At 39.5% G+C, this 57,490-nt stretch carries 58 protein-coding genes, 1 tRNA gene and 4 pseudogenes (1 of these 63 running past the window's edge); 37 read left to right on the top strand and 26 right to left on the bottom strand.

What is annotated here, in order from left to right:
• Positions 1 to 480: the 3' portion of a DUF2946 domain-containing protein gene (locus B0X70_RS17680; RefSeq protein ID WP_256448137.1), read on the top strand. Its footprint begins 39 nt before the window's first position; the window shows 480 of its 519 coding nt (coding positions 40-519); the start codon falls outside the window, past its left edge; it ends in the stop codon at positions 478 to 480.
• Positions 481 to 629: 149 nt separating this feature from the next.
• The gene (locus B0X70_RS17675; protein ID WP_246593541.1) at positions 630 to 2,723 is read left to right on the top strand and encodes a TonB-dependent copper receptor; all 2,094 of its coding nucleotides are present in this window, start codon (positions 630 to 632) and stop codon (positions 2,721 to 2,723) included.
• A 62-nt stretch (positions 2,724 to 2,785) separates the two neighbouring features.
• On the opposite strand, the gene B0X70_RS17670 is transcribed toward B0X70_RS17675, so the two are convergent.
• Positions 2,786 to 3,580 carry a glycoside hydrolase family 16 protein gene (locus B0X70_RS17670; protein ID WP_036810618.1) on the bottom strand — a complete coding sequence of 265 codons (795 nt, stop codon included), beginning with the start codon at positions 3,578 to 3,580 and terminating at the stop codon, positions 2,786 to 2,788.
• Positions 3,581 to 4,015: 435 nt separating this feature from the next.
• A complete protein-coding gene (locus tag B0X70_RS17665) occupies positions 4,016 to 5,290 on the bottom strand; it encodes a bifunctional O-acetylhomoserine aminocarboxypropyltransferase/cysteine synthase (RefSeq protein ID WP_217469976.1) in 1,275 nt (424 codons plus the stop codon).
• A gap of 584 nt (positions 5,291 to 5,874) precedes the next feature.
• Between B0X70_RS17665 and B0X70_RS17660 the strand changes: the two genes are divergently transcribed.
• From B0X70_RS17660 to B0X70_RS17650, 3 genes are all read left to right on the top strand, one after another.
• Entirely contained in the window at positions 5,875 to 7,236 is a 1,362-nt protein-coding gene (locus B0X70_RS17660; RefSeq protein WP_217469974.1) for an MATE family efflux transporter, read from the top strand.
• Between the two features lie 582 nt (positions 7,237 to 7,818).
• Complete coding sequence (locus B0X70_RS17655; protein WP_036810610.1) at positions 7,819 to 8,412, top strand: tetratricopeptide repeat protein; 594 nt, start codon at positions 7,819 to 7,821, stop codon at positions 8,410 to 8,412.
• Positions 8,413 to 8,877: 465 nt separating this feature from the next.
• Entirely contained in the window at positions 8,878 to 9,294 is a 417-nt protein-coding gene (locus B0X70_RS17650) for a hypothetical protein (RefSeq protein WP_217469973.1), read from the top strand.
• On the opposite strand, the gene B0X70_RS17645 is transcribed toward B0X70_RS17650, so the two are convergent.
• Complete coding sequence (locus tag B0X70_RS17645; protein ID WP_046397199.1) at positions 9,199 to 10,329, bottom strand: ISAs1 family transposase; 1,131 nt, start codon at positions 10,327 to 10,329, stop codon at positions 9,199 to 9,201. The two genes, B0X70_RS17650 and B0X70_RS17645, sit on opposite strands and share 96 nt — an antisense overlap.
• Positions 10,330 to 10,378: 49 nt before the next feature.
• Here B0X70_RS17645 and B0X70_RS17640 point away from each other — a divergent pair, with 49 nt between their 5' ends.
• From B0X70_RS17640 to B0X70_RS17615, 6 genes are all read left to right on the top strand, one after another.
• Positions 10,379 to 10,732: a tetratricopeptide repeat protein gene (locus B0X70_RS17640; RefSeq protein ID WP_217469971.1), complete on the top strand. Its 354-nt coding sequence runs from the start codon at positions 10,379 to 10,381 to the stop codon at positions 10,730 to 10,732.
• A gap of 466 nt (positions 10,733 to 11,198) precedes the next feature.
• Positions 11,199 to 11,792 carry a tetratricopeptide repeat protein gene (locus B0X70_RS17635; protein WP_217469969.1) on the top strand — a complete coding sequence of 198 codons (594 nt, stop codon included), beginning with the start codon at positions 11,199 to 11,201 and terminating at the stop codon, positions 11,790 to 11,792.
• Between the two features lie 776 nt (positions 11,793 to 12,568).
• The gene (locus tag B0X70_RS17630) at positions 12,569 to 13,315 is read left to right on the top strand and encodes a Slam-dependent surface lipoprotein (protein WP_036810600.1); all 747 of its coding nucleotides are present in this window, start codon (positions 12,569 to 12,571) and stop codon (positions 13,313 to 13,315) included.
• A gap of 95 nt (positions 13,316 to 13,410) precedes the next feature.
• Positions 13,411 to 14,898 carry a surface lipoprotein assembly modifier gene (locus tag B0X70_RS17625; RefSeq protein WP_217469968.1) on the top strand — a complete coding sequence of 496 codons (1,488 nt, stop codon included), beginning with the start codon at positions 13,411 to 13,413 and terminating at the stop codon, positions 14,896 to 14,898.
• 52 nt (positions 14,899 to 14,950) lie between these two features.
• Positions 14,951 to 17,947 (top strand): TonB-dependent receptor domain-containing protein, encoded by a 2,997-nt coding sequence (locus B0X70_RS17620; protein WP_217469967.1) that lies wholly within the window; start codon positions 14,951 to 14,953, stop codon positions 17,945 to 17,947.
• 81 nt (positions 17,948 to 18,028) lie between these two features.
• Positions 18,029 to 18,841: an energy transducer TonB gene (locus B0X70_RS17615; RefSeq protein ID WP_217469966.1), complete on the top strand. Its 813-nt coding sequence runs from the start codon at positions 18,029 to 18,031 to the stop codon at positions 18,839 to 18,841.
• Positions 18,842 to 18,911: 70 nt separating this feature from the next.
• Here B0X70_RS17615 and B0X70_RS17610 read toward each other — a convergent pair whose 3' ends face one another.
• The gene (locus B0X70_RS17610; protein WP_105396826.1) at positions 18,912 to 19,367 is read right to left on the bottom strand and encodes an acetyltransferase; all 456 of its coding nucleotides are present in this window, start codon (positions 19,365 to 19,367) and stop codon (positions 18,912 to 18,914) included.
• A gap of 427 nt (positions 19,368 to 19,794) precedes the next feature.
• Between B0X70_RS17610 and B0X70_RS17605 the strand changes: the two genes are divergently transcribed.
• Positions 19,795 to 21,699: an autotransporter outer membrane beta-barrel domain-containing protein gene (locus B0X70_RS17605; protein WP_217469965.1), complete on the top strand. Its 1,905-nt coding sequence runs from the start codon at positions 19,795 to 19,797 to the stop codon at positions 21,697 to 21,699.
• Positions 21,700 to 21,825: 126 nt separating this feature from the next.
• On the opposite strand, the gene B0X70_RS17600 is transcribed toward B0X70_RS17605, so the two are convergent.
• Together B0X70_RS17600 and B0X70_RS17595 are read right to left on the bottom strand one after the other, a co-directional pair.
• Positions 21,826 to 22,281 carry a GNAT family N-acetyltransferase gene (locus B0X70_RS17600; RefSeq protein WP_036810591.1) on the bottom strand — a complete coding sequence of 152 codons (456 nt, stop codon included), beginning with the start codon at positions 22,279 to 22,281 and terminating at the stop codon, positions 21,826 to 21,828.
• A gap of 205 nt (positions 22,282 to 22,486) precedes the next feature.
• Positions 22,487 to 22,762 carry a FaeA/PapI family transcriptional regulator gene (locus B0X70_RS17595; protein WP_217469964.1) on the bottom strand — a complete coding sequence of 92 codons (276 nt, stop codon included), beginning with the start codon at positions 22,760 to 22,762 and terminating at the stop codon, positions 22,487 to 22,489.
• Between the two features lie 1,652 nt (positions 22,763 to 24,414).
• On the opposite strand from B0X70_RS17595, the gene B0X70_RS17590 reads away from it, so the two are divergent.
• From B0X70_RS17590 to B0X70_RS17570, 5 genes are all read left to right on the top strand, one after another.
• A complete protein-coding gene (locus B0X70_RS17590; RefSeq protein WP_229001700.1) occupies positions 24,415 to 24,903 on the top strand; it encodes a bactofilin family protein in 489 nt (162 codons plus the stop codon).
• Positions 24,904 to 25,233: 330 nt separating this feature from the next.
• Positions 25,234 to 25,770, top strand: coding sequence for a GNAT family N-acetyltransferase (locus B0X70_RS17585; protein ID WP_105398475.1), 537 nt, complete (start codon positions 25,234 to 25,236; stop codon positions 25,768 to 25,770).
• Between the two features lie 79 nt (positions 25,771 to 25,849).
• Positions 25,850 to 26,338, top strand: a complete 489-nt coding sequence (locus tag B0X70_RS17580) for a YhfG family protein (protein ID WP_036810582.1) — start codon at positions 25,850 to 25,852, stop codon at positions 26,336 to 26,338.
• A gap of 2 nt (positions 26,339 to 26,340) precedes the next feature.
• Positions 26,341 to 26,928: a putative adenosine monophosphate-protein transferase Fic gene (locus B0X70_RS17575; protein ID WP_217469963.1), complete on the top strand. Its 588-nt coding sequence runs from the start codon at positions 26,341 to 26,343 to the stop codon at positions 26,926 to 26,928.
• A gap of 1,148 nt (positions 26,929 to 28,076) precedes the next feature.
• A complete protein-coding gene (locus tag B0X70_RS17570) occupies positions 28,077 to 28,364 on the top strand; it encodes a gp53-like domain-containing protein (RefSeq protein WP_036777560.1) in 288 nt (95 codons plus the stop codon).
• Between the two features lie 223 nt (positions 28,365 to 28,587).
• Here B0X70_RS17570 and B0X70_RS17565 read toward each other — a convergent pair whose 3' ends face one another.
• Together B0X70_RS17565 and B0X70_RS17560 are read right to left on the bottom strand one after the other, a co-directional pair.
• The gene (locus B0X70_RS17565) at positions 28,588 to 28,842 is read right to left on the bottom strand and encodes a YceK/YidQ family lipoprotein (RefSeq protein ID WP_214039273.1); all 255 of its coding nucleotides are present in this window, start codon (positions 28,840 to 28,842) and stop codon (positions 28,588 to 28,590) included.
• A gap of 440 nt (positions 28,843 to 29,282) precedes the next feature.
• Entirely contained in the window at positions 29,283 to 29,777 is a 495-nt protein-coding gene (locus B0X70_RS17560) for a DUF2938 domain-containing protein (protein WP_217469962.1), read from the bottom strand.
• Positions 29,778 to 29,851: 74 nt separating this feature from the next.
• Here B0X70_RS17560 and B0X70_RS17555 point away from each other — a divergent pair, with 74 nt between their 5' ends.
• Entirely contained in the window at positions 29,852 to 30,265 is a 414-nt protein-coding gene (locus B0X70_RS17555; protein ID WP_105398470.1) for a helix-turn-helix domain-containing protein, read from the top strand.
• 464 nt (positions 30,266 to 30,729) lie between these two features.
• On the opposite strand, the gene B0X70_RS17550 is transcribed toward B0X70_RS17555, so the two are convergent.
• The 3 genes from B0X70_RS17550 to B0X70_RS17540 are packed head-to-tail and all read right to left on the bottom strand — an operon-like array spanning position 30,730 to position 36,413.
• On the bottom strand, positions 30,730 to 32,937 hold the full coding sequence (locus B0X70_RS17550; RefSeq protein ID WP_217469960.1) for a DEAD/DEAH box helicase: 2,208 nt from the start codon (positions 32,935 to 32,937) through the stop codon (positions 30,730 to 30,732).
• Positions 32,934 to 34,250 (bottom strand): ATP-binding protein, encoded by a 1,317-nt coding sequence (locus B0X70_RS17545; protein WP_036810570.1) that lies wholly within the window; start codon positions 34,248 to 34,250, stop codon positions 32,934 to 32,936. Before B0X70_RS17545 ends, B0X70_RS17550 begins: the two co-directional genes overlap by 4 nt.
• Before the next feature lie 3 nt (positions 34,251 to 34,253).
• On the bottom strand, positions 34,254 to 36,413 hold the full coding sequence (locus tag B0X70_RS17540) for a tellurite resistance TerB family protein (protein ID WP_246593332.1): 2,160 nt from the start codon (positions 36,411 to 36,413) through the stop codon (positions 34,254 to 34,256).
• Between B0X70_RS17540 and B0X70_RS25345 the strand changes: the two genes are divergently transcribed.
• Positions 36,412 to 36,660: a hypothetical protein gene (locus tag B0X70_RS25345; RefSeq protein ID WP_246593331.1), complete on the top strand. Its 249-nt coding sequence runs from the start codon at positions 36,412 to 36,414 to the stop codon at positions 36,658 to 36,660. The genes B0X70_RS17540 and B0X70_RS25345 overlap by 2 nt on opposite strands.
• Positions 36,661 to 36,939: 279 nt before the next feature.
• Here B0X70_RS25345 and B0X70_RS17535 read toward each other — a convergent pair.
• The 8 genes and pseudogenes from B0X70_RS17535 to B0X70_RS17500 all read right to left on the bottom strand — a co-directional run bounded on the left by B0X70_RS17535 (position 36,940) and on the right by B0X70_RS17500 (position 41,021).
• Positions 36,940 to 37,042 (bottom strand) — tRNA-OTHER (locus B0X70_RS17535).
• A 2-nt stretch (positions 37,043 to 37,044) separates the two neighbouring features.
• Positions 37,045 to 38,229 (bottom strand): site-specific integrase, encoded by a 1,185-nt coding sequence (locus tag B0X70_RS17530; RefSeq protein ID WP_040149345.1) that lies wholly within the window; start codon positions 38,227 to 38,229, stop codon positions 37,045 to 37,047.
• Entirely contained in the window at positions 38,181 to 38,396 is a 216-nt protein-coding gene (locus B0X70_RS17525) for a hypothetical protein (protein ID WP_040149346.1), read from the bottom strand. Before B0X70_RS17525 ends, B0X70_RS17530 begins: the two co-directional genes overlap by 49 nt.
• 4 nt (positions 38,397 to 38,400) lie before the next feature.
• A complete protein-coding gene (locus tag B0X70_RS17520; protein WP_181148685.1) occupies positions 38,401 to 38,571 on the bottom strand; it encodes a hypothetical protein in 171 nt (56 codons plus the stop codon).
• A 569-nt stretch (positions 38,572 to 39,140) separates the two neighbouring features.
• A complete protein-coding gene (locus tag B0X70_RS17515; RefSeq protein ID WP_040149348.1) occupies positions 39,141 to 39,329 on the bottom strand; it encodes a hypothetical protein in 189 nt (62 codons plus the stop codon).
• Positions 39,330 to 39,380: 51 nt separating this feature from the next.
• The gene (locus tag B0X70_RS17510) at positions 39,381 to 39,878 is read right to left on the bottom strand and encodes a siphovirus Gp157 family protein (protein ID WP_040149350.1); all 498 of its coding nucleotides are present in this window, start codon (positions 39,876 to 39,878) and stop codon (positions 39,381 to 39,383) included.
• Positions 39,875 to 40,546: pseudogene (locus tag B0X70_RS17505) on the bottom strand (hypothetical protein); the annotation flags it as partial. The gene B0X70_RS17510 and the pseudogene B0X70_RS17505, both read right to left, overlap by 4 nt.
• Positions 40,547 to 40,769: 223 nt before the next feature.
• Positions 40,770 to 41,021 carry a hypothetical protein gene (locus B0X70_RS17500; RefSeq protein WP_040149352.1) on the bottom strand — a complete coding sequence of 84 codons (252 nt, stop codon included), beginning with the start codon at positions 41,019 to 41,021 and terminating at the stop codon, positions 40,770 to 40,772.
• A 296-nt stretch (positions 41,022 to 41,317) separates the two neighbouring features.
• Between B0X70_RS17500 and B0X70_RS17495 the strand changes: the two genes are divergently transcribed.
• The 9 genes and pseudogenes from B0X70_RS17495 (at position 41,318) to B0X70_RS17455 (ending at position 48,086) form a co-directional block, all read left to right on the top strand.
• On the top strand, positions 41,318 to 41,734 hold the full coding sequence (locus tag B0X70_RS17495) for an ATP-binding protein (RefSeq protein WP_088776093.1): 417 nt from the start codon (positions 41,318 to 41,320) through the stop codon (positions 41,732 to 41,734).
• 1 nt (position 41,735) lies between these two features.
• Positions 41,736 to 42,624, top strand: a pseudogene (locus B0X70_RS17490) (DnaB-like helicase C-terminal domain-containing protein).
• Positions 42,625 to 43,168: 544 nt separating this feature from the next.
• On the top strand, positions 43,169 to 43,840 hold the full coding sequence (locus B0X70_RS17485) for a hypothetical protein (RefSeq protein WP_217469958.1): 672 nt from the start codon (positions 43,169 to 43,171) through the stop codon (positions 43,838 to 43,840).
• Positions 43,841 to 43,855: 15 nt separating this feature from the next.
• On the top strand, positions 43,856 to 45,055 hold the full coding sequence (locus B0X70_RS17480) for a helix-turn-helix domain-containing protein (RefSeq protein ID WP_040149356.1): 1,200 nt from the start codon (positions 43,856 to 43,858) through the stop codon (positions 45,053 to 45,055).
• A gap of 93 nt (positions 45,056 to 45,148) precedes the next feature.
• The gene (locus B0X70_RS17475) at positions 45,149 to 45,757 is read left to right on the top strand and encodes a DUF1367 family protein (RefSeq protein ID WP_217471761.1); all 609 of its coding nucleotides are present in this window, start codon (positions 45,149 to 45,151) and stop codon (positions 45,755 to 45,757) included.
• A 15-nt stretch (positions 45,758 to 45,772) separates the two neighbouring features.
• Positions 45,773 to 46,059 (top strand): annotated as a pseudogene (locus tag B0X70_RS25340) (Ref family recombination enhancement nuclease).
• The gene (locus tag B0X70_RS17465; RefSeq protein WP_036777547.1) at positions 46,047 to 46,562 is read left to right on the top strand and encodes an antiterminator Q family protein; all 516 of its coding nucleotides are present in this window, start codon (positions 46,047 to 46,049) and stop codon (positions 46,560 to 46,562) included. The pseudogene B0X70_RS25340 and the gene B0X70_RS17465 overlap by 13 nt, the downstream one beginning before the upstream one ends.
• Before the next feature lie 179 nt (positions 46,563 to 46,741).
• Positions 46,742 to 46,942 carry a hypothetical protein gene (locus B0X70_RS17460; RefSeq protein ID WP_011147645.1) on the top strand — a complete coding sequence of 67 codons (201 nt, stop codon included), beginning with the start codon at positions 46,742 to 46,744 and terminating at the stop codon, positions 46,940 to 46,942.
• A 100-nt stretch (positions 46,943 to 47,042) separates the two neighbouring features.
• A pseudogene (locus B0X70_RS17455) lies at positions 47,043 to 48,086 on the top strand (DNA-methyltransferase).
• Between the two features lie 602 nt (positions 48,087 to 48,688).
• Here B0X70_RS17455 and B0X70_RS17450 read toward each other — a convergent pair.
• A complete protein-coding gene (locus B0X70_RS17450; protein WP_217469954.1) occupies positions 48,689 to 49,033 on the bottom strand; it encodes a hypothetical protein in 345 nt (114 codons plus the stop codon).
• A 236-nt stretch (positions 49,034 to 49,269) separates the two neighbouring features.
• On the opposite strand from B0X70_RS17450, the gene B0X70_RS17445 reads away from it, so the two are divergent.
• The 6 genes from B0X70_RS17445 to B0X70_RS17420 all read left to right on the top strand — a co-directional run bounded on the left by B0X70_RS17445 (position 49,270) and on the right by B0X70_RS17420 (position 52,005).
• Positions 49,270 to 49,515, top strand: a complete 246-nt coding sequence (locus B0X70_RS17445) for a phage holin, lambda family (protein WP_246593540.1) — start codon at positions 49,270 to 49,272, stop codon at positions 49,513 to 49,515.
• A gap of 19 nt (positions 49,516 to 49,534) precedes the next feature.
• Positions 49,535 to 49,936 carry a structural protein gene (locus tag B0X70_RS17440; RefSeq protein ID WP_217469953.1) on the top strand — a complete coding sequence of 134 codons (402 nt, stop codon included), beginning with the start codon at positions 49,535 to 49,537 and terminating at the stop codon, positions 49,934 to 49,936.
• Between the two features lie 9 nt (positions 49,937 to 49,945).
• A complete protein-coding gene (locus B0X70_RS17435) occupies positions 49,946 to 50,416 on the top strand; it encodes a lysis protein (RefSeq protein WP_217469951.1) in 471 nt (156 codons plus the stop codon).
• Positions 50,417 to 50,482: 66 nt separating this feature from the next.
• Entirely contained in the window at positions 50,483 to 51,373 is an 891-nt protein-coding gene (locus B0X70_RS17430) for an LAPAL motif-containing putative phage structural protein (protein WP_217469950.1), read from the top strand.
• A gap of 10 nt (positions 51,374 to 51,383) precedes the next feature.
• Positions 51,384 to 51,626: a hypothetical protein gene (locus tag B0X70_RS17425; RefSeq protein ID WP_217469949.1), complete on the top strand. Its 243-nt coding sequence runs from the start codon at positions 51,384 to 51,386 to the stop codon at positions 51,624 to 51,626.
• On the top strand, positions 51,619 to 52,005 hold the full coding sequence (locus B0X70_RS17420; RefSeq protein WP_217469947.1) for a hypothetical protein: 387 nt from the start codon (positions 51,619 to 51,621) through the stop codon (positions 52,003 to 52,005). Before B0X70_RS17425 ends, B0X70_RS17420 begins: the two co-directional genes overlap by 8 nt.
• Positions 52,006 to 52,437: 432 nt before the next feature.
• Here B0X70_RS17420 and ghoS read toward each other — a convergent pair whose 3' ends face one another.
• Positions 52,438 to 52,728, bottom strand: a complete 291-nt coding sequence (ghoS, locus tag B0X70_RS17415) for a type V toxin-antitoxin system endoribonuclease antitoxin GhoS (protein ID WP_217469945.1) — start codon at positions 52,726 to 52,728, stop codon at positions 52,438 to 52,440.
• A gap of 181 nt (positions 52,729 to 52,909) precedes the next feature.
• Between ghoS and B0X70_RS17410 the strand changes: the two genes are divergently transcribed.
• Both B0X70_RS17410 and B0X70_RS17405 read left to right on the top strand, forming a co-directional pair.
• Positions 52,910 to 53,119: a DUF551 domain-containing protein gene (locus B0X70_RS17410; protein ID WP_217469943.1), complete on the top strand. Its 210-nt coding sequence runs from the start codon at positions 52,910 to 52,912 to the stop codon at positions 53,117 to 53,119.
• The gene (locus tag B0X70_RS17405) at positions 53,120 to 53,326 is read left to right on the top strand and encodes a hypothetical protein (RefSeq protein ID WP_217469942.1); all 207 of its coding nucleotides are present in this window, start codon (positions 53,120 to 53,122) and stop codon (positions 53,324 to 53,326) included. It begins immediately after the preceding gene.
• A gap of 86 nt (positions 53,327 to 53,412) precedes the next feature.
• On the opposite strand, the gene tnpA is transcribed toward B0X70_RS17405, so the two are convergent.
• On the bottom strand, positions 53,413 to 53,841 hold the full coding sequence (tnpA, locus tag B0X70_RS17400; RefSeq protein WP_040154654.1) for an IS200/IS605 family transposase: 429 nt from the start codon (positions 53,839 to 53,841) through the stop codon (positions 53,413 to 53,415).
• A gap of 138 nt (positions 53,842 to 53,979) precedes the next feature.
• Here tnpA and B0X70_RS17395 point away from each other — a divergent pair, with 138 nt between their 5' ends.
• Positions 53,980 to 54,447, top strand: a complete 468-nt coding sequence (locus B0X70_RS17395) for a terminase small subunit (RefSeq protein ID WP_217471808.1) — start codon at positions 53,980 to 53,982, stop codon at positions 54,445 to 54,447.
• Positions 54,448 to 54,563: 116 nt separating this feature from the next.
• Here the strand turns inward: B0X70_RS17395 and B0X70_RS17390 are convergent, their stop codons facing one another.
• The 4 genes from B0X70_RS17390 to B0X70_RS17375 form a co-directional block, all read right to left on the bottom strand.
• A complete protein-coding gene (locus tag B0X70_RS17390) occupies positions 54,564 to 54,932 on the bottom strand; it encodes a Mor transcription activator family protein (RefSeq protein WP_217469940.1) in 369 nt (122 codons plus the stop codon).
• Positions 54,916 to 55,353 carry a gp16 family protein gene (locus tag B0X70_RS17385; protein ID WP_217469939.1) on the bottom strand — a complete coding sequence of 146 codons (438 nt, stop codon included), beginning with the start codon at positions 55,351 to 55,353 and terminating at the stop codon, positions 54,916 to 54,918. The genes B0X70_RS17390 and B0X70_RS17385 overlap by 17 nt, the downstream gene beginning before the upstream one ends.
• Positions 55,354 to 55,450: 97 nt before the next feature.
• Complete coding sequence (locus tag B0X70_RS17380; protein ID WP_040153038.1) at positions 55,451 to 55,642, bottom strand: hypothetical protein; 192 nt, start codon at positions 55,640 to 55,642, stop codon at positions 55,451 to 55,453.
• A gap of 612 nt (positions 55,643 to 56,254) precedes the next feature.
• Positions 56,255 to 57,427 carry an ExeA family protein gene (locus tag B0X70_RS17375; protein ID WP_217469938.1) on the bottom strand — a complete coding sequence of 391 codons (1,173 nt, stop codon included), beginning with the start codon at positions 57,425 to 57,427 and terminating at the stop codon, positions 56,255 to 56,257.
• Positions 57,428 to 57,490 lie beyond the last annotated feature (63 nt).

Below are 57,490 nucleotides of genomic sequence, written 5' to 3'. Positions count from 1 at the left end.
CAATTTTATACATCGCGAAGCCGCTTGCCAGCTTGGCTCGGTATATTCGCGATACTGATGTTGTTCATTGCGCCAGTGATCTCTCGGTCACTGGAACATGCGCGCATTGGTGAGGCTCATTCATCGAGAGTGGTCGATTGCCATGTGGCGATGTCATCTGACGATGATATGCCTCGGAATATGTCTCATTCTGACGTTTCTTCCGTATCACATGCGACTAAGTCATATAGTACTAACCATCATGATGGCATGCAGATGGGTATGCATGGTGGTATGTCGATGTTGGAGGATATTGCCTGTGGATACTGCGTTTTTCTGATCCATATACCTATGCTGGATTTGGCGAATACACCGCTATTTTGGTCAACTTCGCTGACTTCACGGCCACCACCGATTCAAACTGTAGCTTCCTTTCTGCCGCATTTCATCTTTTCTGATTCATTGCCTCGTGCTCCGCCTGAACAGATCTCATCTCGTTAATTTAAACATAATGAAATGTCTTGTCCTGCTCATTGTTGAGTCAGGGAAGGTTTGTTCATACCAAAAATAATTTGGTTGGATTCTATAACGTATTCCGCTTTTGATAGAAATATCACTTTGGAAGGTGGATTTACATTTAAGGCAAGATGATGATATTCGAAAAAAATATTTCTCATAAAAAAAATACGCTGTCCCGTTGTATTAATTCGGCAATGCCGCTTTTTCTGTTGGCTGCTTTTAATGGCTATGCAGCTGAAACTTCACCTGATTCACGCGACCATGTGCACGGTTTAAAAACCAATGATGGTGATGTGATCACGGTAACAGCACCTTTGCATTCTCCTTTGTCAATTGTCACCTCGCCAAAAACGCCTCGTCAGCCGGTTCCGGCCAGTGACGGCTCTGACTATTTGAAAACCATACCGGGATTTTCTCAAATCCGTAACGGTGGCACCAATGGGGACCCGGTATTTCGCGGAATGTTTGGTTCAAGGATTAAACTTCTGACTGATGGCGCAGAAATGCTAGGGGCTTGTCCCGGCAGAATGGATGCCCCTTCATCTTATATTTCGCCAGAAAGTTATGATTTGCTGACAGTCATTAAAGGGCCTCAAACGGTATTGTGGGGACCCGGCGCTTCCGCTGGGACCGTAAGGTTTGAACGTGAACATCCGCGATTTGATGAGCCGGGAGCAAAAATCAATGCCAGTGGACTGACGGGTTCAAATGACCGTTGGGATGGCAATGTTGATGCGAGTATCGGCAGTGAATTGGGATATTTACGTTTAATGGCAAATAAATCCCGTTCAAATGACTACAAAGATGGCGATGGGTATCGCGTTCCTTCACGTTGGGATAAATGGAATAGTGATCTTGCGTTAGGGTGGACGCCGGATAAAGATACATTGCTTGAATTGACCGCCGGGAAAGGTGATGATGAGGCCCGTTATGCTGGACGTAGCATGGATGGTTCGCAATTCAAACGTGAAAGTCTCGGTTTACGTTTTGAGAAATCTCACCTCAGTGAGGTGCTTGATAAGGTTGAAGCCCAAGTTTATTACAACTATACCAACCATATTATGGACAATATCACGCTGCGTTCCCCGAATAGTCCTATGTCGATGGGGATCTCTTCTTCGGGTTGTAAGCATGGGTGTGGTATGCACATGAATATGAACCACGGTATGTCGATGCAACTGGATCGTCGCGTTGTCGGGGGGCGAGTCATGGGCACTTGGCTATGGCAAGACGTTAAATTGGAAAGCGGCGCAGATACGCAAACCAATACCCACCGTAATAAATCAGGTAGCTCATGGCAAAAGGATGCTCAATTTTATAACTATGGCCTGTTTAGCGAGCTAACTTGGTATACCACAGAACAGAGCGAATTAATAACCGGCGCCCGTCTTGATCGCAGCCGAGTAAAGAAATTTGCTGGCAATAGTGAAAAAGAGCGTAATGATACTTTACCGAGTGGTTTTATGCGCTTAGAGCATACTCTGGCTGATATGCCAATGATGTTTTATGTCGGTATTGGTTACATCGAGCGTTTCCCTGACTATTGGGAACTGTTTTCGCCTAAATATGGTCCGGCGGGGAGTGCCAGTGCTTTTGATGGGGTAAAAAGCGAGAAAACCACCCAGCTTGATATTGGCGCTCAATATACCGGGGAACGTTTTAATGGTTGGGTATCCGCTTATGTAGGGCGTGTAAATGATTTCATCTTATTTAGATATAGCCCGACAAACGCCCGTATTAGCCAGGCTGATAACGTTAATGCCAATATTATGGGAGGGGAGATGGGCTTTGGTTATCAATTGACAGATCATTGGAAAACGGACGCCAGCCTTGCCTATGCTTGGGGAGAAAACAGAACGGATGGCAAACCGATGCCTCAGATCCCGCCTCTGGAAGCCCGCTTCGGATTGACCTATGAACGTGGTGATTGGAGCAGTACCGGTTTGTGGCGATTGGTTAGCAGCCAGCATCGGATTGCCGAGGGGCAGGGTAATGTTGTCGGTAAAGATTTCCAAGATAGTTCAGGTTTCGGCGTACTTTCTGCAAATGCTGCCTATAAGATTAATAAAAATATAAAAGTGAGCGCGGGTATCGACAATATTTTGGATAAAGAATACAGCGAACACCTCAACCTTGCTGGTAATAGCACCTTTGGTTATTCAGCGAATACCTCAGTGAATGAACCCGGCCGGACAGTGTGGGCGAAATTAGATATAAAATTTTAATGAGAAAAAGGCGTCCAATTATTGGGCGCCAATTATTTGCTTTCCTTTTTCCTGATCGATGATTATTTCTTATTACCGATATACGGATAAACTTTTACATAATCCACATCGAATGTTGCGGTTGTTGTATTTATCGGGCCATAACCTTGAGCTGGATAACTGCGCGGTACTTCGGAGCTTAAAATAATATATTGGTTGGCGATTGAAATTGGAACTTGATCTAGCCCCGACAGATTTTGAGGAATATTATCAACATAAAATGTGTAACCTTTTGGTGTCCATGCTACAGCAAATTTATGGAACTTACCGTCAGCAAGTTTACTGGTAGACGATCTCTTTGACCACTGCTTATGAGCGCTGCTATAACCATTCCAGTGAATAGCGTGATCATATTGATCCTGTGTCGCTTCAGCTAAATGTTCAAATACATCAATTTCGACACCTGATTTTTCTGGATTGGTTAAATCGAGGCCCATTGTCGGTGATTGGACCCAGAATGCAACTTGATTACCTTCCGCACGATTAAATCTGACAGCGGCTTCCCAATAGCCATATGATTGTAGGAAACTTTTTTGTGTTGAAATCATGCCGCAATAATTCTGTAGCTTGCCGGAAGAACTATCGGAATAGGTTTTTATGGTTAAATGACCATTTCGCACGATAACCGCTGATTGAGTATTAATACAATTTTTTCTGACGCCCAGGCCACGATAATCCCATTTTTGGGTATTAAGCGTTGTGCCATCGAAATTATCTTCAAATGACGGTGTAGGGCTGAATTCATTGGGGATTTGCGCTAGAGCATATCCACTGAACAATGTGCTTAATAACAACGTATAGGCTAACTGAGTTTTCATCTATTTTCCTTGTATATTTGACGTGAATAATCGTTATTTATCCGAGAGCTATTATTGATCTCCCCGTTTTGTCGCGGAGATATGAATTACTTTATCGAATATTGGCGACGGAGTTACCGATTTAATTTATTACCCCTATGCTTTTCGTTTTAGTCATTCAATATGGTGTTAATATTGATTAATAAAAATGAAAGGTAATTAAAGTCGACAACATGGATTAGGAAAAAATAATTGAGATAGGTAGAAAAGAACAGTGAGGATCGATGAATAAGACCCCGTTCGTGAGAACGGGGTATATACCCGTCATCTTTCAAGTTGCCTCTTTGTTGGCTGCACTCACTCACCCCGGTCACATAGTTTTCTATGCTCCCGGGGATTCGCTCCCTTGCCGTCGCGATGCATCTTGAAATCCATAGGGTATATGACAACTTTAAATTATTTCGATGCATCCAGAGCTTGGGCAAGATCAGCAATAATATCGTCGATATGTTCAATGCCGATAGATAAGCGAATCATATCCTGTGATATGCCAGCTTTAATTAACTCCTCATCATTTAATTGGCTATGGGTTGTTGACGCTGGATGACAGGCGAGTGATTTAGCGTCGCCAATATTAACCAGCCGCACAATCAATTTTAGTGCGTCAATAAATCGCGCGCCGGATTGTTGCCCGCCTTTAATACCAAAAGAGAGGAGCGCTGATGGCTTCCCATTCACATACTGTTGAGCCAGTTCATGTTCTGGATGGTTTGGCAACCCGGCATATTTCACCCAACTAACTTGAGGATGATCTTGCAGATAATGGGCGACTCTCAGCGCATTTTCAGTATGACGTTCCATTCTTAATGCCAGTGTTTCCAATCCTTGTAAAATAAGGAAAGCATTAAAAGGCGACAATGCAGCGCCCATATTACGTAGCGGAACCACACGGCAATGCCCGATAAATGCCGCTTTACCGAATTGCTCGGTATAAATGACGTTATGATAGGAGGGATCTGGGGTAGTCAATACAGCAAACCGTTGCTTATATTTTTTCCAGGGGAAATTGCCGGAGTCCACAATGATACCGCCAATAGAGTTACCATGCCCTCCCATATACTTGGTTAAAGAGTGAATAACGATATCAGCGCCATGCTCGAAGGGGCGACAAAGCACAGGCGTGGCGACGGTATTATCAACAATTAAAGGGACGCCATGACGATGAGCGACTTCGGCAAATTTTTTCAGATCAACAATATTACCGGCCGGGTTACTAATAGATTCACAAAATACCGCCTTGGTACGATCATCAATCAGTGACTCCAGTGCTGTAATATCATCGTGTTCAGCAAACCGTGTCTCAATCCCGAATCGCGGCAATGTGTGAGCTAGCAGGTTATGAGTGCCGCCATATAACTTAGCAACAGATATAATGTTATCTCCAACGCTGGCAATGGATTGAATCGCACAGGTGACAGCCGCCATGCCAGATGCGACCGCTAAAGCAGCGATGCCTCCTTCAAGTAGAGCAACCCGTTTTTCTAATACATCATTAGTTGGGTTCATAATGCGGGAATAGATGTTGCCTTCAACCTTTAAATCAAATAGGTCGGCGCCGTGTTGGGTATCGTCAAACGCATAGGATGTCGTTTGATAGATAGGAACGGCAACGGCTTTGGTTGTTGGATCAGGGGAATATCCGCCGTGGATAGCAAGAGTTTCTGGTTTCATTTTCGATCTCTTTTTTTACGGTAAGATGACATATATCTTTGATAAATAGGTGTAAGCGGCTTTTGTTAAAACCATAGCCTTACTTACTATTGTTCATAAGGAATTGCTCATAAGGAATTGCTCACAAAGAACTTGATTTATATCTCTTTTTGATTGATGAACTGTTAGAATAGATATCTGTATAGACATGATATTTCCGCTAATTATTTATTAATTAAAGAAACAATTTGAAAAAGTTACTAATTATCTACTTTAGCTATGCTGGTCTCTTTATTTTTTAATAATGTGGATGTTATCACAAAATACTTCAATAATTTCAGCCAAGTAACATTAACTATTAAAATATAAAATTGAAACAAAATACTTAAATAAATATTCAATCTTTTATAAAGATCACAAAAATTTCTGTGAAATAGTTAGTTTTCGTTAGATTGCTTTAATTTATTTATTCGCTGTTGCCTGAGCGAAAATAGAAGGTATACTCGTAATTCTAATTTTTTCAGACTTTTTTAAATGATTTTGGTCGTAATTTATTGTTAGTATGATCAATTATTGGAACTAACCAATAAATTAATGGGATTCTTATGGCTAAGTTTTCAAACCGGCGGGAGTTAAAACAACTTTTATTTTTCTCTTTCCCTATCATTGTTAGTCAGATAGCACGTACAGCAATGAGTTTTGTTGATATTGTGATGTCTGGTCACTATGCTACGGCTGATTTAGCAGCAGTAACATTAGGAAGTAGTATTTGGTTTCCTATATTTGTATTAGGGTATGGGACGATTATCATGCTGGCGGCAGATGTCGCAAAGCAGAAAGCTGAACATGATGACGAAGGGATTAAAGACAGTCTTAAAAATTACTTGTTTCTGGCGGTGATACTTTCGATACCAATAATTCTTTTATTAATGTTAGTGAGCTGGCTACTTTCCTTCATAGGTATCGATGAGCATATTTTAGACATTACACAGGGCTATGTTATCGCTCTGGCGTGTGGTGTTCCTAGTGTTATGATATTTAATGTTTTTCGTTCATTTCTACAAGGATTGGAAGACACAAAAATCGCAATGTATTTGTCTGCGGGTTCCTTATTATTGAATATACCATTAAATTACATATTTATTTATGGAAAACTAGGTCTGCCAGAAATGGGAGGCATTGGCGCGGGTATTACAACTGCAATTATTAATAATCTAATTGCTGTATTCTTGATTATCTATTTCTTGCTAAAGAAAGAATATCGTCGGTATAGGCCAGATTTTAGTTTGCCGAAATATCATGCTTTGGTTAGGACTTTTTATATTGGTATGCCAAGTGGATTGGCTCTTTTTGTTGAAATGGTTTTTTTAGATGTGATTGCGATAACCGCTGCTCCTTTAGGTGCTCAAGTCATTGCTGCGCATAATATTATGCTTAATATTACCTCTATCATCTATACCATAACTGGGGGGATTGCGGCCGCTGTGACTGTAAAAGTCGGTTCCTATATTGGGAAGAGAGATAGAACAGCATTAACAGGGACTATAAGGATCTCAATTGCTTTAATTTTATCTATTTCCGTAGTTATTGGCGTTTTAATCTATTATTTCGCCGGTTCATTTATTTCACTCTATACTAACGACAACGGCGTCATAATAATTGCGCTTAACATAATCTTCCTATTATGCCTGTTCCAATTCTTTGACTCTTGTCAGGCGGCTTTATCCGGTATTTTACGGGGCTTTCATGATACCCGATCGGTATTTTACGCGCCGTTATTCGGTTATTGGCTAGTTGGTTTGCCATTAGGGTTTGTTTTGGCTTTGACAGACTGGGTAACCGAGAGTATGGGAATTATAGGGTTTTGGTATGGATTGGTTTTGGGTCTCTTTGTGAATGCTATTTTGCTGTTTGCCATATTAAAGGTTAGACAGAGAGGAATGATTTCTCAAGTAATTGCGTATTAACCTAATAACCACTATACCCTATGGATTTCAAGATGCATCGCGACGGCAAGGGAGCGAATCCCCGGGAGCATAGAAAACTATGTGACCGGGGTGAGAGAGTGCAGCCAACAAAGAGGCAACTTGAAAGATGACGGGTATATATCTACATAAATTCCCTGTCGAGAGATAGGGGATTTTTCTGGATTTATTTAAATAACTTAATTCAACTCTTTAATCTTAGAGCTAAAAGAGTATCAATATTGCCATTTGACAGTTTATTTCATAAAAAATTTTCATTGTGAATAAAAAACAATTTTATAAAATTATGGTTATTGAATCTGTTATCAATGAAGCGTTATATTTAATTCAGAGTTTAAGTTACATTCTTAATATATTTATTTTACTCAACTTGGTAAATAATATGTTTCTATTTTTTATGGTTATTTCTTCTATTTGATAATATATTTTTCTTTGGAAAAACAGGAAACTATACTTTATTTTGGTAAGAAAGTGAAAAACAGCTTTGAAGTTGAGGATTGAAAGTGTTAAAAATGAATATCATTCAGCTACAGAGTATCCTGATAAAAAATTTAGGACAATATTATGAAGTATATTATTTTGATGACGGTTTTGCTGGCTTCTAATGTGTATGCGGAGAATATGAAAAAATATATTCCCAAAACGGTGTTTACAGGCATGCATTACGAGGATAAAGAAACTACCTTAAAAGCGCCCAGAACCGTTGAGGGGTTTTATAACTTAGAAAAATTGGCAGAGAAAGGGAATGCGGATGCTAATTTTTTGCTTGGCCGTTTATATAGTGACATTTCATTACCAAGTTCGGAAAGGGATCATGAAATGGCTAAATATTATTATAAGAGGGCTTTAGATTTAGATAAAAACCACACATTGGCTTTATTTTGGTTAGGTTTGGCTTACGAATCTGGAGATAGCGATAAGCAGAATGCAAAAAAAGCATTAGAATTTTACGAAAGAGCCGGTCGTCAAGGTCTTTTAAAAGCATACAATAATATGGCTGTCATTTATTTACATGGTGATGGTAACGTTCCACAAGATTTAGAGAAAGCGAAAATATATTTCCAGAAGATAGCTGACATGGGAGATAAAGAAGCTAAATTTTCTTTAGAACATTGGGATATGATGTTGATGCAGCAAGGATATAAAGAACCTGAATGATATTCATATTAGTCTGATCGTTATTATATTTAAATTTAATTCCCTGTCTAAAAGATAGGGGATTTTATCAAATTATTTAAATAATTTATTTAACTTTTTCAGTTATGTTAAGAGATTATCAATATTGCCATTTGACAGTTTATTTCATGAAAATTTTCATTGTGAATAAAAACAATTTTATAAAATTATGGTTATTGAATCTGTTATCAATGAAGCGTTATATTTAATTCAGAGTTTAAGTTACATTCTTAATATATTTATTTTACTCAACTTGGTAAATAATATGTTTCTATTTTTTATGGTTATCTCTTCTATTTGATAATATATTTTTCTTTGAAAAAACAGGAAACTATACTTTATTTTGGTAAGAAAGTGAAAAACAGCTTTGAAGTTGAGGATTGAAAGTGTTAAAAATGAATATCATTCAGCTACAGAGTATCCTGATAAAAAATTTAGGACAATATCATGAAGTATATTATTTTAATGATGGTTTTATTGGTTTCTAATGTGTATGCGGAAAATATAGAAAAATATATTCCGAAAACGGTGTATAAAGGAATGAATTATGAGGATAAGGAAATTACTCTGAAAACACCCAGAACTGTTGAGGAATTCCATAACTTAGAGAAACTGGCAGAAAAAGGGAGTGCGGATGCTAATTTTTTGCTTGGCCGTTTATATAGTGATAGCGCATTAGCGAAATCTGAAAGAGATTATAAAATGGCTAAATATTATTATGAGAAAGCTTTAGACCTAGATAAAAACCCAGGGCAACCGCATGAATGCTTAAATATTATTCAGATTAGAAAATCCTGCTTGTACGACTTGTTCCAGAAATTGCGTTTTCATCCAGGCTCGCATTCGTTTCTTTCTTATACTTAATTTGCTGCCTTCTGTTTTCAGCATATTCAAGGCAATTCGCCTCAATATCGCGATATTTTCCGCCGCATTTTCTCGATAAATCTGACAATCATCCTCATGAAACGTCGCATCCAATACCCAATGGAGATTGTTCTCAATACGCCAATGGCTGCGCACTGCCTGAGCTAAGCTTTCTTCTGTCAGGGGGGCTGAGCTGATGTAATAACGATACTCCAGACTGGGTGATTGGCCTTTTTCTTGCCGGTAACCCATGACAACACCAAGGGTTTTTAATTCCGGCCAGGCGGGGAATTCTGCTTTGAGTGTCTCGGCACTGATGACATGACTTTCCCGGATTTCAAGGCGTCCATGCGACTGTTCCAGCATGACTTTTTCTCTTACCGAAGGCGCGATACGCTGGGCTTTTAACGCCTTTTGAATCGCCCTGTGGAGATGTTTTTGGTTATCTTTAACACTGAACAAATAATCCGCACCCGCATCAAGGAGTGCCTGAGCTATCCGGGTCTGACATCCCATCGCATCAAGGGAAACCAACGCGCCTTTTAGGTCTAACAATTTAATCAGCTCAGGAATAGCCGTGATTTCATTGGACTTCTTTTCTGTCCTAACCTGACCCATCACCAGTTTATTCGTGGTGGCATAAGCGCTCACCAAATGCAGCGTGGAAAGGCGCTCTTCCGGTGAATAAGCGCCCCGCAATACTTTACCGTCAATGGCCACTAATTCGCCCTGGGTGAGTTCATGAACAGCCTTCATCCAGTTGATAAAACAGAGGTTAAATTGTTCCGGGTTAATGCGCGAAATAAGGCGGGCAAACGTATCATCAACAGGGACACCTTCTTTGAACATGCCTTGTTTCAGGAACCAATCATGGTGCCCTTCGGTATACTCCTGAATATCACTCCAGCCTTCTGCGCCCGCAATCACGGCACACAGTGACGAAAACAGGATGTCAAATAAAGGATAGGTGACTTTCGCACTCTGGCGAGGGTCTTGGATTGCCGAAAAATGAAGGGTAAAGTTCTCAAGGCACATGATATAGGTTTTCACTCTCAAAAGAGAGTATAAGATCACAGTGCTTTATTTGAAGCAACCTATTTTATTTTGGCTAAAAAACATTCGTGATCTTGCCCTGGATAAAAACCATATGTTAGCTTTATATTGGTTGGGTGGAATTTATAAATATAAAGGTAGAGATAAACAAGATGTGAAAAAAGCAATAGAACTTTATGAAAGAGCGGGTAGTTTGGGCCTTATAAGAGCGTATGACAGTATTGCTGTTACTTATTTACACGGTGACGGTAATGTTCCACAGGATTTAGAGAAAGCGAAAATGTATTTCCAGAAAATAGCTGATATGGGAGATGAAGAATCTAGATATATTTTAGAGCATTGGGAAATAATTCTGATCCAGCAAGGGTATAAGGAGCCTGATTGATACTAACTATTAATCTAATAATTATCATGTTTACATAAATCCCCTGTTGAAAGATAGGGGATTTATCAAATTATTTAAATTATTCATTCAACTACTTTATATTTGAATTGAAATGGAATTAGTGTTTTTACTTGTGAGTTTATTCGATGAGAAATTTTTATTGTAAATAAAAATTATTTTATAAAGTCATGATTATTAAATCTGTTATCAATAAAGAGTTATATTTAAGTAGGAATTTAAGTTGCATTCGTAATATGTTTATTTTACTCAATTTGGTAAATAATATGTTTCTATTTTGTGTGGTTATCTCTTCTATTTGATAATATATTTTCCTTTGGAAAAACAGGAAACTATACTTTATTTTGGTAAGAAAGTGAAAAACAGCTTTGAAGTTGAGGACTGAAAATGTTAAAAATGAATCTCATTCAGCTACAGAGTATCCTGATAAATAATTTAGGATAATATCATGAAGTATATTATTTTGATGACGGTTTTGCTGGCTTCTAATGTGTATGCGGAAAATATAGAAAAATATATTCCGAAAACGGTGTATAAAGGAATGAATTATGAGGATAAGGAAATTACTCTGAAAACACCCAGAACTGTTGAGGAATTCCATAACTTAGAGAAACTGGCAGAAAAAGGGAGTGCGGATGCTAATTTTTTTCTTGGCCGTTTATATAGTGATAGCGCATTAGCTCAATCTGAAATAGATTATCAAATGGCTAAACATTATTATGAGAAAGCATTAGACTTAGATAAAAACCATATGTTGTCTCTATTTTGGTTGGGCGTTGCTTATACGTCTGGCGATAGCGATAAGCAGGATGCAAAAAAGGCAATAGAACTTTACGAAAGAGCGGGTAATTTAGGTTTTATAGGAGCATATAATAATATTGCTGTCACTTATTTACATGGTGATGGTAATGTTCCACAAGATTTAGAGAAAGCAAAAATATATTTTAAGAAGATGGCTGATATGGGAGATGAAGAATCTAGATATATTTTAGAGCATTGGGACATAATTCTGATCCAGCAAGGATATAAGGAGCCTGAATAATATTCATATTAACCTAACAATTATCATATTTACATAGATTCCCTGTCGAGAGATAGGGAAATTTTCTTGATTTATTTAAATAACTTAATTCAATTCTTTAATCTTAGAGTTAGAAGAGTATCAATATTGTCATTTGATCATTTGTTTTGTAAAAAATTATAGTTAATGAAAATTTACTCTCTAAGACTGTGGTTATTTAGTTTGTCATCAATGTAAAATGATATTTAGTTATAATTTAAGTTATGTTGGTAATATTTTTGTTTTAGTGAGTTTAATAAATGATAGATTAGTGATTATTATCTGAATAGGTATATGTACATTTGGAGAAGTAATTTTACTTATTTAAATCATTTGGATGAAATATATATTTTTGATTTTTATTTCTCATTGTTAAATAATTCTTAATTAATGTGAAATAGCTAATTTTGTATAAAATAGTTTCTATTTAAACAGTAACACTGTAATTAATTTACAATTGAAATAATTTCCCATTCATATATCTATTTGTATCGATTTTTTTACGCTCATTATTGGTGATTCACCTAATATTATATCCATCATTATATTAAGGTTATAGTGAATATTTATTTAATAATTAAATAGTTATCTGTATTAATTGCCATTCTATACAAATAGATACAATTGTTTTATGATAATGATTATCATTTCATTTTTTATTAAAAGTACGTTAATATGCGCGCCAGTCTTCGGACGGTACTAAAACTATGTAATAAGCAATACTCTAACATTTAATTAGTTAACATAAGGAATATGCTATGAACAAAGTTAAAGTGTTAATTGCAGTATTAGGTACATGTGGATTAGTAACACAAGTTATGGCTGATCCAGGTTTTGGGCAAACTCAAAAGTTTGATGAGAATAAACCTAGCATTAAGGTAGGAGTGACTAAACAGGGTGGTGTTGGTCATGGAAGCCCAGGGAAGGAACCAGGAATTGGGGTACATTCCATTGCTGGTGGTCAAATTGTGAGTTTCTCAGGGCTTACCCGTTATGCAGCAGCGGATGCAAATGGGATTCACAAAATTTCTATGCCTGGATCAGGTAGCCACGGAGGGATGGGGGTATTCAGCTTTAGTAAAGTGGCTAATGCTGATGTCTATTTTGGTGAATGGTCACAAGATGGCAAGGTGACTGATACTGCTCATACTGCCTATTATTCCGGTAAAAATGTTACAACTAATTTACCTACCGGTGGTATTGCGACTTATACGGTTAAAGGAATTAACCAATATAATGGTAGCAATGCCCTAAATGGGACATTTACTGCTGATTTCGGGCAGAAAAGGCTCTCCGGTTCAATAGCGAATAGCGCATTGACCGTTGGTATTGATTCCAGAATTAGAACAGATGGTTCATTTGCAGGTAGGGCAACTGCTGGAAATGTTGTCGGTACAAACAGCGGTCATTTCTTTGGTGATAATGCAGATAGTTTAGCAGGGGTTGCTACGTTTGCTTCGGACCATAGTAAAGATACCGCCTTTGGCGGAACTAAGAACCCATAATATGAGTTTGTAATGACTGGATAAGACAAAGTTCATATGGGCTTTGTCTTATTTTTGTTTATTCCTGGTTCGACGATTAAGCAGTGATATTACCGATGTTAAATACCTCAATTATCCGTTTGATTTTACTCATTAGCTGTTTGTTTATAGGGCCATCTATGGTGCTGGCAGATGAAGATACCGGTAGAAGATTATGGTATAACGTACAACGTAATTTGCAGGATCAAGAAAAAGCGCTTGTTACGGATGAAACCGTGAATAAAAGAACGGATCATTTATCGATAGTTCTTAATGGGCAAACGTTCAGTGTTGAAAATAATGTGAATGATATCGGCCAGGCGCTCTATTTAGCGATCAATCATCAACAAGTGAAGGATGTTGATCGCTTTTTGTTGATATACCAGAAATTACTTGGACATGATACCCAATTGGTCCATTTTGCTCAGGCAAATCTGGCGCGTTCACAGGGTGATCTAGCTGCGGCAGAACAGCATTATCAGGCCATCTTGCAGAAACAACCTGATTTTACCCGTGCTAAATTAGAGTTAGCCAGGGTCTATTATGAGAATCAAAAAAATAGAGAAGCCAGTTTACTATTTAATGAGATTTCAGCGGCTAGTCGCGATAGTGAAAATAAATTACCACCAGCAGTCATTAAGAATATAACTAATTATCAGGAGGCGATTAATTTGCGCAATGCCTGGCGTGGATCTTTTTCTGTGGGATATATCTTTAACGATAACACGAATATGTCGCCGGATAAGCCTCCTGTTTGCACTATCTATCATGAAAATGGTAAGTGCGCGGTTGAACGTAATTTACCTATGGCAAAGAAGGCAAATGGTATTAGTTATGATGCTACGTTACGTAAGATATATCCGGTAAATGGCCACCACGGTGTTTTTTTACGCTCAATGACTTATGGAGAAAGTTATCGTCATCATAGTGAGGAGAATGAAAATACCACTTCTGCTTATTTGGGTTATAGTTATAAAGCCCAAAGAGATGATTTCCTAATGGGGCCGATTATTGAGTTTAATTATGTTGGTAATCATTCCCGTTATCGTACTACGGGAGCAAAAACTGAGTGGATGCATATTCTATCCAAAAATCTGGCATTAAATTTGGAAGGTGAATATAAGCAGTTTCGTTATCATAAACTTTATAATCATAATGACGGTAATATGACCTCTGTTTATGCTACCTTATCTTATTATTTAACTGATCAAACCATTACCTTTGTGGGTGGTGATTGGGTTAATAAAACCAGTGTTGAAAAAGTGGATGATTATCAGCAAAAAGGCGTGCGAGCAGGCATTTCCACTCAATTGTACCCGGGAATTAATGCAGTAGTATTTACTGCATTGCGCCAGCGGCAATTTGGTGATTACAGCGTACCTCTAAATGCACGCCGTAAAGATAATGAACAATTCTATGCGGCAATTGTGAGTATGCCTAAATTTGAAGTTTTCGGTTTAACCCCAGTAATTACTTATCGATTTAGAAAAAATAGTAGTAATGTTGATTGGCTCTATTCCTATAATAAGAATGAAGTGTTAGTCAGGTTTGAAAAGTATTTTTGATACTGGTTGAAGTAACAAGTTATTTCAATCCACACTATGGCAGATAATGATTATGTATAAATTAAATAATAAATATAGCAAAATAACATTCATACTGGCATTGGCCTACAGTATGATGCCTTATCGTTCTGATGCAGAAACACTAATAACCCCGGCTCAATCATCTAAACAGCCTGCTGAAAATAAGGCTGACCTCGGTAAAATTAACGTTTCAGCGACCAGTGAAAAAGATGAGGCAGGTTATGATGCGGTTTATGATAAAGATATTACCAATATTTACTTGGGTAAGGATTTGGTAGAACGCTATAAGGGTGCTTCACCGGCGGATGTTTTAAAAAGCGCAGTCGGCGTATTTAGTGGTGATTCGAGAAACAGTGGCGCATTAGATCCTAATATTCGTGGCATCCAAGGGCAGGGACGGGTTCCTGTTACCATTGATGGTACTGAGCAGGCAATTACCACCTGGCGTGGTTATAACGGTGCGAACAATCGTAACTATATTGACCCTAACCTGATCAGTAGTATTGAAATAGAAAAGGGTCCATCATTGACTCGTGGAGTAAAAGGTTCGATCGGTGGGGCGGTAATGATCAAAACTCTGGGGATCGATGATGTGGTACCCATAGATGAGCGATTTGGTATTAACTTGAAATTGGAAACTAGCAGTAATGCCGTTAAGGAACGTGTGCCGCATTTGGAATTGGGACAAGATTATCGAGATATTCCCGGTTTTAATCAGGGATTTAATTATGTTGATCCCGCGTTAGAAATTACGCCAAAAACCTCAAAAGATAATAAATTATTGGGCCTAAAAGATAATGCGATACGTCTGGCGATAGGTACCCGACAGGAATATTTTGATTTAATGGCAGCTTATAGTTACCGCAGTAAAGGAAACTATTTTGCCGGTAAGGGCGGCGCCCATCGCTATGATGAGCCCATTAATAAAAAGGATATAGAGATCCTTGATGGTGGTACCCGGCCGTATGATCCTTATCTGCCTTTTATTGCACGTGTATATCGCCCTGGCAATGAGGTGCCGAATACTTCCAGTGAAATGGAATCTTGGTTGTTTAAAAATACCTGGTACCTGGCTAATCAACAGACGATTGGGTTTGGTATTCGCGATACTAAAACGATTTACGGGGAGATTATGCCTTCGCGACTGGGTTGGGTTAGGGCAGAAAGTAATGTTGTACCACAGTGGCCGCTGGCGAATGTCCATCAGCAGGCGTTTAATCTGGATTATAAGTGGAAGCCTGACGGGAACAAATGGGTTGATTTTGATATGAAATTTTGGATTACCCGTACTATCAGCGATACCAATACTGCCGGGGGATATCCACGTGAACCGCGAGAGCGGGATGCCGTTTGGGATGTAAATGGTAAGGAACGAGATCCGAATAAAGATGGCCGCTTGGTAGATACTGCTTCTACGAATACCCATAATAACCGTTGGGGTGTTGATCTCTCTAATGCTTTCGAATTGACTTCAAATTTAGATTTAACCTTGTCAGCCAGCCTACAACGGGAACGTTTAGGTTCCCATGATGATTATGAAGGGAAGAATTTTTCTAGTTTTCGGTCACCACCAAGAAAAGGGCGCCGTCAGGAAAATAATATTGCCTTTAATTTTGACTGGCGTCCTACTCCGTGGCTGGCATTAAGTGCGGGTGCTAGACGGGTAAGTTATTGGTCTAAGGATGATTTTTTAAATGAACGTTTGGCGGCCCGTGATATTGGTTATAGTAAGCATGAAAAATTGGTTGGCCAAGGGTTGCAATATATGAGAACACTTACTGATCGGGAAGCTGAGTTATATAGAAAATATGAGGAATGTTTGTGGTGCCTAACTGATGATGAATTTGACGAATATCATGCAAAGAATTTCACGACAATAGAAGAACGCGATTCAATTCTCCGCCCTATGGTACCGGTAGATGTGCTTTGGAAATATCATGGCGATGGTAAGTTATATAAACAAGATAATCCCTATTTCAATGGGGAGCTTGATATGAACGAACGCATTATTGATCCTGTGACGAATAAAGAAGTGTATAAATATGAATACAGTGCTGCTCAACAGAATAGCCGTTATATTGATGACTCTGGAGAAATACTAAATAATAGCGATAAGGGCGTTTATAAAGCGAAAAGTGAACAAGAGCGCTGGTCTAAACAACCTAAACGTAAAGATCATGCCTGGGCGCCGGTATTTTCCGCAACGGCCTATGTGAGTGATAACGCACGTATTTATACCCGTTATGCCGAAGCAGTACGTATGCCGAGTATTTTTGAGGATACTGTTGGCTTTTCTTCCGGTTTAACTGATAAACCTACACGTGCTTTTAAACCTGAACGTAGTAAAACTGTGGAAGTGGGTTATGTGCATGATTTAAGCCAATTGTTGGGCGCGGAGCGTAATGCGGACATTAAATTCGCTTATTACAATACCATCATTGAGCATGTTTTTGATCGTGATAGTAATTTTGTATTTACTCAGCTAGATAAACAGAAATTATCCGGTTTAGAAGTACAAGGACGTTATGATAACGGTAGTTTCTTTACCCATTTTGGCCTATCTTATAATCTTAAGAATAAAGTTTGTGATAAAACCTCATCGCTGATGTTAGATCCAAGAAACCAGTTTGGTGTTCCTGAATGTATTGATGGCGGTTTTCCCGGTGGTTTTTTAAGGACAACTATTCCACCTCGTTATTCTCTTAATCTGAATATCGGTGGCCGGTTATTAGATGAAAATTTAGAAATCGGTAGCAGAATATTATACCACAGCAGTGTGGAGAATAAGGATGAAAAATGGTTAATGAAAAAAATGCCCGGCGTTTATAAAGGAATAAATAATAATCCAATGCGCTGGAATTCAGTAATGACTGTAGATGCTTATATTAATTATCAGGTTACGCCAGATGTGGTTGTCGAATTATCCGGCACTAACTTAACCGATCGTTATTATCTGGACCCATTAACGCGTTCCATGATGCCGGCGCCCGGACGGACGTTTAAGCTTAGTGTCACCAGTCGGTTCTGACTCTTTAAGGGGGATTCGCCGGTTGCCGTTAAGAGCGCTGGCAATCTCCACAGATAACGAACGGAAAGATGGCTTGAAGTTATGATAAAAAATCGTTTTTATATTGGCTTGTTTGCTTCCTTACTGTTACACGTGGGTATTGTTGGGCTTATGGCGCGGCATTTACTGCGTGATGACAGTGCGAATAATCAATCAGTGAATTCGCCAATAATCAGTATGTCAATAGAAATGGTTGCTTCGGCAGCATCGGCCGGACAGGAACAACCTGTAGAACCGGAACCTATTCCGCCCCCGTTACCGCCAGAGATAGTGGTAGCGGAATCACCACATGAGGCAAAAATAGTACTCAATAAGCCAGCGGATAAGCCACGGAAACAGGAACGCCCGGAAAAACGTACGGATGCTAAACCGAAGAACAAGCCTCAGCCACAGAAGGAACCGGTAGAAGATCCTCAACCAAAACTGGCAGAGCGTGGGCGTAAACAGGAAGCAGAGCAAAATCAGCCAGAGCAAACGGAAGGCAGCGCTCAATTAGCGGGGAGAGATGCTGCGGATTCACAAGCTGGCGCCCGTCAGGCGACGACCAGTCAACCAATGACTGGCGTGGGAGCTGATGAGTTACAAAGCTATCAGGCTGCCTTGCGTCGTGAGATTGAAAAACATAAACGCTATCCGCGTCGGGCTAAGAAGATGAAGCAGCAAGGGATAGTTCAGGTCAGGTTTAGCTTGCTGGATAGCGGCGATTTGGCGAATCACCAATTAGTGCAGAGTTCAGGCGCTGATGAATTGGATCGCGCTGCCCTTGCGGCGATCCAGCAAGCTCGGTCGGTAGGGCTGAAACCGGCCGGTTTGCCAAGGGAGTTGACTTTAGCGATAGAGTTTAATTTGAAATAAATATAGGTTTGGGCAGCGAAGAGATTGTCGCTGCTTCGATAATAGTAACGTTATGTGAGGAAAGTGTGAGTTAGGTGGCTTCGGCGTTCGGCCGTTCAATTCGCATATGTAATAACGGAAATGGATTACCTTGACCGTCAATTTCTGAGCGGTTGAAAACTTCAAACCCCAAGTGCTGATAGAACCCCACTCCTTGAGTATTTTGTTCATTAACATCAAGTTCATTGATACCTAATTCGCTAATAGCAAAATTCAGCAACGCTTTGCCGATGCCTTTACCTCGGGAATCCGGGGATATGAATAGCATTTCAACTCGATGCTGATCAACACTAATAAAACCCTCAATTTCGTGTTTGTCATTTATCGCTTTATAAACAGTCAGCGCTGGTAAATAAGTATGCAGAATTAATGGGCGCAATTCATTAATCTGTTCGCCAGATAAAAAGTCATGTGTTGCTCGTACCGAGGCTTCCCAGATTTCGATCAGCTTATTGAAATCGGCCTTTATTGCTTGCTGAATTCTCATATTCATTCTTCTTAATATTTTACTTTGCTAAACCGATGATGAATTAACACTATCACGTTTATTGTGATGGATCGATTCAGATATTAATTAGATTTAGCCATTATTCTTATCAGAATCTTCTTCTGTCTGTTTTGTGATCTATTTCATGAAACAAAGGAGAGAATTCAATCTATTTGGTCTAATATTACTTCTTATAGATAGTTGAATTTTAACCGATTTGATTAATTGAACAATCAAGCAGCACTACACTTTAAAATCTAAAAAAACAATGCGGGATTCTCTCTGTTACTAACTATAATGAGGTATTGGCTAATCAAAAAAGGAATTGCGTCATATCTCATTAACGTAGTTTCTATTTGGATTGATCATTTCAGTTGAACGGCTAGTTCAATGATAAATATAAAATAACTTCTTGAGGATCATATTAATGAAAAGGGCATTTATATTTACACCAGGCATGTTAGCACTTTCGATAAGTGCAATTTCGAATGCACACACTTATGACCATCTATATGTTTTTGGTGATAGTTTGAGTGACAGTGGAAATGGAGGTCGATATACGACCGATGGTACAACCAGTGAGTTGTATAACGATCTTATTGCTCAACATTTAGGGACTAAACTGACCAATTCTAATAGTGGAGGGAATAATTACGCAGTAGGTGGAGCGACCGCTATTCCTAATTCTGGAAATAAAGATAACACTACTCAGGAGCAGGTAGGCCGTTATTTGGCAAGTCATGGTAATCGTGCTGATCCTAATGGTATGTATGTTCATTGGGTTGGTGGTAATGATATTGAGGCGGCATTGAGAGATCCAGGTAACGCACAAAAAATGATTGAGGATAGTGCGAAAGCCGCTGCATCCCAAGTGCATATGCTTCTCGATAAGGGGGCTGGATTAGTGATCGTGCCTACAGTTCCTGATGTTGGTATGACGCCGAAGATTTTGGAGCTTGTTATCTCTAAAGGAGCTACTTCTAAACAGATGAATGAAATTCATGTGATAGTTAATAGCGGTCCCACAATTGATAGAGATACTCGCCTTCAAATTATCGACGGTATTTTTAAAAAGATGGCGTCAATAGTTTCAAAGGACGATGCCAAAAAAGCTAAGGATAGTTATAAGCAATTAAGTAGCAACGCTTCAGCATTGGTTGACAGCTATAATAAATTAGAAGATATCGCACTGAGTCAGGATGGCGGCAATATTGTTCGGGTTGATGTTAATGCACTTTTACATGAGGTTATTGATAATCCTTTACGTTACGGTTTTTCCAATACTGTAGGTTATGCCTGTGCTCAGGGTATTGAAGCTAAATCCTGTCATGCCAATGATACCGGTTTTAATACCAGTCAAATCTTTTTATTTGCTGATAATTTTCATCCGACTCCAACCGCGCAACGTATGGTTGGTCAGTACACTATTTCAATCCTTAATGCTCCACATCAGGTTATGTCACTGACGAATACCAACAATGTACCGGTGAAGGGGGCGCTTGCTTCTCTTGACAACCGTTTGCAGCAGCTACGCAGCGTAGGTAACCAGCAGGATAAAATAGGCGTATTCGGTGGTTATAGCGGTAATCACAACAGCACATTGACACTGGGTAGTGACTATCAACTCACGGATAATATTCTGTTAGGGGGAATGATCTCGCGTTATCAGGATAAGCGCTCAGTTAATCATTTCCGCGCTGATGGTCGTGGTTATGTATTCACCACTTATGGCTTATGGCGTTACTACGATAAAGGTTGGATTAGCGGCGATCTTCACTATTTGGACATGAAATATGAGGATATTACGCGCAGTATCGTGCTCAATGAGTGGTTGCGCAAGGAGCATGCTTCGACTACCGGTCATCAGTGGGGAGGACGCATTACAGCAGGTTGGGATATTCCGCTGACATCTACGGTTATGACCAGCCCGATTATCCAGTACGCTTGGGATAAGAGTTATGTTAAAGGTTATCGTGAATCAGGTAATAGCAGTACGGCTATGCATTTCGGTGATCAACGTTACGATTCTCAGGTCGGAACATTAGGCTGGCGTCTGGACACTAATTTTGGTCGTTTTAACCCCTATGCTGAGGTTCGATTTAACCACCAATTTGGCGATAGGCGCTATCAGATTAGTAGTGCCACTAACTCAACTCAGACATCTTTCGTTAGTAAAAGCCAAAAGCAGGACACTAACTGGCGTGAATATGTTATCGGCATGAATGCTGCTATGACAAAAGATTGGGGCGCTTTTGCGTCAATATCACGTAATGATGGTGATGTTCAGAATCACACTTATGCTTTCAGCTTAGGTGTTAATGCCAGTTTCTAATTTCTGGTTAAAAGATACAAGTTGATAAAACAGTAGCTTCCTGTTTATCGCAATAGTGTGGCTATTGTCGTAGTAATGCCCGACTACCTTGTCGGGCATTTTTCATGACTAATTGATATGGTTGCTTTATCTCTTAGATTGCTTATAAATATCTGGTCGAACAAGTTGCCAAACAAAGTTTTCTTCGTTTACCGGGGAATAACCCATTTTTTCATATAGCCACGGCGCCATAGAAGTGACCAGCATAATATGACGAAGTTGTGCTATTTGGGGATGTTCCAGGCAACATGTCATTAGCCAACGTCCTAATCCCAATCCGCGATAATCGTCCAAAACAAAAACATCAATAAGATAACCAAAGGTTGTGAAGTCAGTCACGATACGAGCAAATCCTATTTGCTGAGTATTTTTATACAGACCAAAGTTCAAGCTATTTTCGATCGACAACTTAACCGTCTCCTTGTCGATTCCTTCTGCCCAAATCGATTTCGTCAGAAACCGCTGTATGATCGTAATATCTAATTTATTCTTATCTGTAGAGACAACATATCCATCCTTTTCCCAACGATGCAATTTTTCCATTCTGACTTCCTCTGAAATAAAATGATAATAATTGATTATGATATCTCTGCGCTTGAATGCGTTGTTGAGACTTTTGTAATGGGAAGAATACAGTGATTTGAATGAATAACGCCATAGGGCCGTATGTTGTCTTATCAAGTTTTCGACTATATAGACAGGCCCTACTGTACAGAACAGACATCCATTTCTTCATATTTGCTTGACATTAGACAGACTTAATTTTGTCTTCCGGTATATACCATCGGAGAGAATTCTTAATGGGAGACGGAGTGACCATAACTAATCCTTTGTTAGCCAGTTTCAATAACAGATAACGCGCCTTGTAGATGGTGAAATCGCATTGTTCTGCTACATCACGCGTGCTAGGCCATGATTCTGGTGGGGGAGCCGCTTGCATTTTCCGAATAGTGCATAATTCGGATATGACATTGAGTACTTGATCCGTCTGGGAAGGTTGAATCGAATCTTTCCGGTTTTCCATATTAACTCCAGGCTTTATTGAACCCAGTTGGATATCTTGAGCAATTCGGATAATCCAACGGTTAATTTCAACACATGAGGGCAATCTGAACGCTCTATTCAGACATAAAGAATTTCCGAGTCTATATCCTGTTTTGTCAAGGTTGGTTTTTGTACGATGCAGGTCAATTATATCGAAAAATTAAAATTTTAGATCTTTTAATTTGAAAAACAAACTTCATAAAGTATTTTATACTTATATAGATATAATTTGCGACACTATAGATCGCAAATGATCGTATTGAAATGTTATCTAAGTATTTTGTTGTGAAATTATTTGAATTTGTATTTTTTGTTTTTATTAATTGAATTATTCTGTAATACTTGAAAGGTCGATAAGGTCATTGTTCATATGTAAATATTTTTTATGATTTATTCCTTGTGTTAAATTTTTTCTAATCCTCATAAGGTTAAAATAGGATTGACAATGAAATTATTTATTTAAAATATTTTGTTGTTTTATGCTGATGTTAATCGTTATTAGATAATCGTAATAATTGGAAATGAAACTGAATAAAATTATAATAGCGACCATATTAATATTGGGTATTGTGTCTATTATAAATAAAGCCGATCGAAGTTATATCACAGTGACCTTTAATGGCGCTATTATTGCTGTGCCTTATTCTAACGCTAAGAATCTTCTTGGTAAGACTATCAACCCGGGGGGAGTTTCCAACGTGATATTGAAAAAGGCGAGGGTTTCAACTCATAATAATCTTGATAACCGTTTGGTAAATTGCAGATTACAGCCAGTAGTTCATCAGTTATTATCCCGGGCAACATTGAAAATATTGCTGGCTTTACCTTGGGTGACTAACAAGACTGATAAATCTCCGAAATTGTGTCAGCGGAAGAAACTTCATATATTTAGATTAATGATAAATTTTACTTTTTAATGGCTATTTCTTGGTTATGGGACAGATGAAATCTGATTATTTTCAATAAAATTTTGATGCTTAAGTGATCCCTACTATATAATTCTTATTTTATTATATCTCCCAATATTGAATTATTTATTGATAAAAATAATTGATTTATCTGATATTACATTGTGTTTTTTTTCGTGCAATAACATTGATATTTTCAATGAATTAATTTTTTTGTATAAATAAGTAATATGTTTGTTATATCAATATCAGGAGATATTAATTGAGAAAGATGCTTATAATACGTCATTTGTAAATAAAATTAAACATTAATAAAGTGACTTTATTGTTGATTTATGTTAACAATTATAGAAATAAGGCTTCTACTTTAATGTTAATTTTTCCTTGTTAATTGTTATCGAAGAATGAATATAGGCTTTAACCGTTTAATAACGTTGTAAATACCTGCTTTCCTTTAGTATTGATTGTTATCTGTTCTGTTAAAATAGTGATTTTGGTTTTGTATTTTCTAACGAAAAAAGCATGAAAAATAACAAAAACGTGAACAAACATGGCAAAACATCGTTTTTCGGACAACATTTTTTTGAGCTGTATATGGATCATGTGGAGCATTGCTCTGGGATTCTATCTGGCTGGTAATCTTTTGGGCTGTGCAGTGACAGCGATTCTCTCTTTTTTGGCGCTAATATTTTGCTTTATTCACATGAGGTCGAGATTAAAAACTATGTTTGGAAAAAAATCAGAGGCAGCGGCTGTTGAACCCATGTCTCAATTTGTTGATGATAAAAAGAACGCCAGTGCGGAAGCTCGCCGTTGTACTATTGTTGCTAAAAGCTCGGTATTTAAGGGTGATATTGATGTAGAAGGTGATATACAGATCTGGGGCAAAGTGATTGGCAATATCCGAGTGAAAGAGGGTGCGATCCGTATTATGCACGCTGGACGGGTTGAAGGTGAACTTAGTGCGCCGGAAATCATTATTGATGGTAATGTTGAAGGGACTTGTTGTGCAGCGACGTTGGATATTCTTGAACATGGCGAGCTGCGTGGGATCAGTCGTTGCAGCAGTATGTCTATCAAGCGTGGAGGCTTGTTTTTTGGACAATCGGAACAGGTTGAAAACAAAACTGCGTCTGAACGTGTTGTACCGATGATAAAAGATACCAATAATGATAAATCTAAAGATAAGGCCACGGTAAAAACAAGTGCCTGATAAAACAGGCCCGTGTGATATCTGATTCAGATCCTGCCGGCACGGGCCTTTCCTTTTAGTTTCTAACGAGTTGTTCTATACCCAATGGATTTCAAGATGGATCGCGACGGCAAGGGGGCGAATCCCCGGGAGCATAGATAACTATGTGACCGGGGTGAGAGAGTGCAGCCAACAACGAGGCAACTTGAAAGGTGACGGGTATATTTCCTCTTTAGTTTTGTTTACTATAACAATCTACCTATTTAACTGTTTTAATTACTCTGATTAAAGTATGTGGTTTGTCGCATGGTAGGTATCCTGTTTATTAATTAATATTGGGAAGAGAAGAATATGACTGTGGTGTTGGAAACAGATAGATTAATCATGCGTGCATGGAGAGAAGAAGACAGATTACCATTTTGCCATTTGAATAATAACGCAGAAGTCATGGAATATTTTCCTGCCGCTTTGACGGCTGAACAAAGTAATACGATGGTGGATACGATTATCCAGAGATTTGAGCAACAGAGAGGTTGGGGATTATGGGCTGTGGAGCTGAAAGAAACCGGGGATTTTATTGGTTTTGTCGGTTTGAATATTCCTGTGGCGGAATTACCATTTTCACCTTGTGTTGAAATTGGATGGCGTCTTGACAAACCATTTTGGGGTAAAGGTTATGCCAGTGAAGCCGCACGTAAAGCTTTGGATTTTGCTTTCACTCAATTAAAACTTGAGGAAATAGTTGCATTTACGGCAATTTCTAATTTGCGATCTCAAAAAGTTATGGAGCGGCTTGGTATGGTGAAAGATGAAAATACTTTTTTACATCCTTTATTACCGGATGGGCACCCGCTTCATGAACATGTGCTTTACCGGATTCGTCAATAATAGCGCGATTCTCTTTTCTGGTTTTCGTTACTTTGATGTTTTATACTATCGTTGCATAGATTGTATCTTGGAAATTCAAATGAAATATGAATTAGCTGTTATGGCGGCCTTGACGAAGTTAAATCATCCTAACACGCGTTCAATTGTAGAAGCGACAGGGATATCTGAACGTAAGGTACAACAGGTCTTGCAAATATTGCAACAAGACTTAGAAGTAAAAATTAATCGTATTAGGGATGGGAAGGTCAGTTATTTTGAAGTTATTTCTTGGGGGATATTTGAAAGCGGTCAGGCGATTAACTGTAAATTGAGCGATTTGGACCTGGCTAAATTTAAATATTCCCGTCAGCAAGAGAAAGGTATTAGAAACCAAAAGAATAGAAAAACAATAATGACAACTTATGATGAAAAAAAACATTATTTTGACAATGTAAAATTAAAAAACTATAGAGACAGTATGCGTCTTGAAGGAATGAATATTGTTATGAATAGTTTGCCTGAAACGTCGAAAGAGCAAAAAAATCTTAAAGATAAACTCATTAGAAAGTATAGTTTACAATTGAGGTAATTATGGTAGATAAATATGGAGCAGGGCAAGATCCCTACACATATCCGGGTATCGACACACTTATTAATAAATTAGGTATTCGTGATTCTGTTGTGCTTGAACAGGCAGAAAGGGAACTCACTGAACTTGCTATATTGAATATTTCGTTCAAGGAACCACCTTACGATTTGCTCTTTTGGCGTCGACTCCATAAACAGATATTTTCTGATTTGTATGATTGGGCTGGTCAGCTAAGGATAATTGATATATCTAAAGGGGATACCCGTTTCTGTCATGCTAAATGTATTGAGATGGAAGGGAATAGGATATTTGATATGTTAGAGAATGAAAACTATCTTGTGGGATTAAATTATCAGGAGCTTATTAAAAAACTTGCTGAATATTATGCGGAATTAAATGTGATTCATCCTTTTAGAGAGGGAAATGGGCGAACCCAGCGGCTGTTATTTGAATATATTGTTATAAACTGTGGCTATAAAATCTCTTTTGAATCTATAAATGTTAAGCAATGGATTGACGCTAATATTTCTGCTTATCAATGTAACTATCGGCCATTAATAAGAATTTTCGCAGATTGTGTTTCTATTTGATATTTTTGGCTATTTTATTGATTATTTATAAGTATGGATTTAAGAAATAATAAACTTAAATAGGCATAAAAATAGCTTTAATTATGGACTTATGTTAGTTGCTATTAGATTATATCTTATAACGAAATTTTCTCATCTAAAATAGCTCCCTATAGATAATTTTATATTTTATTCTATTTAATAATTGTGCAAATCACTTAATTTGGATTAGATTTATTTAGTGTGCTGGACGATTAGAATAATTGAACTGTGTAAAGATATATCATTATGAATAAGAGTAATAACCACATGATAAAGTGACAAGAATAAAATTATTCCTGTCACTTTTGCTTGCTATTGGTTGATTTAAAAGCAAGCCATTGAGAAAAAAATACTATAAAGAGCTATCGGTCCGCATATTTGAGTACATTTGATCAGTGGCTTATCGCTTTGCAAACAGATAGTTGCGAACACCGGATTGGAGGAGAAAGTGGTAATACTTAACGCTAAAAGGCAAGCTGATAACTTCTTCATCGTTGGTACCTCATTCAGGGGTTTATTGGAGTCAAATAATTTATCTGAGTTACTAATTATTGTTCAATAAAAGGTAATAAGTTCCCTTTTCGTATAATTTTTTATTGTCTTGTTGAAAATCTGTTGAAGTAGTGTTGTGGTTTTGTAGCAAAAAATGGGAAAATAATTGCTATTAATTAATTATAATTAATAATTCAATACTGGTTTATTGATGTTTTGTATTTAAATATATTGTTTTTACTATTTTTTTGTATGGCAATACATTCATTTCATATTGATATTGTGAAAATACGATAAATTTTTCTTGTTTATACTACTGCGCCCATATTTATGTGACAGGTACATGGGACATCACGCAGGGAAAACGATAGGATGTGGGAAGGTAGCTTCCTAATATTATTAATAAATAGCTTTGTATATTTTTTGTCTTCAAAATTATTTATTAATATTAATTACTCCGTAATGGTTAATCACTATTAGCGATAAAAATAATTCATCATACTTCATTTAATAACTACTATAGTTAAAGTGTATTATCAATGCATGATTTATGAAATTAAATCTATTGCATTAAATGATTTAGTCGGTAGATCTCTTTTGAAGAAAAGATTAATTATTAATACTAAGGAGAACCCATGAGTAATCTCATTCAAAACACCGCCTTAAGAGCTGCAAACGGTTGGTGGAAATGTGGCGATACCGGAATAATTTATCAGTGGGGGTATAATCCGAATGGGGGAGCTGGAAGAATTACAGTAACATATCCAATACCTTTTCCCAATGTATGCTTATCTATGCAAGTTAGTGTCTATGCCAATGGGGTTCCTTCGGATAACTATTCAGTAGTTTATGGATTTAATTCTACCAATGCTACAATTGGGCGTGACCAATTAGGCTCATATTGGTTTGCAATAGGATATTAATTAATACGTTATTACAGGGGGGAATTAATATACTCTAGCCTTGGAGTTGAAGAAAAATTATATTGAAAGCTACTTAATGAACTGCTTCCATAATCTTGGATATCAATCTATACATCGGGAGCAGTTTTTGTAGAATGTTCGTTGGGAATTAAATTAACCATTGTCTGTTATTATCCGGTTTAGCTTATTTTATCGGGTGTTGGCTAATATAATTTAGCATAGTTTAAAGGTGTGTTTTTTTGCATATTTCATCAGTATATAAACGATGAGTATCCCACGGAAGTATAAGTGTATCTGTGATTATCGAGAATGGAAGGTCTATCAGGCTTGAAAATGGGTAGCCTTCCTTAATACCTTGTATATCAAATTGAGTTGCTGGGTAGACTTTGCATTCATAGCCGTGAGTTACACGAGAGCCAAAAGTTCCACATCCTGTTAAAATAGCTGAGATTAAGACAACTCCAATAGGTTTTAGCATTGGTAATACTCCTAATATAATTGAGTCAATATATTGAATAGTAACATCCCGATTTCAAATTGAAAATACAAGATTAACAGATTCATCTTGACCAGTTTGATTCATTACAGCATTGAAATATAAATATAACTAAAGTTAAAGGATAATTATTGCAAAAAGCAATTGATGATGCATTTGAATTATGTATCAATTCCATAACATTATTATTGTCATTGACGAATGGTCAAAGTATCCAGAGATGAAGCTACTATGGTTGATGTTGATAAGTTTGAGAACATTGCCTATCAATAAGATTTTTAGCTTACAATATTAATTTCCTTCCGATCCCGTTAATCCTTTTTTAGGTCGTTAACGGGGTAACTGATTGATAATTTATTCTATTATGATTTTCATTGAAACGTCCTTTATATACATGAAAAATATAAAAACGTCAGGTGTCGTTATGATATTACCAGGTTTATAATTTTTGCTGTGAGATAAAGCCCTAATCCATAAGAAGTGTGAGTTAATAGGCTCATCGTTCGTGATTTCATGGGGACTGGGGTTTTTGACGCAGCCAGACCGAATCCAAATGCCGGCTGCATAATCAGAAATGGGACAAACAAACTTATCAAGCCAGCAAACAATCCTGTCGCTAGTGTGGGCTGATAAAACCAGCTCTGGCTAGATAAAATTAGCGGGATGAGGGCGAATAAAACACCGGTCAGATAGTGTATTACCCATCCTAAAGGTCTTTCTCCACAGATTGCGGGAGTGTTGGCTATAGTCTGGTGGAAAAATCGTTGTTTTCTCATCCATAAAAACCATCTGCCAATTAGAGCATAATCAAGAGATGGAATACTGAGCAGACGCCTTTGTATTAATGTCCAGATGTCCATACATATTGTCGCGCCGATACCAGTTATCAAGATTCGAAAAATAACGTCTGTGTTCATGTTCTATGCTCCGTCTGATCAGAGATGTTAAGCTGGCAAGCATTGTGCAACTTAAAGTTAGGTTTAAGTCAACTATGAAAGATCTTGATATTGGTTTGGTCGCTCAACTTGCTGGAATATCTCCTTCAGCATTGCGATTCTATGAGAAAAAAGGGCTGATACGTCCGATCGGACGTGTTGGTCTCAGAAGACAATACAGTCCTGATATTCTGAATAAACTTCAACTGATTGCGCTTGGCCGATCTGCGGGATTCACGCTTGACGATATTGCAGTCATGTTTGATGCAGACGGAAAAGGAAAAGTGAACATAGACAGAGAACGGTTACTGATTAAGGCAAGAGAGATAGATAAAACCATTCGCAAGCTCAGTTTAATACGTAATGGGTTGAAACATATCGCAAACTGTACTACCTCTGAGCATATGCAGTGCCCTGAATTTCAGAAAATCTTAGCTAAAGCCCAATTTCTGTCGCGTTTTGAAGTGTAACTCCTTTACAAGCCATTCAGAGGTAGCTAACGAAACATCTTCTGGTGTGGGTTTAGCTTATTCTCCGAAAAGATCTTTTTTCTATTTACTGTGTATCTTTATTTTCATAAAGATACACAGTAAGTAAATGATGAAGGGTGAACAATAGATTGTTTACCCTTCAAGATAGTTTGAATATCTATGGGATTGAATTTCATCGCCATTCATTATTGCGTAATGATATTTATTATCGAAAGTCTTAATGTCAACCTCTATTATATTTTTCACCGTTTCTAATAACTTGTTAGCATCATGCTAGCCTTTAAATCTCAGCGCTTGACCAAGTTTAGTTAATGTAAAGGGATATTATGTTAAATGTTAAGAGTGTTGGAGGTGCAAAGTAGCTATGTGATGATAATTTGTTCAGATTCGTTGACCCGAGCGGATGTGTGAGAGTTATATAATCTCTTTAGGCAACTAATCTTTCATAGAGTCTTCTGGATTTGTTTTTGTATCCACTGAGCAGTCCCTTCAACATCGAAAGCTCTTAATCCGTATCCCTGAGTGAGCAATGCTTCGGGTAGATATTGGTCATATTTCTCAAGGTATTTCTCTGGAACACTTTCGGCAAGACGAGTTTCGGATGGCAGACCTTCACGAAGCATGCTGGTTAACGCTTGTATAACCTCCGCCACAGTGGTCTTTTCAACCTCAATAACACCAGAAAACGCTCCAGCTTTGAAACCACGATGAATCAGCAATGCCGATAACGTGTTTACGATTCGATCTCCTAGCCAAGGGAAAATGCAAACATTCTGCCCTTGTTGAATAAGGCATTCTGATGCAAGGTTATTGCTACAGAAACTATACAGGCCTTCGTCAAAGAGATTTTTGGCAGCGGTATCGGCAAAGTCGGCTTTACGTTCACCAACTGTAATCCGGTAGTCGCCCTCCCGATAGATGGTGAGCATTTCCTGCCGGACGACATCATGTATGGACATGCCTTCACCGCCAAATAGAGGCGGCTGTCCTCCTTTCGTTGCTTCGACGTAAATCACCTTTTTATCGCTGTCGATATCAGTCACTTTCCAGCGTCGTCCACCGAAAATAATATGCTGTTCAGGTATTAATGGCGAATCCACAGGAATTGAACCTAACGTTTTATTGCCTGCGACAATACGAAACTCTTCAGGTGTGCGGAATACGGCATAGAAAGTGTACTGATTAACCTGTTGTTCGCCTTCAAGACCTAGTACTAACTCGCCGCTGGAGAGTTGTGTTAAAAAATTGTGTTCCCCCATATGCCGCAACAGCATTTTAAAATCATCAGTACTGATATTCTGAAACGGTCCGTGCTGGCAGAGATGCGACCAGAGCTGATCCACGCGCACGCCACCCCACTGCGCGACGATTGCCAGAATCTGATGAAACAGTGTGGAATAATGCATCTGTCGGGTATCGGCCGGTTCAAACCATTTGTTGCCGATGAGTAAACGTATCATTGCCAGCGATTGGACTAGCTGTAACCTCAGTTGATCAATAATGCCTGACGTCGGCGTCAGTTCATGTTCGGGAATCAACATTCTCAGCACTGCGGCAGAGCCGCGCCTGCCAGAACGCCCCATGCGCTGACGCAGGCTGGCAACAGAATGTGGCGCAGTGACCTGTACTACGGAACTGACTTTACCGATGTCGATGCCCAGTTCCAGCGTCATCGTACAGATGGCGGTGGTGGGCAGGTTGCCTTTCTGAAGCCGTTGCTCAAGTGTTTCGCGCAGATCTCTGGACAGGGAGCTATGGTGAGGAAAGAACTCGTTGGGAACGATGTTCGCTTCACTGAGATCGCTGAGCGTAGCGGCAATACTTTCGGTACGCTTACGGCTGTTGGCGAACACCAGATGGGAATCACCACGGCAGAATCGAAAAATATCGTGACAGATTTGTGTCTCTGCCGGAGGCAGCTGTTCTTTTCCGGTGGTTGATAACGGCTCTTGATAACCTTTTACTTGCAGTTGTAATGTGGCATGGCTCTGAGTGTCGGTGATGATATCGCAGGGCAGGCACTGATTCGACCGCAGGGATAATGGTACTTTTCCCAGCTCTCCCAGCGTCGCGCTTAACGCCACTCTGGGAGTCGGATTGTTCACCTTTCCCAGTAAATGATCGACCCGGTTCAGCAGAGAGAGGAGCTGCATACCTCGCTCAGAGCCGATGAAGGAGTGGAATTCATCAATGGCTATATAGGCAAGAGGCGCGAAAGCCTGTTTTAACCAGCCAGTGTTGCGGATCAGCATCGCTTCCAGCGACTCCGGGGTAATAAGCAGAATGCCGGAAGGATTTTTCTTTGCTTTTAGTTTTTTACTTTGTGCCACATCTCCGTGCCAGGGTGTGACAGACATCTCCAGTGTATCGCCCAGGCTTTCCAGTCGCCGGTGCTGATCGTTAATTAAAGCTTTAAGCGGGCTAATGTATAAAATACCGAAACCGTCCTGAATATCCGCGATAGCAGAGCAAGCGGGCAGGAAAAAGGCTTCCGTTTTACCCGCAGCGGTGGCGGCGCTGATCAGCACATCCCGATCCCCCGCTAATATCGGCGGGATCGCTTTTTTTTGCAGAGATCGGAGGTCAGCCCATCCCTGTCGATATATCCACTTCTGTATGCGTGGATCCAGCCGCTGGTATTCATTCATCATAATCTGAAATCGGCCAGACCGTCCTCGTCGGTATCATTTCCTGAAGATATTTCATCCATATCACAGGGTTTTTCTTCTGAGATAGCTACGCTGGTAATTAGTTGCGACCAGTGAATGTTCGGATTTTGTTCCAGCACGGCGAGCATATCTAGAAATGCTTTAATCGTATTTCGCGGTGTGCGGAAATAGGCATCGCCGATGGTATTACTACAATGGTGTAAAAATGCTGTCAGCGCATCATCGGGAACCAGATAGTTATCCGTTTTACCGCTAGCATAAACGTGACGAAGATTTTTCAACAGAATGTAGAGTTCTTCCGGCGTCAGGCTGGCTAAATGCAGAGAAGGGGATGAATAGTCAATCACTCCTGCTCGCTGGGCAAAGCTGTTTTCCGCCAGCCGCGACTGGAGAGCTTCGTAGCTGTATAACCCTTTACGCGGATCAAATAGGAACTCCGGTGTGCCGCCAAGCAGAAAACCAATATGCTCTGCCGTTCCTTGAAGGCAATCATTCAGGATACGCAGTATTTGCTCATAGTTAGCGACCCGGGCCTGTCTGTTATTGAGCTTGTACAGATTCACCATTTCATCCAGATTGACCAGCAGACCGGCATACCCGGCTTGGCGGACAAACAGGCTCATCAGCTTTAACGAATCGTAGAAAGAGGCGTCAGAAATAATGGCGCGTACGCCCAGATCGTTCCGTGCGTCGGTTTTTGTGGTGTATTCGCCTCGCAGCCAGCGAATAGCATTCGATTTTAAAACCTCATTATCCTGCTCATGACCCTGCCAGTAACACTCAATTACTTTAGCGAAATCATAACCGCCAACCATTTCGGACAGTGTGGTGAGTTTTTGATGAATAATGACCGGAACCGGTGTGTTTGTGCTTTCTGCTTTCTTTCGGGCTTCCGTAATAAAGCGCTCAACCACGCTTAGTAAAGCATTGCCATCCGGTTTATTTCGGGTGGATAAATTTTTCATCAGCTCAGAATAGAGGCTCCGCGCCTGCCCGCCTGAAGCATGGATACGGCGATCCGGAGACAAGTCGGCGCTTACCGTCACCAGTTTTTTTTCTAAAGCAATTGATCGAACGACGCTTAAAAAGAATGTTTTACCTGAACCATATTCCCCGATAATCAAACGGAATCCTGCACTGCCATTGGCGATGCGTTCGATATCCTGATACAACGCTTTTATCTCGTTGACCCGGCCGACCTGAATATGCTGAATACCTATTTTAGGTGTAACACCTGACTTCAGTGACTGAATAATAGCGTCTCTTTCTTTAAGACGGATGCGAATGCCAGACATAAATTATCCTTTGAGTTCTTGTGCGATTTCCAGGTCAACGTAAATATCATCGTCGTCATCGAGAACCGGGGCGTCAACCAGTTCATATGACCAGTCATTAATGACTTCAATTGCGCCGCCCACCATCAGGTTAAATTGCTGGCATAGCTCAGCAACTTCATTTCGCGCCCAGCGTTCTTTTTCCAGCAAACGTTGGTACAGCTGGTTATGCGCTTCATCAAGGCCAGTGGTCGAGTGTGGCGGAATGTCTACTGGTGGTACTTCTTCGGGATCATCTTCGACAAAGATTGTGCTCAGCAACTGACGAACGTCTGTCGTGTCCGATTCATGGCGGGCAAGAATATTTTCATTGAGAGAAAATGTACTTTTCACACTTGATGTGACCTGCGATGTTTTTTCTGCTGTTGACAGACGATGGATATCACTGGTAACGGTACTGCTGTCCAGCCCAAGGCTGGAGTAAATTTTTTCCAGCTGTTTAATCTCTCCCGGATCAATTTTACCGTCGGCGCAGGCGACGTTGATAATAACGTTGCCGATAGCCGATTTCTCTTTATCGTTAAGCTGCTCGATTCTGGCTTTTAGGCCCGCCATACTGGCAGGAGTATTAAGTCGCCAGATCAGGTAAGCGTGCAGCGAGCGTTTTTCTGTTGGCGACAACGTGTTGTTATGCTCAATCGCTTTTTCCAGTGCAGCTTGCTCAGCGACGTCAACATTCTTATCCATTTGCGCAACCATTGCGCCTAACCGGAGCGCCACAGAAACGGACATGAATTCTGTGGAAGGTGTGAAGAATTCACCGTGTCCCTCTGCAAATAAAACAATATCACCGTCTGGTTCCGGTTTGACATAATGATAACGCATATCTGGTACTATGCCGTAACCTGCCCGCTGAGCGAAATTCTGCATCAACTCTGCTTCTTTTTTATTGATCTTGTCTGGCACTGACATATCCAGACGGGCCCAGAAGCTTGCAACCGTTGTTAGTCCTGAATTTTCCAGAACCCTTTCGTTAGCCCAGCTTTTAAAACCAGCGAACATTTGTTCTGCATCTTTAGTAAGGATTTCATCGGGAAGGAGCATAATGGCGGCGACATCGCTACGTGAGGTGTCCTTTTTACCAAGATAGCGGCTGTAGGCATCCAGAGCGTTGGTACAGGATTCCGCAATTTGTATCAGTTTTTTTACCGGAGCTCTTAATACACTGGGATCAGGTAGATCAGGAAGCTCAATACGAATCCCCCGGAGCGTACTGTTTGCGGAGGCATAATCCAGTTTCAACCGGGTCTTGTTCGGTTTAACCACAAGACCCTCACCAAATTTTTTGACGTAGCGTTGTTTAAACAGGGCGGCAAACTCTTCTGCACAACGGCGCGCCGGAGTTCGTAGCGTATATTCGGTATAATATTTTACCCATGCCAGAGCCAGATCTGCTGAAATAGGCCCTCCCTGAGCAACAGTTGTGGCCAGATGAAACCGAAATAGCAGCGAGCTTCCCGAGGCAAAGTATTCGTTTTCATTCTGTATGAAGATGACATCAGGCCGGAGAAGCGACATTGTTTCTATTAATTGAGTCGAATAACGACGGAAGGAGTTATTCGACTGAAATATGGCCCTCAGGCGCGATACCTCTTCAAATAACGCTCTGAATTCATTATCAGAAATGGCTTCCTGCATCCCGTCAGCCAGTATGCGACGCTCAAGACCGTAAAAATAGATAAAAACATAGCCTATGGGGCAGGTCGCATCGCTTCGGTCGCTTGCCAGCCAGTCAAGATAAGCGCCGCGGCAGCGTGGAGATAGTGTTGAAAAGCTAGGCCAGTATCCCAGCGACTCATCTTCGTAATGTCTTGTTATGGACTGGATGGGCAATGCATCGTTGACCAGAGAGGCATCTGAACCATCATTATAAAAATATCCATATTCTCTTGATGAATATGTTTTTAACTGTCCGCCAAAATAAAAGTTACCGTTATTAATGACAATATTTTGAATGGTGATGCTTTCTCCCGGTTTGATCCACCGCGCTGGCGTCGTGTTACGTCGGGCTGCGGTTTCACGCGGCTGCTCGCAACTGGTACTGTATTCAACAGTTATCCCATTAACGAGAGTGAAGGTTGCCAGTTCGTCATCGTCGGATGCCTGTGGATACCGAGAAGACATGTTTGTCACGTTATTGGCTGGTTTATTAGGAAATTTTTGCTGGGATGAGTTATTTGATTTACTGATGTTTCTGCCGTTCGATCTGGTTGAAGTTGATTTTTTCTTTTTGGAACACAAAAGACAGATAACAACTAGTGTAATAAAAAATATCCAGAAGCCCATTCCTGCACCCATCATCGCGGATGACACTTCCACATGTAGCTTTTTAATCGGGGGAAAGCGTCAGCATAAATTGAAAGACATTTAGCAGAATCATACCGTTTCGTAGTGGGAGTACAAGCAAGAACGCCACATTATCTAAAGAATGTTGATCACCTACTCATCGGATCGTAAAGGGATCTACACGTAACAAAATCAGGTACAGATTGCGGTGTGCTTCAGGTTAAGTAGTTTCAGTGATGAACCAGAAGGAATGCGGCGGTGCAGGTAGTGTCCATTGATGCCCATAAAAATAAAATGAGTGGACGCAAAGTGGACATTGGGCAAACAAAAAGGGCTACACTTTAGTGTAACCCCTTGATTTATTTGGTGGAGCTGGCGGGAGTTGAACCCGCGTTAATTGTTTTTCATCTTATTGTTATAAATAACATTTTTATGAAATATCTTCGCTGCGTATCCTTTGCAGCTCCTTTCATGTCCCACCACTGACCTGTTTGGGTTTGTATGTGCTGCCGTCATAGTCTTTCAGATATGATCCATAATGTCTGAAAAGCATCTCTGGGCCTTTATGCCCCATTTGAGCTGCAAGCCAGAAAAGATTAACCCCTTGGCTGATGTGTTTTGTTGCAAATGTGTGCCTTGTTTGATACGGGTTTCGATACCGGATTCCGGCCTTTCTCAGTGTGGGCACCCAGGCTTTTTTACGAATTGCATCTGCGCCTGCCCAAGCCTCGCCTGTTTTAGGATCTTCAAATATCACGTTGCCTTTCATGAAAGTGAATGCCTTCTGATTTAATAGGGCCGACCTAGCGTCAGTGTTCAGTTCGACTTTTCTGGTACCGGCTTTTGTCTTCGTTCCTTTTATTATTCCCACAACTTTTGCCGACTGGACATGTGCGGTTTTGCCAATAAAGTCGATATCTTGCCACCGAAGCGCGCATAACTCGGAGCTTCTAAGTCCTGTATGTATCGCAAAAAGGAATAAATTTTCCCATTGTTTTTGTTTATTGCCTGCTGCTGACAGTAATGCAGTAACCTCGTTAGGAGATAGGGGGTCAACAATATATTCGCTATCATTTTCTATTCGTTCAGTTTGATACCGTGATGCTGTGACTAAATTCACAGGATTCATACTAATCAGGCAATCAGTAACTGCTTCATCTATGGCGCTTCGTAAAAATGACAGATTGTTCCTGATTGTTTTCAGAGCAGTTGATCGTTTTTGAATCCAAGTTTTTAATATTGCTGGTGTTAACTCTATAACGGGAATTTTATGTAATTCAGATAGAGCAGTTTTACATTTTTTATATCCACTAATTGTGGATGGTGATAAATTTCTGGTTTCACAGATTTTTAAATACTCATCTAAATAATCTTTTATTGTTCTACCTTTATTGACATTTCCGAATATTTTTAGACGTGATGAATTAGGGAAAAATTCAGCATAAATAAAAATATCCCGTTCAATTTTATTGTATATTTCGCCGAGTTTACGCTCGGCATATTTAATATTTTTTGGCGTCACTTCCAGATTTGAGAGGGGTTCTCGGCATTTAACCCCTTTATATGTAAAAGAGATATTTATAGTTTCACCAGAACGATGTTTCCTTACTGTAATGCCTCTGGGCAATTTACTATACTGTTTTTCCTGGCCCACTTAGCTACCTCATTTAAATCAATCCAGCGTTCCTTAACACTTTCAACTTTCAGTACATGTACGCCATCAAGCCAAACACCGTGCTGAATGCGCTTATTAATTGCATCAATTGTTTCCCCTGTTGCATAGCAATAAGCGGATATGGGAACACATTCAATATTCACCATTTATTTACCTCACATGGTTTTGCCTCATCATTGATATAATGATCAGATCAACGACAGCACAAACACGGGTAATATCACCCTGATTGCAAGATGTATTTTTGATACTGGCTGCTAATCTTCCCAATTTGATATCAAAGTTGGTTAATAACTGTTGTCCTGGTTGCCAGGGTTGCATGATGGTTCTCCGGTCAGTGGATTTACCATCATGCTATTTATTGTGTTACCTGATTTCTGATTAAGCTTAATCAGTTTTGAGTGTGAATTATAGCTTCAATGGGTAAACACTCAAAAATTCCAGGGCTTTGCATCTCCATATCTGCTATGCAATTTTTTTCATCCTGGTAAGCATGGCCGTAAGGAATGTACTGGCAGTTTATCGAAGAACATACAAGTAGAAACAGACCGTATATCATTTTCGGTCCCTCATTTTCTCGATAGCTTGAGAATTGGATACTGGAACTATTTTAACGTCAAACGGGAAATCATAGAGTACATTACAACTCCTATCGATAATGATGATCCCATTGCGACCATCAGGTAGCGTTAATTTAACAATTTCATTTTTGCTGTGTGAATGTCTTAACATTGGTCTGTCTCTTTTAATTTACCTTCAATTTCGCATTCTGCTGCATGTTTTTTATCTAATAGACACATGACGAGAAATACAAACGTAAATTCTACATGCTTGTCGGATTTATTTTTTGACATTACCCACTTGTGTTAATTTAAGGTAATGCTAAATATCTAATGGAGGTAATATTGGTTATTTCCAGTTAATTCATTTTCCATTGAGGCCAGTAATTTATTTTTTAACTGAGCAATGATTTTCTTTTCTTCATCTGTAATATCTTGACTTTCTCCTGTTATCCATTCTACTTGGTATTTATTTAGGTTTTCATCAAATGAGATAATGATTTCTAATCGTGCAGCCATAAATCACTCCATATTATTTATTGCCCCAGTATTTGTGGGACGTAATGAATATTAACGTACTTGCAGGCTTTTCTGGCCGATTTCAATATGAGCTCCCGGTATATTGATACCGTTTTCAATGGCTTCTTTGATGGCTTTTTTGTCTGGGGCAGTAATTGTCTGCACATCAACTAACTCATCAGGTAATTTTGACTCATCATTAATGATGACATTCATAATACCTTTTCTGGCTGTGAACGTGTTTTTGGTAGTTCGTAGTGAATCCATGCCGGCTTTCAGTAAACAGTCCAGTGCATACTTTTTTAGGTTTTTTACTTGCCTTTCGAATGATTTTTTACGGTCAGTAAGTCGCTTAGACTCATCCGCAAGAATCTTGGCTTGGCCTTCTATATTGCGAACATGAATCATGATAGCGTCAAGTTTATCACCGATAGTACATTCGATACTTTCAAGTGTATCGGCGATATCTTCTGGCGAGAATTCGCCGGTTTCTACCAACGGTTGTAATTTTTCATAATCTGCTGCTAATGAAATTGCGGTTGTGGTCATTGGTTTGCCTCTTCTAATTGGATTAAACATTCTTTCTCTATTTCATTCAAGCGACGCAGACGACCGGATAAGTACTTTTCATAATCTTTATCTCCTTTGGCCTTGGTGTTGCCTAAATGAATGCTTAATTCACGGATAAGGGTAGATGCTATGCCGCGAATTTCATGTTTGCTGACAGCGGTGCGCATAGTGTCTGTATTACGGGTGAACTTATCGTCTAGTTCCTTGCGTAATCTGACTAAATCCTCGGCCTTATCACTGGCGGCCTTGATTTCAAATTCAATATTGTTGTCAGCCAGATATTCAGGGTTATCATGCATACCCATAAATACATCAGCAGAAAATCCAAGCATCGATAACGCTTTCTTTATAGCATCGGTGAGTGATTTCTTGATGGCCTCTCCATCTGTTTTAATTCCATATTTGGTTCTGTACATGTATGGTGTTGCACCATAACTTTCAATTTCAGCACAAATGTCACATTCAACCAGATACCAAAAGAGAATTTTGATAGAGTGATTTTGTTCATATATTAATGTGCCGTCAGAATCGCGTAAGAATCGGCTCCCAATTTGTTTATTTTTGTCGTCATAGATAGGTTCTGACATGGGTGCACCATTGATCAGCTTTTCTTCTGTGACATTACAGCCCCATCCATAACCGAATGGTAGGCGAGGGAAACCTTGTATATCTTTACAAATAATCGGTTTTGATGTGTTGAAGTTGCTCATATCGTCCGCGTACTCTTCTCCAAGGTAAACAATGGCCATAGCTTTAGCCATTTTTTCGGAATTAGCTTCGAGTGCAATTGCAAGTGGTACGGCTCCATTTTTTTGAGCTTTTTTTGTCGGCTCAAAGACACAGATATATGTGAACATTGGTCTTGCCTCTTTAATAAATTGCTTTTTTTGCCAGTTTTATTGCTGCCTTAATCCCGGCTTTTAGCATTTTGACTTTTGGATATAATCCCTTGACAGCATTTGAATAAACCATTCCTGTCGTTGGGTAATATTCAACTCGCCTTTTGCCACCGATAATAGATATATGCATAGTTGCGTTTGTTGTATCACTATTATTTTCATGCTCAATAGCAATTAAACCATTATCTAGGATTAAATTAATTACATCATTTATGTTTTTCATAAATACACCAGAGCCTTAATAAGGCGTTTCTTCATCAGATTTAGACATTGGTTTTTCTTCAATGCATAGCAATGATTGAATATGGCTCTCAAGTTCAGAGGCTTTAGCATGAGCTTTCAAAAGAACTTTGTTTTGTTCTTTCTTTAGAGTATCAATTTGTGAATTTATAAAGTCTGGACGACTAATATTTGGATACGGGATTTCTATATCATGAATAGCGACAACTGTACCAAAGATCGATGCATTAGTTATGTTCAGACTTGGAAAGAACGCAAAGTTGCGGGTGAGGGATCATCATGTGTGGCCGTCTTGGTAACGGGAAAACTCATCTGGCTGTTGCGACATGCCGTGAAATAGTCACTCAGAACGGTATCAGTGCGTTTATTACAACCGCATCACGTATTATCAGGGCATTTCGTCGTTCATGGAGTAATGATGCTGACACCAACGAGTTCGAGACACTGAGGTTTTACAGTGAGTTGGATTTGCTGATCATCGATGAGATTGGCGTTCAATACGGCACTGAATCAGAGCGAAATATCTTGTTTGAGGTGATTAATAACCGATATGAAGATTTATTACCAACGATCCTGATCAGTAATTTGCCAATGAATGACCTGCCGGTGTTTTTAGGGGACCGAGTATTAGATCGTGTGTTACAGGGTGGGGTAGTGTTGGCTTTTGACTGGGATAGTTACCGGAGGGGGCAGTAGTATGAATGAGCTCAATCTAGAGTCTGCGGTTATAAGCGGATTGTTGTCAGGTGGTGCAACGCAGGATGCTTATGATGTTTTTGCAACGTTGCCAGAAGAGGCGTTTAGTTCAAGTTTTTTGCGTCGTGTCTACGTTGAAATCAAAAAACAAGCGTTCAGTAGTTCCCTGATTGATCCGATATTCATCGCTGAGGCTATGAGTGGAGATGGTAATACATTAGCTAATATCCTGGAGTTGAGTAAGAGCCCTGTTTGGAATGCAAACCTGAAAGGCTATGCCAATAAAGTTAGTGAATATTGGTATGTTCGGCGGGTTACAGCAGTGATCAACGCTGGCCAACAGGCGTTACTGGAAACTAAAAATCATACTCAAGCACAACATGTCATAACGGGCTATCAGTGAAACGCATAAGCGCAGGTACCCGAATCTGAAAGGTATTTTTGTTGATTATCTTGGGTTGATAGAAAGGCCCAAAGCCGAGCGTAATGACCTTGCTATCGCTCAAATATCCAGGGCCCTCAAGGGACTAGCTAAGCGATTGCATACACCTGTTACAGCATTGAGTCAGTTATCAAGAGACGTTGATAAACGGCCTATACATCAGCGTCGTCCTGTTGCAGCGGATTTACGAGACTCAGGTAGCCTAGAGCAAGATGCAGATCGAATTATTTTTACTTATCGTGATGTTGTTTATAACCCACAAAGTCCAGCCAGAAATTATGCTGAGATTATTTTGGATAAAAATCGTCACGGTGAAACCGGAACGATATTCCAGGAATTTAAAAACGGGCATTACTTACCAACTGATCAAATTGTTGCTGCTGGAATATGTCGTACACAGCAACAGGCTAAACAAAAAGAGCACCGATACGCAGACAAAGCATTTTAACTAAAGACCAAAAGAGGCAGATCAAAATGACCATAAACAGTAAACTGATTTTATTAGATAATTTGGGTAGTTATGAATTATCCCGTTTTGGGTGCAGTGCTGAAAGCATCGCTATCTTACAAATTTAGACTTAAAAGCTAGTCGATTCAACGTAAACGCCGGCAGGATGCTGGCTTTACCAAAATAGAATTGCTGGTGGATAACTAAGAGCTGGAGATGCTGAAGCGCAATTGTACTCTTCGAAGGCCGGGTAGGGAATCTTACAAAGTCAATGAATACCTCTCTATGCTGATTAGGATGGATGATCATTGATGAAAAAAGTAGGTAGTTCAGTTGCAGAAACAGCAAAGTGAAAAGTGTGGGAGAAAGCCTTTCTGTAGCTGAATATTGTTTTTCTAGTGAAGTGGCCTGATGGAACACACTGGGATGGTATAAGAGTTGAAGTTGTATTTGTAACGTACAAATTACATATCAAGTATATTGCTTGCGTTCAAAACGAAAAAAAAATACCATAAAATCTGCTTAACGCAATCAGGGTATCTAAATGAGCATTAACGACACACAAAGTGATATTACCGATTTGATAATAAACGCTTTCAGGCGTGATTTTTGGCTTAACGTACAAGATGCATTATATGCTAAGTATGCGGCAGCACAGGAAGTAACTGTAGGCAATATATTAAAACTTGGTGAACCGGAGCAACGTAGATTTAGGCCTCAGGCTAGGCACTATGGCCTTAATTCAGCATTAAGGGAGGCCGCAAGTCGCTCTGGTTATCTTTGTTACGATGCTGATACATCCCCGAAAGGGGAGCATTATATTATTATCGATTCAGAAGGTGTTAAAATTAGCCGTATTGGGTTAAATCACGATGAGCGCCATATAAGAGGTGCTAAACATCGTTCATTGATAGCCCAATTGAATGAAAAATTTGAAGGCTATACTCCAGATCTTTTTAGAGAAGAAGATAGTAAACATCATAATGACATTGATACGTTAGGTGTGTTGTTAATAAATATTAATCCACCATATCATGAATCTCAGGCCAGCATGATGGATTTAAGGATTGTGGTTCCTTTTACCAATATGAAAGGTTTTCACTATAATAAATCTGTAATGGAGCTTTTATCCCTCTATACTGGAGAGAAGAAGATAGTCATTCCTGATATGGTTTTACCTAAGCTCAAGAAGCGCCTGAAGGATCAGGAAAAATAGAATAGGTGAGACATTATGAGAGTGGGAATTTCTGGTTTCCAATCTGAAAGGTTGACACAGATAAGAGAAGCGAGGGGATTATCGAAAATTAACCTTGGTAGGTTAGTGGATCGTTCACCATCAACTATTACCAAATGGGAAAACGGTAATCATTCCCCCGATGCAGAAGTATTGCATAGCTTAAGTCAGATTCTTAATTGCCCGGTAAGTTGGTTCACAAAGCCTATTGTTAAGTACGAAAAAAAACCAGTATTTTTCCGAACACTTTCAACCACGGCAAAAGACTTATGTATCGCCTCAGAGCGATACATGGGGTGGTTTCAAGAGTTATCATGTAAGATGCAAGAATATCTTGATTATCCAGAGGTTAACATTCCTCATCTTAACGTAAAGGATTACAGAGCGATAGATGATCAATTGATTGAAAGAATGGCTTTTGAGTGTAGGAAAGCTTGGGGATTAGGTATTGCACCGATAGATGATCTATTACTGGTAATGGAGAATGCGGGGATAGTCTGTTCCAGATTTGAACAAGGTAGTTCTGTAATGGATGGCTATTCTCAATGGAGTGATTTAGAGAATAGACCGTATGTGGTTTTAGCTAGTGATAAAGATAACTATTATCGTAGTCGATTTGATGCTGCTCATGAATTAGGTCATATAGTCTTACATCGATATATAAATAAATTTGATAATATCAATTTTAATCCAATAGAAGAGCAAGCACATAAGTTTGCGTCGAGTTTCATGCTGCCGGAAGAGTCATTTTCTGTAGAGCTTCCTCCATATCCTACATTACAGAATTTCATATCTCTAAAAAATCGCTGGGGGATGTCTGCGCAATCTATGATCCTTAGAGCGAGAAATTTAGAATTAATATCTTCTCTGGAATATCAGAGGTTATATAAAAATATTTCCGCTAGAGGTTGGCGAAAAGGAGAGCCGCTTGATGATCTTAGAAAACCAGAGTCGGTTCGTTTGTTACCTAGGTGCTTGAATCTATTATTGGATTCTGGAACTTTTAATAAAAAAACACTTCTTGAGGAATTTGGTTTCCCAAAAGGAGATTTAGAGGATTTATGTTCAGTTCCTAAGGGATTCTTGTCAGAATCACAGGTACTTGATTTCCAATCTAGAATACAATTGAAGAATAGTATTAATATATCTACTACACAACAAGATACAAATGTCGTTAATTTATTTAATAGAAAGTAAAATTGGGAATTAATACTAACACCTGTTATTCTGTTCGTATCGGCCTGAACATCTGATAACCTAAACAAAAGCTGCTGTGTCATAACTTTGAGGATAAGTAATGACGCAGCGACGCAGCATAGTTTTATCAAAATTTCGAATGACACCCTGAGACCTGCGACTCCCGCAGCTAGGGAATACCTGCACTCCAAAGTGAAGTGGGGCGATGTGCTCTATGCGGATTTTAAGAAAGCACGTAACCCGCGTTTCCATCGTAAATATTTTGCCCTTCTGAATCTCGGCTATGAATACTGGGAACCTACTGGGGGCACCATTTCCCCGGAAGAGAAAGCGCTTGTGCGTGGCTACGTACAATTTCTTGCACACTTCGCGGGCAGTGAAGATGTCTTACAATCCGCTGCGGATGAATATCTTGCTGGCATATCTAAAAACCGAGCCCAGAATATTACCGCCACCAAATCCTTTGATGCCTTTCGGCGCTGGGCAACAGTGGAATCAGGGCACTATGACATTTACGAAATGTCCAACGGCAGTCTGTACCGTGAACCTCGTTCAGTCAGTTTCGCCAAAATGGAAGAGATGAAATTTCAGGAACTTTATAAAGATACATTAAACGTGCTTTGGAACTTTATTTTGTATCGCAATTTCCCGAACAGAAATGCCGCTGAACATGCTGCTTCTCAGTTGTCCGATTTTATGTAATGAGAGGCAGAACCAATGGCTAAAAGTGAAAAACAGTGGCTTTCTAATGTGACATTACTGGGATGTATCTGTTGTCGGAATATGGGGTTGGGAGTAATACTTGCGGAAATTCATCATGTGAGAGCGGTACAAGATATGGCCCAAAGGGCTGCTCATTTCTCCATTCTGCTGCATCCTCGCGTTTGCATCCCACGGGCTTTCATGCGGCACCGAAGACATGGCAAGCAATCCACGGTATGGCAACGGAACTATTGCCCCAAGTTAAAAGGGAAGTTGAAGAGGTACGGTTATGTCGGGTGTGATATTTTCAACGGATGGGCTGCAATTGACTCAGGCACAAGAAATTTGGTTGCAGGACTGGTTATCCAAGTTCGGTGCATGGGTGTATTCTGGCAGGCTTGATAAACGTCAGGGTAGTATGATTGCTGAGCTTATGGCGACGGTAGAGCTAAGAGGTTATCCAGAACGTCCGATATGCAATGATGATGACGGAATGCTAATCGCTAGGGTAGTAGACCATATTTACCACATTGATCGGGTTGCATTTGGGATGTTGCTTAGTCGATATGTTTATTGTGTATCTGATAGAGCAATTGCCAAACATTATCATGCAACGGTTCAGCCAAGAATTATGATCCGCAGAAATGGTATGTTGCGTAAGCGAAAGCCATCAATGTCAACTTGTCGGCGTGAGGTTGAGGAAATATTAAGAGCAACGGAATATTTGATTTATCAACCATTGCAAGATGTCTTTATAAGACGGGAACAGGAAAGAAAATCAAGACTTTTGTCACAAACGTGTTGATATCTTTGAACTTATGAGCCACTATTTCAGTATATGTTGTGATAGTAGTATTCGTGACTGATACCCTCGCCCAGTGCGGGGTTTTTTATTGCCTGAAATTCAGATAAGACTTGCTGTTGTCATTGGTCAGAGTTACATGTGTGTCTATGCACAATAACTGACTAAAGGTTTAAATTATCGTGCTAAAACATGAAGATATGACAACAACAGCCTCATGTGTTTTAGAAACAGTACCAATGTATGACTGGGTTTCTATTCCAGATGTTTCAACTCTGACGGGGCTATCAACACCGCGTTGCCAATTACTTTTAACTCAATTTTGTCTGGCTGGTTTGATGGAAAGCCGGGACAACGACACCTTTTTCAAGCGTTGCCTTTGATGGGGTGACTTCTTAAGCGGTGAAATGGACGGCTGGTGGAGTTGACGACACCAGCCATTCGCCTGTTCTGTGCTAACCAGAGAGTAAGCTAGTATCGATTATGGAAAATATTGTGAATTTAAGTGGTATCACATTAATTAATGACGACTCTCTACGATTTATCAAAACGTTACCAGACAACTGCATAGACTTAATCGCCACCGATCCACCCTATTTTCGGGTAAAAGAGTGTGGTTGGGACAGACAATGGGAGGATGTAACGGCTTATCTTGTGTGGCTGGATGAAGTACTGACTGAATTCTGGCGTGTGCTGAAACCCAACGGCAGTTTGTATATATTTTGTGGTTCGCGTCTGGCGTCTGATACGGAAATCCTTGTTCGTGAACGGTTCAATGTGCTTAACCACATTATCTGAGCAAAACCTTCTGGTCCGTGGCGCAGGCAGAATAAAGAAAGTTTAAGGGCTTATTTCCCTTCTACTGAACGGATCATATTTGCTGAACATTATCAGGGGCCTTATCAACCTAAAGGTGATGGGTATTTCCACAAATGCCGCGAACTTAAGCAATATGTCTTTAAACCGCTTGTGGACTACTTTCGCAATGCACGAAAGGTGTTGGGTGTCACAGCAAAAGAAATTAACACTGCCACGGGAAAACAGATGGCCAGTCACTGGTTCAGTGATAGCCAGTGGCAATTACCCAATGAAGTGGATTACCAAAAACTGCGGGTATTGTTCGCTCGAATAGCCAGAGAAAAACACCAGAACGGAGAATTAAACAGGCCGTATCATGAGTTAGTAGAATCTCATCTTACTCTGTCACGCCAATATGAGGAATTGAGTCTGGAATATGGGCTGCTGCGCCGTCCGTTCTCGGTGACGGTAGATGTGCCTTATACTGATGTCTGGTCTTTTCCACCTGTTCAGTATTACCCAGGTAAACATCCTTGCGAAAAGCCGGCAGACTTGATGGCGCATATTATCCGATCCAGTAGTCGGGAAGGGGATTTGGTGGCGGACTTCTTTATGGGATAGGGCTCAACACTAAAAGCGGCACTGAAGCTGAATCGTAGGGTCTTGGGTGTAGAATTGGAAGAAGAACGTTTTAACCAGACCAAGTGGGAAATAATAGTAACTACCTAGTAATTCTCGGTAGTTAAGGAATCACAAGGCTACTTTCGGTTTTCTTTAATTACCTTAAATCATCATAATTTCAAATAGTTGTACGATTTTTCATACAATGGCAGTCAGTTAAAACAGGCATTGGTATTCGCTGATATTTATGCGCTGTTTAACAGTGAACGGAAAAATTAGACCTTATAGTTTGACTTATAATTATTTATAAATATAGAGGAATAATATGTCTGAAATTATTAAACTCGAACTCGAATGTCCGTTTGATCCGAAGCAATACCATTAATGTGATAAAAATTACAATTTATGATAATGGGATTAACATCTGGTTTCGGGGAACTCTTGGAACCTATACGAATGGTGGATTATTAAAAACATCTGTTGGTGATAACTCTCAATTGTCGCTTCAAGTAATAAGAACATCAACAAAAGCTAAGATTATGTAGTAATAAAAAGAGAATGTTTAGTTACCTCCTTGAATATCAGGAATTAAGCTTTATCAATGATTTATAATGCTGTTTCGAACTACTGCAAATTTTTCAGTAATTCGAATTATTTAAAGATTGTACGAGGCGAGGTGTAGTTTTTTATAGAGGAAAAAAACCAGATAGCTACAGCCTGTCGAGCCGTACTCCGTATAGGTACTTAACTGCAATAATATCATCTGTTAGTTCAGGATCATCGTTGGAGGAGTATTCAACAACGGTAATACCTCGTTCTTTCAGGCGGTTATCATGAATTAAACTCTCTTTAATCTTATCAAAAATCTTTTTCATTTCCAAATCATCGCAACTTCCAGTAATGCGATATGTGTGACGAAAGTCTGAGTCTGATGTTGGTGGGTACAGGAATACATTTTCCGGAAGGAATTCTTTGCAACCTTCAATGATGTCTTGCTTACTAATGTTCCCTTTTAATTTAGGGTTGTCAGTGGACTTAATTAAAATTATAGACATTTTTTCTGTTTTCCTTTTCCAATGAGTGAAATGACCTAAATATCACTTTTTCTTACATTAATCAATAGCCGCGCTCACTACCATTCCTACAGCATGAATATGGTAAGGCGGATATCCTTTTCGACTACAGGCATAGCCAACCAATGTGTTGGAGGTGGAGCATGAAAATAATGGATAAACAGCCTGATATATGGATGCAGCTATGGTTATGGCTGCTATCAGTCAAAGGATAGAGTATAGGCGCAGTGTTGGCCGCAGCAATGGCTTATCTTAGAGGTCGATATAACGGCGGTAAGTTCTGGAAGACAGTTATTGATGCAATTATGTGCGCTGTGATTGCGTGGTTTATCCGCGATGTGCTAGATTTTTTCGGTATGAGCACGAATTTGGCTTACATTGGCAGTGTTATTATTGGTTACCTGGGAACTGATTATTTAGGTCAATTGCTTCGTAGAATCATTGGTAATAAAACAGGAGAATAGAAAGAGAGTAATTTGATTTATGAGTAGAGGCATTCGAAATAATAATCCTGGTAATATCCGTTGGAGTGATGACTGGCAAGGTCTGGTACCTGAATCACTGCGTACTGATAAATCCTTTTGCCAGTTTATTAATCCTGAATATGGTATTCGGGCAATGGTGAAGGTTATTAGGAACTATAACAGCAAGTACGGTATTAATACTGTCAGCGGTATTATCAAGCGTTGGGCACCACCCAATGAGAATAATACAGATGGTTATGTTAATCGTGTGTGTAAGGATACCGGTGTTACCCGCGACCAGGTTGTTGATGTGTTTGATCAGGCATATATGACAAAGCTTATTAAGTCGATTATTACCGTAGAAAATGGTAGTCAGCCCTATAGCAATGTGGTCATTGATAAAGCCTTTTCACTTTTGTAGAGCGATATTATGAAGTTTAACTCTCATGGTTATATTGTTATTGCTCTGGCGTTTGTCTCGCTGTTGGCTTATCACTATTACGGTAAATATACCAGGCAGCTTGATACAGCAGTTCAGCTGCAAAGTGAGTTACTGGAACAGCAGAATGAAATTGTTAGCCAGCAGGAACGGATAAAACTCCTGTCTGAATTGGATAATAAACATATAAAGGAATTTGCTGATGCTAAATCTGAAATTGATGGTCTTAGGGATGATGTTGCCATTGGTCATCGCTGGTTGCGTATCGCGGCTACCTGTAATCAAGGCAAAGCCGGTTCCTCCAGCAGAGTGGGCCATGCAGGAACCCCACAGTTTACAGAAACAGCTCAACAAGATTATTACGATCTCCTCGGAATGATGGCGGAGAACGAGCAACAAACTAAGTACTTACAGGAATACATCAAAACGCAGTGCGTGATGAATGACTCATTAAAGCATTAATAATATTGAACAATTGAGAATGTGAGCATTACTATAGAGTTCACTTTTTTACAATGGGGAAATGTCGTGTCAAACCAGGCTGAAGAGCTACATCGCATTGAAGAGTTTAGTGTTTTTTACGATGCTAATGATGATGAATTGTCATCTCATAAGATGGATGCATTTTTCTTGGGACAGGCAATTCAACAGATAGCAGTAATGGTAAAGCAAGCTGATCTCCTTTTAAATAATGGGCAGGAAACAGTTGGCCTGAAAGTTACAGTCCCGGCTAAAGAAGGTTCTTTTGCTGTATCTTTTGTCTTATATGTTCTTTCCAATTCCGTCGCTATTTTGCCTGCATTAGGTTTGCTTGGTGGAGGAGCGTTGGCTGTTGCTCAGAGATTGAGTAAGAAAAAGGTGATAAACGTCAGAACAAACGATGGTAGTGATGAGGCGGTAATTACAGTTGAGTGTCGTGGGCAACAAGAAGAAATCGTCTGTGGTAAAAACGAGGCATTACTTGCTACAGACGCAGTAATTAGACAAGCCTATAATGAAATCATTACTCAACCTTTAGCTAATAAAGAGGCTCCAATATTTAGGGTTGAAGTAGGGGGGGAGGAGGTTCTTAGATTAGATGGTCAGGATGATGTGACATTTACTCCTTTACCTAGGAAGTCCCTTACATTCGAGCATGCAGAGCGTATTGATGTGATTGTAGCTCTAACCCAAGTTAATTTTACCTCTGCTAATGGTTGGAGAATTCATTATCTTGAGGAGGACCGGGCTGTAAAAATGGAAGATACAGCGTTTATGGAAAATGTTTTGTCGAATCAGCAATCCTTTGTGAAAGGAGATCTATTCAATGTTAGATTGAGAATCAAAACGGTGGAGAAACCGGAGGGCTTTACTAAAACTACCTATGCGATAGAAAAGGTGTATCATCACTTTGCCGATGATGATAGACGTCTTACATAAAGAGGACGTTATGAGTATTGATCTTGTACATCTGTTTCAGGGGGCTATCTGGTGTTTGTTCACTGTGTTTTGTGGGGTATTTGGTTATGCGACAATAAACTGGATAATTAACACCTATTTTCCAGCGCGTTTTATCACAGTGAATCACTATCATAACGATAAATTAGTCAGTAGTCACAAAGTCGATTTGCATAGTGCCGAACCCTTAGTAAGGCAATTGAGAAAAATACAGGAGGAGGCTACGCGTGGCTGAAAAACATCTTCCTGAAGCCGGATTGGGAGCTGGAACGACTGTAACTGCTACCTTGGTAGGAGTCCTTTCAAGTTGCAGTGGGCTAGTTGGTGAAATTTATCGAGATTCGTACATACAACTTGTGCCATACATTAGTCCTTTTTTAAGCTGGTCGTTAGTCTGGTGCTATAACCGTTTCGTTGAACCTCCAGAAATGGCGAGTATTAAAGGTAGGCTTAAAAGAGATCTGAAGTACTTAAAAAAGTGCTGTAAGGACAAAAGAATGTCACTTAAAGCAAGGAAAGATGCGCAGAATGATTATGATGAGACCCAGTTAAAGCTTGCAAGATTAGGTCGTGATTTTAGTGCGGGTTTATACTCGAAACCATCAACTCAATAGTAGGCCGTCTTAGGATGGTTTTTTTATTGCCTTACCCATTCTCTGAGTGGTTAAGTTAATGCAGCTAACTTATGCCATCAGTTAACGCTGGTGGTTTTTATATCCGTAATACTCCAGCAATACGAGTAGTAACTAATTCAGAGCATTCTGCTAATAGAGTAACTTGATAATAGTTATTCAATCCGTAACGGTATTTAAAGTGCCGGGGATTTATCAAACTGGAAATGGTTCAGAGAAGGCTTAATAATGAAATTTGGAGATTTATCACCTGAATCACAGGTAGCAGCACGTGAAGTATTAGCAGATATGCTGAGGATGAAGTACCAGCAATTATCTGATTTACCTCATAGTACAGCGAGACTTTTAGGCCGCCGAGTGAGAGAGTCGTTTGTGGCCTTGGAGAGTGAAGAGTCTAGAGCTGAATGTAACGAATCATTTTGAAGCGTAAAGTGAAGAAGACCATTCACCGGTTTGGAATTTACAAACGAATAAAGAGGGATCTTTACTGGATAACGGTTTTGCTACTGATTTCACCTTACTGTTTATCTGGCTAGGTGATAATGAAGATGTACCAAAATATGTGCCACTAGGCAAATCGTAAGACTTACCGTTTGAATATTTTATGGACTTATGAAAACCAATTGCCAACATTTTTTTATGTAATGCCTCATAGTCACTATAATCGGCATCATATATTTCAACCCGGACTAGGTAATTAGCCATTCTTATTACTCCTTATTTGACTGCATAATGATCAAAATATCAATTTTTTTGACTGTTGAAAGCAAGAAACCCGCGTTGCTTGAGTGGGTTAACAAAGCTGGAATAGATTGCAGTAGTTATTCAATAAATGGCTATGGAAAGGTACAATGTTCACTCATTAATCAGATTAAAGGCGAGGAAAATGAACTGGATATCAGTAGATGAATGTGTACCAAAAAGTTCTTATCTGTTTGAAAGATTTATTGTTGCAACTGATAAAGGTATAGCAATCCATGATGTTATAAACGGTTTTTCCGGTGTAATTGTAAGTGGTAATGTTCAGTATTCGGGATATACCATTACGCATTGGATGCCATTACCAGCACCACCGACAGTTGAGAAGGATGATTGAATGAGAAAGTATGATTTATTAGATGCAGTAGGTATGGCTAATGAAGACGCAAGTCATGAAGTAGTAACCAGTGATAATGGTATCAGTATCATGTGGAAATGGGGTGACAAAACCTATAGCCATATCATTACAGAAGATAAAATTATGCTTGATGATGTTGTGTTAGTTGAATTGTTCCAGTGCACTATTGCAATGAGCAAGATGTAAAATCTGACTCAACAACCACCGACTAAAGTCGGTGGGTTAGTGATTAACGGACTGAAAGTCCGGATACGCATCGGCTGAACGATGCGTCAATTGTCCATCCTGAAGTTATCATCCGGGTTTGGTTCAAAATGATGCTCCAGATAAGCCTTTATCATCTCTTCCGTTAACTGACCCACCGTCGCACAAAAATAGCCTCTGCCCCAAAAATGCTGACCCCAGTAGCGTTTCTTTAGATGCGAAAACTCTTCAAACAACTTACTCGCTGTCCTTCCCTTCAGTCTCCTCATGATTTCTGAGGGAGATAATGTCGGGGGACTACTCACCAGTATGTGAACATGATCTTTGCTCACGACCCCTTTTAATATCCTGATTTCAAATGCTTCACATGTCTGACGAACTAACTCGCGCACCCGTATTGCTACTTCACCTATCAGCACTTTGTGCCTGTATTTCGTTACCCACACAAAATGGTATTCAATCTGAAATACTGTGTGACTACCGTATCTGTAATCCATGTTGCACCTCCCATGCAACACAGTATCTCAGCTAAAGCTGACCGACTAAAGTCGGTGGTTTTAACCTTTCATATGGAAGAATAAATAGACATAGATGACCGCCTTAAACTGGCGGTTTTTTTATTTTAAGGAAATGAGATGACAAAACCGGACTGGAGCGCGCTTCAGAAACGGTTCCTGTCCGAATACGCTAAAACTGGCATATCACCACGTGAGTGGTGTAAAGCGCAGGGACTAAACTACGCTAGTGCCCGTCGATACATTAAAAAACCTGCTGCGCAAAAAACTGCGCAATCGAAAGTGCGCAATATTGCGCGAAAGCAGAAATCACCTACGCAAGAGAAAAGTGCGAATGCGCAAATTGCGCAGAATAATGACAAAGAAAACTTGGGGATACTTAAACCACAGCATGAGAGCTTTGCTCAGAATATTGCGCAAGGCATGCCGCAGAAAGAGGCGGCTATCTGCGCGGGTTATGCACCAAACAACGCCGAATCACAGGCTAGTGTGATGTTCAAGCGGCCTGACATTCGACGGCGCATAATGATCATAAGTAAGATATTTGAAAAGAAACCGAAAGATAATTATGGGAAAAACTTGGACTAAGTGGGAAGTTATGGAGATTCAATTGTAAATCCTTTTCAGTATTTGAAAGGCAGACCGAACGAGAATCATGCTTAGTCTGCCACCTGATTTTACTAAGCTCAATTAGTTTGACCTGCCTATTCAGACTCGTTATCGAATAACTTACCTTGCAGGCGATCCAGTTCCTCCTTTCGAATACGTTTCACTACGCTGTAAATCCATTGAATAGAAACACCAAACTTACGAGCCAGGTCATGATGATTTTTACCGTTAAATTCGTTGAAAATCTCACGATCACGGAGGCTGACTTTCCAAACCATGCCCATAGGAAAATAGACATTCTGACCGCCCCAAACCTGCATCATATGGTTCGCAACAGCTTCACCAATTTGTTCGGCTAACTCAGGCTCAACATGGATTATTTCACTGACCGTGCAGGCTATATGCTGTGCCAGTTCGACCAGCAACTCAGGACCTTTGCTACGAAAGTTATTCACACCATTCATACTTTTTCCTCGTGACGCGGTTCTGCCACTTCTTCAGTTTTTCAATAATGCTGCTGGCTTGGTCTGAATCTAACCACTGTAAACCATCAATATTCGTTTCACGCTTAATCCAGTGAGCTAAGGCTTGTTTAGAACCATTACGAACAATACCTATAGATGCCATTTCCAGCCACAATGCACGTATCTTCTTTGATTGGGGATGACTATCTAATGGACGTGATGTTTTGGATTTCCTAAAGGATTTAATCTTAAAACCGCGCTTTTTCATAGCTTCCAAAACGCGAGTTAACTGCGGGATATCCATTTCCTGCGTAGAGGTTTTTCCGGTTTCTGAAAGTAACATCTGGCGATACGTATCCTCGTCTAGTTTTAGATCACTACGTGCAATATGAATAAGCTGAATAAGTTTCTGTTTTGCCATCTTATTCATCCTCTGCTATGTACTCTTGAATTAAGTAAACCAGAATAGCCAGTATTAACTTGATACTACTGAACTTGGCTTTTCGGTATAAGGCGTTTTATCCATGTGTGGTCTCCAATGGCTGTAAATCCCATGTTGACACAGATACACCGTATTGCTGACTGCAATGTGGACAAACCAAGATTAAATCAACAACCCACTCACCAAATTCAGGAGTCTGAATAACCTTGGCTTGTTTTAAGTTCATTTTTTCAACAGGTTGTTTGCAGTGATTACATGTTATTTTCATAAGTATGTTCCTTACTTAATTTTCTGTTCAAATAGGATAATTGAAAAATTTTCTTTACCTGAATTAATTGATATTTCATTAATATCTTTTACAACAGCTTTATTTACAGAGTTATGGGGTGCAGGAAGCCGCTGCAGCTTTAAACATAATTTTTCTTTTTGCCATGTTTAATTACCTGTTACTTAATAAATGTGTTTATTAATACCAATATGTTTGCTTCTTTCCTTCAATAAGGAAACCTTGTTTTTAACGTGGACCGAAAATCAAATGCCGGACTTAATATTTCCAAGACTTCCATTTCTTTGTTTATGGTATGTTCCATTCTTGCTGCAACCAACTTGAAACCAATAAAACCAGAAATTATCCGAATATGTGTTTCTATTTTTACGACCATAACCTGGCAGCCCATCTACTTCCTTGATATAGGCGGCAATAAACATCATACCGCCCAATGATTATTGGGCAACCTTGCGGGTTGATATCGATTCGGCTGACAGTGAATCTTTGTGTTGATAGTTTATTAATTGCATATTTAACTTGTAATAAGGCAGTTTTAATATGAATATTGTTAATATTAATTGTTAAGTAGAACTTTTTCTTATAATGATATCTTTAGCTAACACTGCGAATAATATTGGCATCAACCATAGGTATCTCATTAATTGCAGCCATGTTCATAGCTGCAATAATCAAGTTTCCGATAGCTAATGGATATAATAAACTAACAGTTTCTTTACCGCTATGCCGACTAAGACATAAACGGTCACGGATAGCACCAATAGCGCTATTATCTAAAATCTTGTTAGTCTTCATGCCTACGCGACCAAATTTAAAATCCAGAAATGTTTCTAGATAATCATTAAGAGGAAATAAATTAACAACTTCACAACGTTGTACTACTTCACGAACCTCTTGATTACGTTCAGATAGTTTCAATTCCAGTTCAGGCTGACCAATCAAAATGATCGATAACAGTTTTTTAAATCCATCTTCCAGTTCAAAGAATCGTTTAAGGTGTTTTAATGTCGGTAAAGGCAACGAGTGTGCTTCTTCTATTATTAACACATGTTGATAGCCAGCCCGTGAACTGTCTTTCAATATCTTGTGCAACTGGCGGAAGCGTGCTTCAGGCGATCGTTTCAAGTTTTCCAATGGCGCTAAGGTATTCACAATAGCTTCAGCAATGTTTGATGCTTTCAAGGTCTTACCTTTTACATCATTGTCTTCCATTGCTAATACATAGGGTTCAATAACAATAACGGGGGTATTTTCCCTGTTAATACGGTCAATAAGATCACGACGCAGTGTCGTTTTACCTGAACCCGATTCCCCTGATACTGCCAGAAAACCACCATAGCGGGCTGTTTGATACATGGCTTCTCGTACATAACGGCTATCTGGAGTCACAAAAACATCTTCAGCACTTTGAATTGCACTATCTTCAAATGGATCACGAAATAAACCAAAGTGCTTTTTCGTAGCTGGAAATAACACTTGTTTTTTTAGTAACATGTTTTCCTCCTCAGAAATGAGGGTTGTATTTTTATTATCGATATAGATATCTGATTTATTGGTTGTTTGTACCACCTCAAAACTTTTTGTGGTATCGATACCTCTTTTTGCCAAGAAATCAGTAATACGCTGACGAATTGCATCTGCGTTCTGTCGTGGCCATATATTGTGATTAACAATTTGAGCCAACGCCGCCGCTGAAATTCCTGCCGCACTTGCTGCTGCACTTTGTGTTAACTGATGTACCTGTAACTGCTGTTTAAACACCAGCATAATAATCCCCCGTTAAGCGGCTATTTTTATTTCTGCATATGCCATTGATAATAAGAGATAGCA

The organism is Photorhabdus akhurstii (assembly GCF_019090985.1).
GTDB classification, from domain to species: Bacteria; Pseudomonadota; Gammaproteobacteria; order Enterobacterales; family Enterobacteriaceae; genus Photorhabdus; species Photorhabdus akhurstii.
The sequence above is the reverse complement of the archived record's forward strand: the minus strand, read 5'-3'. Positions and strand labels throughout refer to the sequence as shown.

Excerpts from the sequence above, each read along its gene's own strand:
- B0X70_RS17675 (WP_246593541.1), top strand. The coding sequence starts at position 630 with ATGATATTCGAAAAAAATATTTCTCATAAAAAAAATACGCTGTCCCGT.
- B0X70_RS17670 (WP_036810618.1), bottom strand. The coding sequence starts at position 3,580 with ATGAAAACTCAGTTAGCCTATACGTTGTTATTAAGCACATTGTTCAGT.
- B0X70_RS17665 (WP_217469976.1), bottom strand. The coding sequence starts at position 5,290 with ATGAAACCAGAAACTCTTGCTATCCACGGCGGATATTCCCCTGATCCA.
- B0X70_RS17660 (WP_217469974.1), top strand. The coding sequence starts at position 5,875 with ATGGCTAAGTTTTCAAACCGGCGGGAGTTAAAACAACTTTTATTTTTC.
- B0X70_RS17655 (WP_036810610.1), top strand. The coding sequence starts at position 7,819 with ATGAAGTATATTATTTTGATGACGGTTTTGCTGGCTTCTAATGTGTAT.
- B0X70_RS17650 (WP_217469973.1), top strand. The coding sequence starts at position 8,878 with ATGAAGTATATTATTTTAATGATGGTTTTATTGGTTTCTAATGTGTAT.
- B0X70_RS17645 (WP_046397199.1), bottom strand. The coding sequence starts at position 10,329 with ATGTGCCTTGAGAACTTTACCCTTCATTTTTCGGCAATCCAAGACCCT.
- B0X70_RS17635 (WP_217469969.1), top strand. The coding sequence starts at position 11,199 with ATGAAGTATATTATTTTGATGACGGTTTTGCTGGCTTCTAATGTGTAT.
- B0X70_RS17630 (WP_036810600.1), top strand. The coding sequence starts at position 12,569 with ATGAACAAAGTTAAAGTGTTAATTGCAGTATTAGGTACATGTGGATTA.
- B0X70_RS17625 (WP_217469968.1), top strand. The coding sequence starts at position 13,411 with ATGTTAAATACCTCAATTATCCGTTTGATTTTACTCATTAGCTGTTTG.
- B0X70_RS17620 (WP_217469967.1), top strand. The coding sequence starts at position 14,951 with ATGTATAAATTAAATAATAAATATAGCAAAATAACATTCATACTGGCA.
- B0X70_RS17615 (WP_217469966.1), top strand. The coding sequence starts at position 18,029 with ATGATAAAAAATCGTTTTTATATTGGCTTGTTTGCTTCCTTACTGTTA.
- B0X70_RS17610 (WP_105396826.1), bottom strand. The coding sequence starts at position 19,367 with ATGAGAATTCAGCAAGCAATAAAGGCCGATTTCAATAAGCTGATCGAA.
- B0X70_RS17605 (WP_217469965.1), top strand. The coding sequence starts at position 19,795 with ATGAAAAGGGCATTTATATTTACACCAGGCATGTTAGCACTTTCGATA.
- B0X70_RS17600 (WP_036810591.1), bottom strand. The coding sequence starts at position 22,281 with ATGGAAAAATTGCATCGTTGGGAAAAGGATGGATATGTTGTCTCTACA.
- B0X70_RS17595 (WP_217469964.1), bottom strand. The coding sequence starts at position 22,762 with ATGGAAAACCGGAAAGATTCGATTCAACCTTCCCAGACGGATCAAGTA.
- B0X70_RS17590 (WP_229001700.1), top strand. The coding sequence starts at position 24,415 with ATGTTTGGAAAAAAATCAGAGGCAGCGGCTGTTGAACCCATGTCTCAA.
- B0X70_RS17585 (WP_105398475.1), top strand. The coding sequence starts at position 25,234 with ATGACTGTGGTGTTGGAAACAGATAGATTAATCATGCGTGCATGGAGA.
- B0X70_RS17580 (WP_036810582.1), top strand. The coding sequence starts at position 25,850 with ATGAAATATGAATTAGCTGTTATGGCGGCCTTGACGAAGTTAAATCAT.
- B0X70_RS17575 (WP_217469963.1), top strand. The coding sequence starts at position 26,341 with ATGGTAGATAAATATGGAGCAGGGCAAGATCCCTACACATATCCGGGT.
- B0X70_RS17570 (WP_036777560.1), top strand. The coding sequence starts at position 28,077 with ATGAGTAATCTCATTCAAAACACCGCCTTAAGAGCTGCAAACGGTTGG.
- B0X70_RS17565 (WP_214039273.1), bottom strand. The coding sequence starts at position 28,842 with ATGCTAAAACCTATTGGAGTTGTCTTAATCTCAGCTATTTTAACAGGA.
- B0X70_RS17560 (WP_217469962.1), bottom strand. The coding sequence starts at position 29,777 with ATGAACACAGACGTTATTTTTCGAATCTTGATAACTGGTATCGGCGCG.
- B0X70_RS17555 (WP_105398470.1), top strand. The coding sequence starts at position 29,852 with ATGAAAGATCTTGATATTGGTTTGGTCGCTCAACTTGCTGGAATATCT.
- B0X70_RS17550 (WP_217469960.1), bottom strand. The coding sequence starts at position 32,937 with ATGATGAATGAATACCAGCGGCTGGATCCACGCATACAGAAGTGGATA.
- B0X70_RS17545 (WP_036810570.1), bottom strand. The coding sequence starts at position 34,250 with ATGTCTGGCATTCGCATCCGTCTTAAAGAAAGAGACGCTATTATTCAG.
- B0X70_RS25345 (WP_246593331.1), top strand. The coding sequence starts at position 36,412 with ATGTTTGTCACGTTATTGGCTGGTTTATTAGGAAATTTTTGCTGGGAT.
- B0X70_RS17540 (WP_246593332.1), bottom strand. The coding sequence starts at position 36,413 with ATGTCTTCTCGGTATCCACAGGCATCCGACGATGACGAACTGGCAACC.
- B0X70_RS17525 (WP_040149346.1), bottom strand. The coding sequence starts at position 38,396 with ATGGTGAATATTGAATGTGTTCCCATATCCGCTTATTGCTATGCAACA.
- B0X70_RS17520 (WP_181148685.1), bottom strand. The coding sequence starts at position 38,571 with ATGCAACCCTGGCAACCAGGACAACAGTTATTAACCAACTTTGATATC.
- B0X70_RS17515 (WP_040149348.1), bottom strand. The coding sequence starts at position 39,329 with ATGGCTGCACGATTAGAAATCATTATCTCATTTGATGAAAACCTAAAT.
- B0X70_RS17510 (WP_040149350.1), bottom strand. The coding sequence starts at position 39,878 with ATGACCACAACCGCAATTTCATTAGCAGCAGATTATGAAAAATTACAA.
- B0X70_RS17500 (WP_040149352.1), bottom strand. The coding sequence starts at position 41,021 with ATGAAAAACATAAATGATGTAATTAATTTAATCCTAGATAATGGTTTA.
- B0X70_RS17495 (WP_088776093.1), top strand. The coding sequence starts at position 41,318 with ATGTGTGGCCGTCTTGGTAACGGGAAAACTCATCTGGCTGTTGCGACA.
- B0X70_RS17485 (WP_217469958.1), top strand. The coding sequence starts at position 43,169 with ATGAGCATTAACGACACACAAAGTGATATTACCGATTTGATAATAAAC.
- B0X70_RS17480 (WP_040149356.1), top strand. The coding sequence starts at position 43,856 with ATGAGAGTGGGAATTTCTGGTTTCCAATCTGAAAGGTTGACACAGATA.
- B0X70_RS17465 (WP_036777547.1), top strand. The coding sequence starts at position 46,047 with ATGTCGGGTGTGATATTTTCAACGGATGGGCTGCAATTGACTCAGGCA.
- B0X70_RS17450 (WP_217469954.1), bottom strand. The coding sequence starts at position 49,033 with ATGTCTATAATTTTAATTAAGTCCACTGACAACCCTAAATTAAAAGGG.
- B0X70_RS17440 (WP_217469953.1), top strand. The coding sequence starts at position 49,535 with ATGAGTAGAGGCATTCGAAATAATAATCCTGGTAATATCCGTTGGAGT.
- B0X70_RS17435 (WP_217469951.1), top strand. The coding sequence starts at position 49,946 with ATGAAGTTTAACTCTCATGGTTATATTGTTATTGCTCTGGCGTTTGTC.
- B0X70_RS17425 (WP_217469949.1), top strand. The coding sequence starts at position 51,384 with ATGAGTATTGATCTTGTACATCTGTTTCAGGGGGCTATCTGGTGTTTG.
- ghoS (WP_217469945.1), bottom strand. The coding sequence starts at position 52,728 with ATGGCTAATTACCTAGTCCGGGTTGAAATATATGATGCCGATTATAGT.
- B0X70_RS17410 (WP_217469943.1), top strand. The coding sequence starts at position 52,910 with ATGAACTGGATATCAGTAGATGAATGTGTACCAAAAAGTTCTTATCTG.
- B0X70_RS17405 (WP_217469942.1), top strand. The coding sequence starts at position 53,120 with ATGAGAAAGTATGATTTATTAGATGCAGTAGGTATGGCTAATGAAGAC.
- tnpA (WP_040154654.1), bottom strand. The coding sequence starts at position 53,841 with ATGGATTACAGATACGGTAGTCACACAGTATTTCAGATTGAATACCAT.
- B0X70_RS17395 (WP_217471808.1), top strand. The coding sequence starts at position 53,980 with ATGACAAAACCGGACTGGAGCGCGCTTCAGAAACGGTTCCTGTCCGAA.
- B0X70_RS17390 (WP_217469940.1), bottom strand. The coding sequence starts at position 54,932 with ATGAATGGTGTGAATAACTTTCGTAGCAAAGGTCCTGAGTTGCTGGTC.
- B0X70_RS17385 (WP_217469939.1), bottom strand. The coding sequence starts at position 55,353 with ATGGCAAAACAGAAACTTATTCAGCTTATTCATATTGCACGTAGTGAT.
- B0X70_RS17380 (WP_040153038.1), bottom strand. The coding sequence starts at position 55,642 with ATGAAAATAACATGTAATCACTGCAAACAACCTGTTGAAAAAATGAAC.
- B0X70_RS17375 (WP_217469938.1), bottom strand. The coding sequence starts at position 57,427 with ATGCTGGTGTTTAAACAGCAGTTACAGGTACATCAGTTAACACAAAGT.